Source organism: Pelosinus baikalensis, from assembly GCF_020819555.1.
In the GTDB taxonomy this organism is placed as follows: Bacteria; Bacillota; Negativicutes; order DSM-13327; family DSM-13327; genus Pelosinus; species Pelosinus baikalensis.
Map to the genome: position 1 here is coordinate 57,672 of NZ_JAJHJB010000016.1, position 51,079 is coordinate 108,750.

Consider the following 51,079-nt stretch of genomic DNA (forward strand, 5'->3'; position numbering starts at 1 on the left):
CATGAAGCGGAAAAAAGTGAAATACCGTTGCCGCCTGGTCCTTTCATGTCTTTTTTAACGTCCTTAAATAATGTGCAGAAGGCTTATAAAGATAAGGAGAAGAAGACAATACGAACAGCACTTGTGACAGCACGAAATGCGCCAGCCCACAAAAGAGCAATCAAGACATTGCGGTCATGGGGAATTACAGTGGATGAAGCTTTCTTTTTAGGAGGATTGGATAAAGCAGCCATTTTAGAAAGCTTTAACCCCCATATCTTTTTTGATGATCAACATACTTACTGCATTAATGCTTCAAAAGTAGTACCAACAGGGCATGTACCAAGCGGTGTAACAAACAGTTACTGATTATTAGGAACATAAAAAAAGAAGCCACTCCAAGGAAATACATTGTATAGGGGGACGAAAAATGAGTGACAAATTGTTAATAAGTAATGCCTTTCAGACTTTTTTAACGGAGGCTCCAGAACATCAAAAGGTCTGGATGGAGACGGTGAAAAAGTGGGGTGAGGCAAGTCAGCTAGATAAGAAAACAGAAACTCTTTCCTATCTATCTGTATTAGCAGTATTAAGATTGGAAGGCGGACTGCCTTTTCATGTAAAACAAGCGAAAGCAGTAGGAGCGACCAGAGAAGAAGTCATAAGTGCTATTCTAGTGGGACTGCCAGCAGCAGGAAACGTTGTGATCCAATCCTTACCAATCGCTTTGAGCGCTTATGATAATGAATAAGATAACCATAGGTTAGCTGCATTACCGAACATAGGTGAAAGGGGCTGTCGCATTAGCGATTATAATTATATCGCTAACGACAGCTTTTCCCTTGCAAAAACCAAGCTACTAGCTTGTCTTGGCATTAAGGAACCCCTCCCTGCCCCCTTTAGCAATAGCCGATTTGTGCTGCTAGAACCATTTCGCTAGAAGTAACATCTTTTTCATTGTATTTATCGTCCTTAACGCCTTAACATTAACTTCGACACTGCTGGGCGTTATTTCCCCCTTGACCGAAAAGTTTAGTATATCTTGAGACAAGGATCCTGTCCCTTTCAGGCAGGAGTTTTTTGTTTATACGGTAAATTTTAAAAAAGGAATGTGTTAGGAGGGAAATCTTATTTTATGCATAAGAAATTAGTTTATACTATTATATTAATAATTCTGCTTGTATTGGGAGTTATTAATAGTTTTTGGGAATTTGAATATAATGTTAATTCGCTTGAGTCTTTCGGGAAATCCAATGAGCTTACCAGGGAGGAACGGGAGTGGCTGGATCAACATGGGGATATTATCTATGGAGCTGACAACAATGCGCCGCCATTAAGATATATGGATGAAGAAAGTAAGCAATATCAAGGTATTGTTATAGATTATATCAGAGCTTTATCTATCGAATTGGAAAAAGAAATAAAGGTTAAGCCGTTGGTTTGGAATCAAGCCCTAGATAGTCTGGCAAAAGGGGAAACAGACATTTGTGATATGTATCCTTCCGAAGAAAGGGCAAAGTATTATCTTTTTTCCGAGCCTATATATAATGAAAAATCTATTATTTTGGTTCCTAGGGATAATCAGGAAATTAGTCACTATAATGATTTACGGAATAAGGCGGTCGCGGCTCAGGAAGGAGATTATGTTTGTGAATTTCTAAATTCAAAGGTTGATAGTATTGATTATGTATATGCACCGGATTACTATGGGGCGATTATGCGTTTAAAAGAAGGAAAAGTAAGCGCGGTAGTAGGGGACGAACCGGTAATCAGCTGGCTGATTGATAAATTGAATTTGGAAAATGAATTTAAAATCCTTGAGAATCCCATTTACGAAAAGGAATGTGTTTTAGCAGTTCCCAAATCGGAAAAAATTCTTCTTAATATAATCAATAAAGGGATTTATAATCTGAACCGGAAAAATACGATGGCAAAGATACAGCAAAAATGGTTTGGTATATCGGCACCTTTTATAAAACAAAAGATATTGGAAAAACTAGGTTTAAGTGTTGGAATATTTAGTATTGTAATACTTATGAGCTTTTTCCTGTTCTATACATGGAATTATCAATTAAAAAAAGAAGTACAAAAAAGAACTGAAGAGTTATATATGAGTAGAAATGATTTGGAAACTACTTTCAATGGGTTAATCCATTGGATGATTATCGTGAATAAGGACTACCGCATAGTTGAAGTCAATAAATCTTTTTGTGACATAATGAAACATGACAAAAATGACATAATTAATAAAAAATGCCGGGAATTTCCTGGAAGCTTATGTACTGCTGACTGTGATAGCTGTATAATCAACAGGACGCTGCTTGAAGAGAAAAACTTGCAATATGAGTTTAAATATCGAAATAGAATCTATGAAATGAGTACTTTTCCGCTTAAGGATAATTTAAAAAATACACATAGGATACTTATTATGATTAAAGATATTACAAGTTCCAGGGTCGTTGAACAGCAGCTTTTGCATTCCAATAAAATGGCGGCCATAGGTCAGTTGGCAGCAGGGGTAGCTCACGAGATTAGGAATCCGCTGGGCTTAATACGAAATTATTGCTATCTTCTGAAAAATGATATGAACATAAATCACAATGTATCTAAAGAAGCCGTTAGTGTTATCGAAGCTTCTGTTGAAAAAGCGAGTAATGTCATAGAAAATTTACTTAATTTTTCTAGAATTTCAGGTAATAGCAGAGAAAATATCAACATTAGAGATTGTATTAGTAGTATTATAAAACTGGAACATAAAGTAATGGTCAAAAGAAATATTCAAGAAGAGATTATATGTGACACGGATATCATATGTTATGTAAATCAAGAGTCAATAAAGCATATTTTTATTAATCTGATTGCCAATGCCATTGATGCGATGCCTGATGGCGGAGTACTAACAATTCGCTGTGAGAAAAAACAGGATACGCTGTTTATTTCATGTTCAGATACTGGAATTGGGATTAATGAAAAGGATCTGGATAATATTTTTAACCCCTTTTTTACTACGAAGCGGCTGGGACAAGGGACCGGTTTGGGGTTATATATTGTATATAATGAAGTGCAAAAATTTGTCGGAGATATTAAAGTTTCAAGTAAACTGGGGAAAGGTACTGATTTTTATATTACGCTGCCATTAAAGGGGGAAGATATAACTAATGAAGAGCAATAACAATTTGAAGATACTGGTAGTAGATGATGAAAAAGAATATAGAGAAGTTCTTCAGATGATACTGGAGAGTAAAGGATATATTACAGAGACGGCCTGCAGCGGTAAAGATGCTTTGGAAAAATTAAAACAGAAAAATTTTAATTTGGTATTGTCTGACTTAATTATGCCGGGAATGAGTGGGATCGAACTTTTGGAGCAGATAATAGAAAAGCACCCTGAAACGGAAGTAATTATTGTAACAGGATACGGCACAGTTCAAAATGCAGTAGAAGCGATGAAAAAAGGAGCGTTTACATATTTTATAAAGAGTCACGATCCTGAGGAGCTTCTCATAGAGATAGGTAAAATCAAAAAGCTAGCAGGTTTGGAAAATAATAATGAACTGGTGCGAAGCCAGCAAATAGATCATAACTTCATGCTAAAAACCAAGAATTCGAGATTTAAAAAAGTACTGGATATAGCGGAAAAAGCAGCGCAAAGTAATATAAATATTTTGATATTGGGAGAGTCTGGCGTGGGGAAAGAAGTTTTTGCCCACTATATTCACCATTGCAGTGACCGGAGAGGACGATCTTTTATTGCTATCAACTGTCATGCGTTAGCCAATAATGTACTTGAATCAGAGCTATTTGGCCATGAAAAAGGTGCTTTTACCGGTGCGGTAGAGCAAAGAAAAGGAAGATTTGAAGCAGCACACGGCGGTACACTTTTTTTAGATGAAATAGGGGAAATATCTCTTAGTACGCAGGTCAAGCTGTTAAGGATAATAGAATTAAAAGCAATTGAAAGAATTGGAAGTAATAAATCAATTGATGTGGACTTTAGGCTTATTTGTGCAACAAATAAGAACCTGCACAAGTCGATTCTGGAGGGTGAATTTAGAGAAGACTTGTTTTATCGAATGAGCACCATTACAATAGAAATTCCACCTCTTAGGGATAGAAAAGAGGACCTGACGGATTTAATAGACTTCTTCTTTAAAAGATCAGAAGCTGAACTTAAAAAGAAAGTGAATCAAATAGAAAAGGGAGTCATGAATTTTCTTTTCTATTATGATTATCCGGGAAATATAAGAGAGTTAAAAAATATCATCGAGCGATTAGTGGCTTTATCAAGCAATGGTATCATAAAAGAAGTTGATTTGCCGGAGTATAAAAAGGGCGAACAATGTAACAATGAAATTGTCGAAGTTAAATCTCTCAAAGATGTGAGAAAGGAATTTGAAGCCAAGTATATTGCAGAAGTCCTTGAACTGAGTGATTATAATATGTCGGCAACGGCAAGAAAATTAGATATAACGAGAAGACAGTTGTTCAATAAAATTACAGAATATAATCTAAAATAATAAGATACAGAAAATTGGACCGGGTTGGCATTATATTATAGATATTTTGTCAACCCGGTCCAATTATCCGCAGGCGCTAACAGGAAATAAATTTCCTATTAGCGTGGAAATTTATTTCCCTAAGATATATCTTTTTTAAAATGATATATCTTTTTTTGTCTAAATAGCCGTAAAATTGGCACAAAATGCTTGCGATTTGACTTTGGCATGGAATTTGCTTTTATATATTTTGTATCTATATGAACCTGGAAGGAGATGGAATGAAGATCGTAGCAGGTTTTTGGGATATAAACTAATAAAAGAGAGGATTTGGAATTATGTCGGATAACATTAAATTACCATCATTGGGACAAGCATTTTTCGTATTAGGTGGTTTTCTTGCTTTAGCATTTGCTTGCCAAGCATTCAAGATCGAAATCCATTTGGCATTATTTTCAGGATGGTTTTTAGCTCTGCTTATTGGCAAATTGGTAGGTCATAGTTACAAAAGCATGGAAGAAGCAATTACTGATGGTATTCATAATGGTATGAATGCAGTGATTATTCTTTTAGCAGTCGGTGCTCTTGTCGGAACATGGATTTCGGGTGGTGTTGTTCCCAGCCTGATTTATTACGGATTGAAATTGATTCATCCATCTATCTTCTTATTAGCCACTTTGCTTATTTGCAGTATTACTTCACTTTCAACAGGTACTTCATGGGGCACAGCTGGTACCGCAGGAATTGCTATGATGGGAATTGGCGCGGGGCTTGGCGTACCGGCACCAATAACAGCAGGTGCGGTATTATCCGGTGCATACTTCGGAGACAAGCTCTCGCCTTTATCGGATAGTTGTATAATAACCGCTTCTATGACGGAATTAGATGTAATTGATCACGTTAAAGGTATGTTGCCGGTCTCTCTAATAAGCTATATTATTACAGCTATTGCATTTACAATTACCGGATTTACTGTTGTTGGAAATAACACAGTAGATTTAAGTAAAGTGAATGCGGTTATGGATGCTATTAACAGTATGTATCATGTTAGCCTGCTCAGCTTAATTCCCATGGTGGTGGTCCTTGCGTTGCTGGTAATGAGAATGCCGTCAATTCCCGTGATTACCTTTGGTGCGGTCTTAGGTATTATTTGGGGTATAGTCTTCCAAGGCTTATCGCCGGTTGAAGCAATAACGACCGCTTGGGCCCAAATTCCTAAACATTCTGGTTTGGTATTCATAGATAATATTTTGAGTCGTGGTGGAATGAGTTCTATGTTGTGGTCAGTGGGCATCATTCTTTTTGGTCTGGGTTTTGGCGGCCTCTTGGAAAAAATTGGAATATTAAAAGTTATTGCCCAAAAAGTGGAAAAAGGGATAAAATCAGGCGGTTCATTGTCAGTTATGACAATTATTGTTGCTTTCCTTGGTAATTTATTTGGTAGTGCTATGTATGTTTCATTAATTTTAACACCTAAAATTATGGTGGGAAAATACGATGAATTAGGTTATGACAGAAGGGTTCTTTCCAGAAATTCCGAATTTGGCGGTACTTTGACATCAAGTATGGTGCCATGGAGTGATAATGGTATTTTCATGGCCGGTATTTTAGGTGTGGGAACGCTTCAATATTTGCCATATATGTGGCTCACCTTTGCTTGTATCGCAGTTACTATTTTCTGTGGTTATACTGGCCTGTTCATGTGGAAAAAGAATGAAGAGCAAGTTCTGGCACAAAAGGTATCCTCTTAAGTGTATGCCTGAGTAAGATAAATTCTGGAATGGCTTGAATTCCCTTCGATGTATTGACTTGCTCGCAAGTAGAACACACAAAACTAAAGGGCTTAATGCAGAATTGTTAGTAAAAGGAGTAGTTATGTATGAAAAAAATATTGTTGATTGCGACTGGAGGGACAATTGCCTGTTCGGAAAGCGGCCACGGTTTGTCTCCTTCGTTTGATGCGGAGGGATTATTGGCTTTAGTTCCCGAAATAAAGGATATGTGTGATATCAGTGGCATGCTGATTATGAACATAGATAGTACAAATATGAATCCGCATTTGATGATAAAAATCGCTGAAACAATTTATGCAAATTATCATGATTACGATGGGTTTGTTGTAACTCATGGTACAGATACAATGGGATATACTTCAGCGGCATTGTCATATATGCTGCAAAATATTAAGAAGACCGTTGTTGTAACAGGTTCACAAATTGCAATAGGGGAATTATATACGGATGCAAAGAAGAATATATCGGATGCTATACGATTTGCAATTGAAGGTATACCGGGTATTTTTGTTGCTTTTGACGGAAAAATTATCAATGGAACCAGAGCAAAAAAAATCAGGACTCGTAATATGAATGCCTTTGAAAGTATAAACTGCGCCAACGTTGCCGAAATAAAACTGGGAAAGATTACTTTTAGCAAAGACGTTTGCAATATATTAAAGGTTGATGCAAGCAAGCCATTCAATTTGCAGACTTCCATATGTACGGATGTGATGGTAGTTAAGCTGTTTCCTGGAATAAAACCGGATATTCTTGACTTTTTGAAGGAGCATTATAAAGGGGTAATTATTGAAAGTTTCGGAATCGGTGGAATACCTTGTCAAGAGAATAATGATATTCTTACGAAAGTGAAAGAACTCATTGCTGCCGGAGTAGTGGTCGTCATTACCACTCAATGTCTGGAAGAGGGAATTGATTTAGGCATATACGAGGTAGGACAAGAAATCGCTAAAAATGCGGTTATTTGTGCAGGAGACATGAATATAGAAGCCAGCATAGTTAAATTAATGTGTGCTTTAGGTAAGTTCAAAAATATCGATGATATTAAATACTATTTTGAGACACCAGTGCTTGGCGATATTAGTGTATAAGTCTGTTCCAGTCTTGCATCTTCAGCAAACCAGCGACTCCTGTTTTTTGCACATTCATGATAATTCTAAAATGAGCTTTGTCCCCCGTGCTTCAATTGTACTTTAGCAATAGCCGATTCATAATCTGCATGTAAGAAAAGAATAATGTCCGGATCATAATTGCAAAATTACAAAAAGTATACTTCCTTTAACTCAGAATTTTCTTTACGCAACTTACGCAATTCATCATCAAATAAATTTTACACCTTTTCCCGGACTTTTCGAAGTCCGGGAATTGTTTTTTTACAAAAAGAGGCCTGCCACACCATTTTAGTGCGACAGCCCCTTTAACTATTTACGCATATTAAAATGAAAGAGATTTACAGCCCTCTAGCAGCCAATTCATGCTCTGCACTAACTAGCTTCACACAAAGTGCAACCAATTCCATAGCTTGTTTTAATTCTGACAATGGAGGGAAGGTAGGAGAAAGACGAATATTTTTGTCTTCGGGATCTTTGCCATAAGGGTAGGTAGCACCAGCAGGAGTGAGTAGGACGCCGGCAGCTTCAGCTTTTGCTACTATTTCTTTTGCACATCCTGGGAGAGTGTCGAGACTAATAAAGTAGCCGCCTTGCGGTTTGCTCCATGAAGCAATATTTTCGCCGCCCAGCTCTGATTCTAAGATATCCAGGACTAAATTAAATTTAGGATTAATAATGGCTGCATGTCGCACCATATGTTCCTTTATGCCAGCTTCATTTTTGAAGAAGCGGACATGACGCAGCTGATTTAATTTGTCTGGCCCGATGGTTTGTATATTAAGCTGTTTTTTAAGCCAATTAATGTTGTTAACACTACTGACCAGCATAGCAATTCCAGCGCCAGGGAAACTAACTTTAGATGTTGAGGCAAATTCAAAAACACGGTCAGGATGACCTGCGGTATTGCAGGTTTGCAGAATGTTAAGTAATGTGCCAGGGGTATCTGTGAGATGATGTACTGCATAAGCATTATCCCAAAAAATACGAAAATCAGGTGCTTTTGTAGGCATTGCTGCCAAACGCTTTACAACGATATCAGAATAGATAATACCAGTGGGATTACTATACTTTGGTACACACCAGATGCCTTTAATTGCTGGATCGGAGGCCACTAAGTTTTCAACTTGGTTCATATCCGGCCCATCATCTTGATAGTTAACTCTGATCATTTCAATTCCTAAGTGCTGGCAAATGGCAAAATGCCGATCATAACCAGGACTGGGACAGAGGAATTTTACTTTTGGCAGCTTACTCCAAGGGACATCACTTTCTGGCAAGCCATGCAGCATGGCGCGAGAAATTAAATCATGCATCATGTTTAAGCTGGAATTACCCCCAATGATAATTTCCTCGGGTTTTGCATCTAAAATCCAAGAGAAAAGTTTCTTTGCTTCGGGAATACCGTCGATTCCGCCATAGTTTCGGCAGTCAATTCCATTCGAAGCTTTATAATCGGATTTGGTAAGGCAATCTAAAAGATCAGCAGAAAGATCTAATTGCTCAGTGCAGGGCTTTCCCCGGGACATATCTAATTTAAGGTTTTGAGCCTGAAAATCTTGATAGCTCTTAGATAATTCAGCATAATAGCCTTGTAATGTTGTGTTACTCATGTCTTTCAATTTACTCATTTTTACATCTCTCCTTCACATTCTTTCATTATATTGGAATTAGTAAGCCAAAGGCAATAGGTTTTCACAAAAACGATAGTATGTATTCTGAATACGTTATGAAAGGCAATGATAATTTCTGATACTAAAAGCAAAAAAAAACTTACTAATTTAAGTAAGCAGTCTAACATTCAGATTGATATTTTTCTTTGTATGCCTGTTTATTTTGGGCAATTTCACTTAATAAATCAATGAAGAGATCAATTTCATTGCTATTATTATAGAATCCTAGACTTAGCCGTACTAATCCAGGAAAAGGAACTTCAGGTTGCTGTTGATAATAGGTTAACTTGTTGGGGGTTAGACCTAAAAGCTTTTCAACATAGGGATGAGCACAGAATAGGCCGCTTCTTACAGCGATACCCCCTTCATAGGAGAGCATCTTTGCTAACAATTCATGATGGACACCTGGAAGATCAAAAGAAATGATGCCTAGTCGATCTTCATTCTTTTCAGCACAGCAATATAATCTTAGATCAGGAATGGATGTTAATTTGTGAATGGTATAGTGGATCAGCTCTTGTTCGTATTGATCTATGACATTCATGCCAATCGACATTAAGGTCCTAATTGCCGCTGTTAATGCTACTACACCCATAACATTAGGAGTGCCTGCTTCCTCTTTATGAGGGGAAAGAGACCATTCGATAAATTGATGTGAAACTAATTCTACTGCACCGCCGCCTTTACAAAAAGGCTCTTGTCTTTCGAAGGTTTCCTGTGGACCAATGAGAACTCCAATGCCAAAGGGTGCATACATTTTATGGGCAGAGAATACTAGATAATCGATGTGTTCTGGAGAATCATAGTCTTTCATGTCAATAGGGGCATGAGGTGCCAATTGTGCTCCATCTACAAGAATTTTTGCGCCATGCTGATGAGCTAATCTGGCGATTTTATGAATTGGATTTTTATAGCCAGTTACATTGGAGGCTCCAGCAACGGCGACTGTTTTTACTCTTCCTCTATAATTTTTTAATTTCATTTCTAAATCTTCTAAAGAAAACATGCCGTTTTTATCGATAGTTACATAATCAATAGTAAATTTATCTCTCCACGGTAAATCATTCGCTAAATGCTCCATATCGGAAGCGAGGATGACCTGTTTATCATCCTTTTCTGCTAAAATAAAAGACAGCAAATTAATAGACTCAGTGGTATTTTTTGTATAAATAACAACATCTCTCTGATGATCTGCATTCACGAAGTTTTTGATCACGTCTCTTCCTTCTTCATAGATATCAGATGAAAGCAGGGATTTGTAACCTGTACCGCGGTGAATGGATGAATACCAGGGGGCAAAATTAAATATTTCGTCCATGACTGCATGCAGGGGGGGAGTGGTTGCTGCATTATCAAAATTAATGTAAGTAACGCTGCTGCCGTTGATTAAGGGCACTTTTTCTTCTACTCCGACTACTAAATTTCTAAGATTTGAGTGTAGTATCATATTGTGTCCTCCAATCTTGATATTGGATACTCTTCATAAAGTATTTACACTATATGTTATTCTATGCATAATTCAAGAGATTTTACACAAGAGAGTAGATAAAAAGAAGATAAATTAATCGTGGCTTGATCATTTTTCACATAAAAAAGTATTCCTAGTAGAACTTTGTTCTTCTAGGAATTTTTTTGCGAAAAATCAGAAAGTGTAAGTTATTTTACAATTGTAATTGTACCGGCTTTCCTTGGCGCAGGCTTAGGAGTACTTCTTCCCGGGAAACCTAAGGCAGCAGAGCCATAGATTCTGTGTTCAGGAGGAACTCCTAATTCAGTTAAATGGTCTCTAATTTCGGGTAAATCAGAAATTAGTACTAATAAATGTATCCAGCAAGAACCAATACCCAAAGAGTGGGCTGCTAAAAATATATTTTGCAAAGCTGCTGTACAATCAGATTGAGGGGCGGCAGAAGCAGAGCTTATAGAGTTAGAAGCGATAACAAGGGTAGGAGCATGATAGAAAAAATTAAAGTTCGGTGCCTCAGCTACTTTCTTTAAGAAATCGATATAAGGCATACTGGGATCTTCACCAGGATGCTTTACCAGTACTTTTTGCACAAGGGAATTGAATTGTGCTAATTTTTCTTTACTATGTATTGCAGTAAAATGCCAAGATTGTGCATTCATACCCGTAGGAGCAAAGGTTGCCGCCTCTAAAATTACGTTTAAATCAGATTCGGGGATTTGTTCCTCCTTAAAGACTCTGATGCTTCTTCTGGTCAAGATGTTGTTAATGATCTCATTCATTCAGCATTCCTCCTAAAAATAGAGTAGTAATCTCTCGAAAAAACAAGTATCTCTAGTCGTAAGCAGGCAATAGATGAGCATAACTAACGCTCCGCCGTTTTACTTAACCTACACTTATAGTTATGCTCATCCATTGCCTGTCTAAATGAGACTTTCCGAGAGGCATACACTAGTATGATCGCTTTCAATGAATAGGGTAAGCAATCATATACCATTGATTAACATTATAATAGGGAATGGGTTTTTCGCAAACCCTAAATAATAAGATTGCTGTCAAGACTAAAAAGCAATTTGCAGGATTTTTATCTTTTGATGATAAATACAGGTAATAGGTATCGAATTGTTATCTGTAAATTAGTTCTATAAATGGATTGGGAGGTTTATGAAAATGATAGAAGAACTAGAGTTTGCCCAGGAGCTTATTGACTTTATTTATGAAAGTCCAACGGCTTTTCATGCTGTGGATACAGTAAAAAAGCGCCTGCATCATTGCGGTTTTATAGAAGTTCGGGAAGATGAAACGTGGAATCTTAAAAAAGGTGGTAAATATTTTGTAACCAAGAATGATTCTGCAATAGCTGCTTTTGTTTTAGGAATTGGAAATCTGGAGGAGTCGGGCTTTAAAATTATAGGAGCGCACACCGATTCACCAACTTTTAGAATTAAGCCTGCACCAGAGATGACTAGTGAAGGAAGCTATATCAGACTCAATACGGAATTGTATGGCGGCCCTATACTAAACACCTGGCTGGATCGACCATTAGGGGTAGCAGGAAGAATTACGGTAAGAAGTGAAAATATCTTATATCCAGCAACTAAGCTTGTAAATATAAAAAGACCGATCCTTATTATTCCGAACCTTGCAATACATATGAACAGAGAAATTAATAAAGGTATAGAACTAAATCCCCAAAGAGACACACTGCCACTGTTGGCTCATGTAAATGAAAGGTTAGAAGCGGGAAATTATCTGCTCAATGAGATTGCAAAAGAGTTAAAGGTAGATGTATCAAGTATTATCGACTTTGATTTATACCTTTATGAATACGAAAAGGGCAGTATTATTGGTCTTACTAATGAGTTTATATCTTCAGGAAGATTAGATGATTTAGCGATGGTTCATGCAGGTCTGGAGGCGCTCTTAAGAGCCCCGGCAGCACAAGCAACAAATGTACTGGTCGCCTTTGATAATGAAGAAATCGGCAGTAGAACCAAGCAGGGAGGAGATTCACCATTTCTTTCTACTGTCTTAGAGCGGATTCTTATTTCCCAGGGCAAAGGACGAGAAGAGTTTTTTCGATCACTGGCAAAATCTTTTATGATTTCTGCAGACCTTGCCCATGCTGTACATCCCAATATGGGGGAAAAGCATGATCCTGTAAATAGACCTATTTTAAATAAAGGACCCGTGATTAAAATTAGTGCCAAGCAAAGCTACACTACCGATAGTAATTCTGATGCAGTTTACGAAGAAATATGTAAAAAAGCAGGTGTACCTGTACAAAAATTTGTTAATCGCTCTGACTTAGCAGGCGGCTCTACCATCGGTCCTATTTCATCGACTCATTTAGCTATACGCTCTGTAGATATGGGAACTCCTATACTTGCTATGCATTCTGTCAGGGAATTGGGAGGGGTCTTAGATCATACCTATGTAACAGCATCTTTTGAAGAATTTTATAAGTTGTAAGGAAGCAATAAGAAGGACGCTGATGTGTTCTGATAATCAGAATATCTTGACTTATATTCTTCGTGATCAAATAAGGGACACGGAGCATATAAATAGAAAAGATGCCTATCACTTACTACATGAGAAGGATAGGCATCCTTTGTTATTTTATTTGGGATTAATCGGCAGGGCTGTAAATGGGTAAAAAGAAAACGGGTACGATTGTGTCCGGGAGAATAATAGGCAGCTATGTTTCAAAGCAACTGCATAAGTTGACATAAGAAAAGCCTCCGCAAAACCTGCGAAGGCTTGATTTTCATGGTGACCCCGGAGGGATTCGAACCCCCGACCTATTGATTCGAAGTCAAGTGCTCTATCCAGCTGAGCTACGGAGCCATTTAAGTCACATGATCCATTGTATCGAATGATAGCTGAAATGTCAAATTTTATTAGTAATATTAAATTGAGGATTTTTTTATTGGAACAAAGAAATAATAATTACTGTGCATCTGATTTCTTAAAGATAGACTGATTAAAGTACGGTTTTCCGATGAAATATCAGATGAAATATGAAAGTGAGGCGATATAATGGATGGACGCGGGCCGATGATTATATCTACTGAAAATTTGTGGTTAATCATTATAGCAATCGCAATGGGAACGATAGCAAGGTTGCTTGTACTAAAAGTCGATTATAAACAATATCCTTCCTACCCCAATGGAGTTCTCATTCACGTAGTGCTGGCATTTGTAGCCGCATCCATTGGAGCTGTTGCTATTCCAGCTATCAAGTCAAACAATTACACGGCTGTCACTTTTCTTGCATTGGCTGTTCAAAATTTTCGTGATGTTAGAAAGACGGAAAGAGAGAGCTTAAAAGATTTGGAGGAGACCGAATACACTCCTCGTGGGAATGCGTACATAGATGGAATCGCCAAGACTTTCGAAGCAAGAAATTATTTTGCATTGGTTGTTTCCCTAACCACGGCTGCTTCTATGGAGATCGTTGCTGCATTACACATCGGTATAATGTATCAGGTGGTGGTAGGGATTCTTGTCGGATGTATTGTTTATCAGGTGATTAGTAGATTTTCCAAGGGGAAAAGTGTCGGGGATGTTGCAGCCGTTCGTCTTGCCGAAATAAAAGTAGAAGGCTGCGAAGTTTCTGTAGAAGGTACTTTCGTAACTAATCTTGCAGGAACTCAGAACGCTCAGAAGATGATTGCGAAGGAAGGGGTAGCGGTTATCATTGAACCCAACCAGAAACATTCTGCTATTGCACTTCATAATTTTGGGCAGCGAAAGGCAATTCTTTTTGAAGCGACTCGGACACTTGGGGCTAAGCGATATAACTTCACACGAAAAGACTATGAAACAGGAAAAATTATCATATTATTTGTGCCTATCGTTAGAGATCTTGAGAAACTGATTGACGTTGTTAAGAATACACCTTTATTAGAATCCGTTAAAAAGAGTCATGCCGTATTACGATCAAAAGCGGTGGAGGAGTAAACATGGGGAATGAAAGTACACAAAGGCAGACAGCAACAATCATTGCTGCAGTTACTCTCTCAAATCATAAAATACTAAGTGCAGGTGAAGCATTCGTCCTTGAAGCTAAGGATGAAGAAGAGCAGCAAAAGCTAACACTTGAGATAGCAAAGACGGTTAAAGGGGATGTAACACAATTGAGTAATGGGATCTATTTGATTCTTAAAAGTTAAAAAATAGTACAGCATAAAATAGACTTATGCTGCACTATTTTTTAACTTCGCAGACTAGCTTTTTAAAAACATCTTCTTCCGAGTGGGAATCTTTTATTTCATTTCCAATAGGTGCTGGAGGAGGGGCATCGAGAGCTCCATTGGAATGATTTGTTATAGATCTTTCGATGTTTGCCAACCGATCCAGCAAGCGTTCAAATTCCCAGCGGTCAACAGGTTGTAATTCATCCTTGAGTATAAATCCAAATCGTCCATTGGGTTCAATGGTTCCCCATTTTACATCAGATACTTTAGAAATACTTGCTTGACGAAGTTCCATTTCTAGTTGTTGAATTGTCATTCGAACTTGTTTGAGCCTTTCTCGTTTCATCTCTCCATTTTCAATGAGCACTACAGGATGTCCAGTAAAAATTTTCTTTAAGAATGGAAATCTGATTTCAGAGTACTCAATTGCGATCAGAGTAAACACGGCAACTGCAACTAGCACAAAGGTATCGATTAGTTCAGCTCCTACAAGGGGTTCAATTAGAACGGTACCCACTGCTAACATGACTACCGTTTGGGCTACGGTCATTTGGGCTAGGGATTTGCGTCCTGCAATGCGTAAAATAAGTGTGCCGTAAAGTATTGTGAGCAAGGTTTTCCAAACAAGGGAGAAATCAAGAGTACCCAATTTACATCACCTAAACTAAATTTGCAGCTCTGCAAAATAGAAAGGCTAAGCAGGCACCAAGCATGGGTCCAACGATAGGAATCCAAGCATATCCCCAGTTTGAGCTGCCTTTACCAGCGATAGGCAAGATCGCATGAGCAATACGAGGACCTAAATCACGGGCAGGATTGATCGCATAACCCGTGGTTCCGCCCATACTCAGACCGATTCCCCATATTACCATCGCAATGATATAGATATTAAGACCAGTACCGAAGCCTGGATTGCCTTGGACGGCTTTACTAGCAATGGTAAAAAATGCGATTAATAAGAAAGCAGTTGCTAATAGTTCACAAAGCAGGTTTGCCATAGGGCTATTGATTGCAGGGCCCGTGGAGAATACGCTTAGCTTACCTTCTTTGCTATCCGTGACTCCCCAGTGAGGAAGATACATTAACCAAGTGATAGTGCCACCTGCAATGCCGCCAAGTATTTGAACAAACATGGTAGGAATAGCCTGTGCAAAGGTGTATGTACCTGCAAAGGTTTTGAAAAGAGTAACAGCGGGATTCAAATCAGCCTGAGGGGCACCCAGGGAAATAGCAGCAAAAGCACCAATCATAACGCCGAAAGCCCACCCTGCAGTAGTACAAATCCAGCCAGCTCCTTTGGCGTAAGACTTCTCTAAGGTAAGATTTGCATTCACGCCACAACCAAAAGAAATTAGCACTAAAGTACCAAAAAACTCGCCAAATAAATTTGTCATATTTCCTCCTTGAGATGATATGATAGTTTTTTTAGTAATCTGCAGATACAGTATTAATATACGCATTACTTTATTTGCTATACAGAGTAAGTATTTATCTTTGGCAGAAAGATCATACTTATTGTTGGAGCGCTGGTAGACAAGTAGTTTAAAGTGTAGGATAATAAAATTCTAAAACAATGTTGGCGGAGGTGTTTTTGTGCGACAAAAATTAAACTTAATTACCTTAGGTGTGAGGGATTTAGCTGTATCTCTTCAGTTTTATCGAGATGGCTTAGGCTGGAAACCTTCCAATGCGAGTCAGAATAATATTGTTTTCTTTGATTTAGGTGGTGTGGGCTTAGCCTTGTATCCTCGGAATTTACTTGCAGAAGATGTAACGGTAAGTGCAGAAGGTACAGGATTTTCAGGGATTACGTTAGCACACAATGCTAAGAGTGTGGAAGAGGTTGATTGGGTTTTATCTAAAGCTGAAAAAGCAGGTGCAAAGATCATAAAAAAAGCCCAGAATGTTTTCTGGGGTGGCTATAGCGGTTACTTCTCCGATCCTGATGGTCATTTATGGGAAGTAGCTTGGAATCCCATGATCGGCTTTGATGAAAAAGATGCTTTACTCTTGTAGTAACTGTTCTGCTCGTTATAAAACTGTACTAATACAGTTTACCTTATTGCAATTGAGGATTGTGATACATTAGGATATAATGATGCAAAGAGTCTATTATTATGAAGCGCACATGCGCTTCTAACTCATTTCTAGTGTAGGTGATAAATTATGAAACTAATCGTATCTGATTTAGATGGCACTTTTCTGGATTCGAATCATGAGGTCATTGAGGAAAATGTTGCGGCGCTTAAGGCGGCTCAAAGCAAAGGAATGGAAATTGCGATTGCAACAGGTAGAAATTATGGAAATGTCTTGGCGCTATGCCAACGGGCGGGCCTTAAACCTCACGTAATATCAAATAATGGTGCATTTGTGTATAATAAAAATGGAAATCAGATAAAAGCGATTGGTTTGGATAAAGATCACGTAAGAGAAGCTCTTGATTGGCTTAGCTATCGTAAGTATTTCTATACATTATGTACGGATCATTTCGTATACATGCCAGCTAATGCGCATACTATCTTAACCCGTGATTATGAAAATGCAATTAACCATGTCAGGAAGATGACACCTGAGAAGCTTAGGGAAGGAATCGATGTTTTTCTAACCTTAGATAGTGCAGTGTTTGTCAATAATTTTAATGAAGTACTAGAGCAAGATTTTGTTTTTGGTAATATTTCAGCGATCACTTTAGATGATGACAAGTTGCGTCATGGGAGGGAGTATTTTAGTAATTACACAGGTATGTCAATGACCATAGCGGGCAAGGATATTTTTGAAATGATTCATCCCTCTGCATCTAAAGGTAATGCATTAGAGACTTTGATAGCACATTTAGATATTTCGTTAGATCATGTAATGGCATTTGGTGATAACTATAATGACATTTCTATGCTGCAAAGAGTTGGTTTTAGTGTAGCAGTTGAAAATGCGGAAGACGACGTCAAAAAAATCTGTAAGTATGTATCTCTTTCAAATGACAATAAGGGTGTAGCCTATATGATACACAAGCTCCTGGGCTAAGGATTATCTTATAACCACAAAGACGCAAAAATAAAGTCCTTTGTGTCCTTTGCGTCTTTGTGGTTCCTTTTTAAGTTTTATTTTATAATTTATCAGCAATAGATCGTATATTGCTCTAATCATAAAATAAAAGCCTTGCAAAAATTCTAATAAAGAATTAGCGAGGCTTTATAAGATAAACAACCATACTACAGCACCCATTTAATGATGACGATTCTTTAAGAACAGATTATGAGCAGCTTCGATTACTGCACAAAGTAAGAAAAATATACAGACAATAGTACCTGAAAATTTAAGGACATCCACTGCGATGGAACAAAACATATGCCATGATCCAACAATTGGTGCAATAAGATAAATTCCTAAGAAGATTGTTGAGGATAATAGTAATAAATAAGCTGATGGATAGTTATCAAACATATTATCATCTCCTTGGTTTTATTATATCACTCTGAATAAGCGTAGTCTAGCATTAAGCTGAATATTTTGAAAATTATAACAAGAAAATGTTAAAGCTTTAGTTACAGTATAGTATGATATAAGATATAAAAAAGGTAGAGAAAGAAGAAAATATACATAAAAAGCACAGAGCACACTAAAGGGAGTTGATAACCCTTAGTGTGCTCTGTGCTTTCATGTATCGAACTAAAATCCTATGATTTCTATGATGCTTTTTTACTTCAAGCGAAAGGATACTGGCAATGATGTATAACATGCTACTGTTTTGCCGCTATCCCGATCCTTGGCCGGTACGAATCTCCATTTTGCTACTGCAGCTACGGCTGCATCATCCAAGGATGAATGACCAGTAGAGCGGCTTACAGAAATTTCACCGGGACGACCATTTGCTAAAATCTGTACTCGTAGCACCGCAGTACCTTCCAAACCAGCCTGTCTGGCATCTGATGGGTAGGAGGGATCTACTTTTGATAAGATACCTGGTGCGGCAATACCGCTGCGTGAACTACCGCCGCTTACCGCAGCAGACGCTGTAGAGCTACTAGAACTGCTAGCTTCACTAGATGATGATGCGGAGGAGGAACTTGGTGCTTCAGCCTCTGTCATGGTTAAATTGCTGGCTGTAACAACAGGCTCCGCCTTGACAACTGGAGTACTTGTTTGGATTTGTTCTATTTGCGTTGTTTCCGTTGGAATTTGTTTTGGTATATCCTGGGAATGATGTGACTCCGGTAGAGATGGGCTATTTCCAGCTCGATCTGCCGGGTCACTTATTAAATCCATTTCCAGAATGACCTCTTCTTGTATTGGCAAGGCAGCTGTAAATCCAGAAGCGATATAGCCTGCCGTCACTAAGAGGAGAATATGAAGAAAAAAAGATACAGCCATGGCTTTACGCCAATGAAATGCATAGGACATAGCTGATTTACCTCACTTTCTCTGCCGCTACCGATACTCGGTGAGCTCCGGCTAACTTTAGTTCATCCAGAACAGCGATTACTTGACCGTATGGTACTTGTTTATCGCCTCTTAAGACAAAAACATTATCCGGCTGTTTTCCAAGTTCTAGACTGACTCGTTTAGCCAGCAAGTTTAGCGGTATTTCTTCCTGATTAAACATTACACTGCCATTATCCAGGACTGTAATGTTTATACTGCTGGGTTTATCCTGCTGAACAGAAGCTGCCTGGGGCAGATTCACTGGAATGGTGTGCTGCTCTACCATATAAAGAGTGCTCATCATAAAAAACACTAATAAAAAGAAGATAATATCAATCATAGGGATAATCATCAATTGTGGTTGATTATCTACTCGTAAACTACGCAATCTCATGTGTTTCTCTCCGTGCTGCTTTTTTTAATGGCATATAGCTGATGACTAATGCGGCTGTTTGCTCAATATCACTGATCATACGGTTGACTCTTCGAGAAAAGTAGCTGTGGGAAACAAGAGCCAAAGTAGCAACACTAAGACCTGTTGCAGTGGCAACAAGTGCCTCCCCGACACCGCCTGTAATGGCCATGGGCTGTCCAGATTGTACGTTGAACACGCTAAAGGAATTGATCATGCCGATAACAGTTCCTAATAGTCCAAGCAGTGGGGCTAGAGTAACTATCGTGCTCAGATCATCTAGGCGTTCTCGCAGACGATCAGCTGCCAACGTGGCACTACTTTCCAAAGCATTTTCTATTTGACCATTTCGTTGAGAAGCCAAAAGCCCGGCTAGGGTTACTTTTGAGAGTGTATGTGGCTTTTGCTCACATAATTGAATGGCATCATTCAAACGCTGCTTTTCCAATAAAGGTTGTAGTGCCTGATGAAAGGTCTGTGGATTAGCAAATGTATTTTTGTAGTACAAAACGCGCTCGACGGCAATTGCCACCACGAATAGCGAGCAGATCGCTAAAAGATACATGACAGGACCGCCCTTGTGAAACAATTCTATTGAATGATTTAAAAATTCCATAATTATATTAGCTCCTTATAAATAATTTTTGTGAGTATTTTCTTAGCAGTAAAAAATGTAGTGCAAAAGCAAAGTAGCAGCGTCAGACTGCTTACCATGAAATAGGTAGCATACCAGTAGCTCGCAGTAGATCTACCCGGCATTTGTGGTAATCATAAAGGGCATTCACATTATTGGCTTTAGCTTCGGCCAGTGTACTATAGGAATTTAGAAGATCCTCATTGTTGGTTTTACCGGATTGGAACTCCGCAATAGCGGTTTCATAATCCTCTGTGGCTTTACCAAGGAATTGAGCAGTTTCCTTCATTACAGTGTCAGCTTGTTGAAAGTAATAGAAGGCTTCTCTGGTTTCTTGAGTGATTTTCTCAATTTTCTGTTCCAGATATTCTTGTGATTTAGCTTCTTCTAAACTAGCCTGGCGAACTTGTATATTAGCTCGACCAGCATCAAACAAATTAGTGGATACACTAACAGTGGTGTACCAATACTGCTCTGGCAGCCACAGGTCACTGGCGACAAAGAGTAAGTAAACATTAGGACGCTTGTTGCTGGCAGCGACTTTTATACCCCATTGGGCTACGGTCTGCTCTTTGCGGGCTTGCTTTAAATCATTGCGCTGATGTAGTGCAGTCTGGATGGCAAGATCCAATGTTTCAGGGGCAGACTGTCCCGGTATTTCCGACAAAGTCAATTCCTGATCTGGCTGAAGCTGCAGAAGGCTTGTTAGCTGGCTAGTGACCAACTGGCGCTCATTATGTATACGAATGTAATTTTGCCGGGCTTGCGCCAGTTTAGCTTCAGTTCGCTGTACATTCCTTTTAAAGTCGTTTTTTGTCGCATCCTGAAGTTTGACTTGTGCCAAATGCTGGGTCAGGTTTTCTACAGCCAAGCTCGCAAGATCTTCACGGCTCTTAGCTTGCAATGCATTATAATAAGCCAGCATCGTATTGGCAGTTACCTGTTGCTTGGTATGTTCCAGATTATCAGTAACTCCTTCATAAAACTCTTGTGACTGCATCACCAAGCTTTTGGTTCTGCCTCCATCAGACAAAGGAAGTTTGGCTGTCAAGTAGTTGCCGTATTCTGGTTTAGGTGATTTTTCAATTTGAGTCTGCTCATGAGTCATACTGACGGTAGGCCAATAAGTAGACTTATTTTTCTTAATTTCCAAGGAGGCTTTGGCCGCATCTAGCTCCGCTATTTTTACTGCATGACTGCGGGTTAGCGCCAAGTGTATGCTCTCAGGAAGGGTGAGGGCAAGAGGGGCGGTATAGCCCCAGTTTGGTGCGCTCCAGCAAAGAAGAGTGATGCCGGCACATAAAAAAGTCCGACGAAAGTTCATACATTGCTGTCTCCTTACATTTTAGTATGCCAAGTACTTGAGGTATGGCATAGCTAGCAGGGGATCAAACATGCCAAATAGTGAGTGAATTTAAAAGGCTATTCCACATCGGACGAAATGACTGGTGTTCTTTTCAAAGTACAATCATAGTGGAGCGTATCTGCACTTATCAGCGGTGTATCCGCCGACACAATCTTCTAATTCAACTCCTTTTCGTTTTTTAAAAAATTGTTAGATGTAACAGGAATGATATTTGATATAAATAATCATTCTCGATACATCTAGATGGCAAATCGTAAGCACGAGTTAAGGACACATTTCCTATAGTGATATTTAACTTGTGTTGAGAACCATTATAGCAAGAAGTTTTAATATATGTCAATCACTATAGTGCCTAATTATAAGAGGTCAAAAAAATAGTTGCAATTGCCATAACATGAGAAACAATCTCATATTTAAAGATGTTTAAGTAGTAATTATTTTGTTAAAAAGGAGCATTTTAAAATCAATTTGGGTTAGTATACAACTTGAAATAGTATCCATATGCTAGTGAACTTTAGTATGCCGATTTGTTTTTCACTCCGTGATCCAAAAGGTATAACCGATTGCTGCTCTTTTATATAGAAGCATTTTGCAAATTTAAGTTTCTAATACTAGTTTCGAGGTTTGTTTATCAGGCTAGGTTGCAGTTGGTTCATTTAATGAAGCCTTGCCTGTTATTTTAGTGATAAAATAAATTGGACAAATAGTCAATGGCTTCATCTACCCGGCTGCCGGGATTAACAGCAAACAGGCAATATGGCAGCTGGTAGACCCGATTTTCCTGTACGGCTTTTAACTTTCTCCAGCTAGGGTGAAGTGCCAATTCATTGCGAATTTGGTCACTGACCTTAGTGTCGTAGCTATGGGTAATTAGCAAGATCAGGTCTGGATTGGTCTGGATCGCAATATCGAGACTGAGGGGAGCATATCCCATGGCATTGCCATCGCCTACGCTTTGGACAACATTTATTGCATTGAGGCGGCAGAGAAGATCGCCGATAAAACTGTTTGGCAGTGCCATATGAAAACTTTCGGCAGACCCCCAGACAACGAGGACTTTTGGTGAGGGTTTATTTTTGCTTTTCGCTTGGACCTGCTGCAATTTGCTGTCCAAACGATGAATCACCTGATAAGCTTGCCGCGAATGATCTGTCAATTCACCATAAAAGCGCAGGGTTTGGCTAATCTGCTGGTAATTATTCAATCTTTGAAGGTATACTAAAATACCCGCTTTTTCTAATGAGGCAAGGATTGGCTGACGCAAATGAATATCAGTAGTCAAAACTAAGTCGGGTTTTAAAGCGATAATCTGATCAATGTTGGGAGTTGGTGTCTCCCCTACAGATGGCACATCTTTAATTTTTTCCATCAGATCCGATGACAAAGCCATAGTACTGGGGCGACCGACTAATTCTCCGCCAACAGCATAATATAAATCAACATTAGAAGCGTTAAGAGCAATAAGCCGCAACGATCTGCCCTTTTTAATGGTTTGTATTAAACTGCATTTCGGACACTGGATTTCGATATACTTTACCTGACCTTTGAATAATAGTCTATTGCATTTTGAACAACGGCATTCATTTGAATCAGTGTTATTTATCATGTTATGACGTATATTCATGATATTCCTCCATTAACAGCAAATTAATATATAAATAAAAAACTCCGTGCGAAATACAATTTCATCACGGAGCTCTAGGCTCTCTTTGCTTATATTTTCTATAATGATTATTATTATCATTATAGAAAAGGGATATAATTTTGTCAAGAATAACTCGTGCAGGAGTGAAGGACCAGGGTGGCTGTCTAACTATATATTTTTTATAAAATAAGAGCCTCTTACGCTGGCTGATGCTTTGAGCTGGCCAAGCCATTACTACAATACCCCTGAATTGGTTATGCTGTTTGAACAGCTTAAATATGGTATCAGAAATACTGACAAGCCCCGGATGTATTTTGAAGTTAAGATTATGGAGATTCTGTCCACTATCTTGAGTAGTGTCCAGCTTGAAGGGTATTCGGAAAAGTTCTTTCAAGCAGAACGTTCTAAGTATGTGACCTATCAAAACAAAAAATTTCTCTGGCAGGTCAAGACTGAAATTGATAAGGATATTCTGATGTCGCCATCAGTTAAGCAATTGGCTGCTATTGCCGAAATGGGGACAACCAAACTGCGTCAGTTGTTTAAGTCTTATTATGGCGTGACCATCGACGGCTATGTACGGCAAGAGAAAATGAACTATGCATTGCGGCTGTTATCCCATGACGACATGAGCGTACAAAATATCAGCACTTTTCTAGGGTATGGATGCCCTAGTCGGTTTACAGCAGCATTTAAAAAAATCCACGGTTTCACGCCGCAGCAGTTTCGTAAGTCACTCTCTTTGTAATGCGACCTTGATTTTAGCAGGTTGGACGGAGAGCGAATTCAGTGAAAGCAAAAAAGGCATCATGGCTGCCAGAGCAACTGTGATGTCTTTCTCAGTTAGGATGTACTTGTCGTAATAGTTACCAACGGCGAGTAGCGGTCAGCCGGAAGGTGCGGCGTGGACAATTGGTGGGGAGTGCCAAAATAGGCTGGCGCTGATCAGAGTATAGAGCAGCTTTTTTTGGTGAGAGGATCTTCTTTTGTTCATGCTTCTTGACTCCCTTTATGATAGGGTAGATAATTAAATTGTAAAAACACATTGATAATAATTGTTAATTATGGCGATGAATTTTTTAATAGTTAAGTTAGTTTGCTAAGCCGGCTTTGACTAACTTGTGGCTAATTATAGCAAGGAGATTTAAGGGCAGTCAATGGCTGTACAGAAAGACCAGAAGCAGGTATATAGGAAGATAAAAGAAATGTTCTATTGATACTCATATGATGGCATGCAAAACAAAAGGTCACTGCGTTTTTGAGGGGTAGTTCTGTGAAAATTTTAGGGTTAATATTTTGGTTGGCGTTGTTGGTGATGGTGTGCCAACATGATATGATAAACGATGTAAAGTGAAGTACCGTTTTAAGGCTGATGCTGTACTTGGGATAAACAGATAGCAAGGAGGGGAGAATATGGCTACAAATGAATACTTTGACGGTAATGCCGAACTGGCTGCACAGTTAAGATGTACTAAAGATAGCGGGGAACTTAGCAGATGTCCGAAAGGTATTACCTATGTATTTCCTCCTGAAAATGGTGATAGGTGGTTTATCGATATTCATCCTAAAACTGGTCTTTTTGTTAGCGATGCCTATTTTACACTGCATCAACCAGTTACCAAGACTTATGAAATTGAGCAGCCAGGATTGTTCTTGTGCTCCTTTGAGAGCGGTGATGTTACCATTTTCGAAAGGGGCAAGAAAGCAAGGCGAATGAGGCAAGGCATTCATCTGCTGGCTAACCAGGGCAAGCCATTTAAAGTAGTCTTTGGCAATGAAAAGCACATCCGATATACTGGTGTTTGGGTGTTTGCCGATTTTATCAGTAAATACTTGCAGGATAGAGAGTGGAAGGAAACATTGACCATAAACGATGCTTTAACCTGGCCAAGTCACTACTATAATACCCCAGAGTTGCTGGCTGCACTTTCAACAGCTTCGATTTGCAATCAGAGGCGGTGTGACGCCGCTAATGTATTTTGAAAGCAAGATAATTGCAATTTTGTCTTTAATTTTATGTGCTGTGCAAACTCCGAAACATGCGGAATGGTTTCAAAAAAAGGAACGCCCCAAGCATGTAACGTATCAAAATCAACAATTTATTTGGAAAGTTAAGGCGGAGTTAGACAAGGAAATACTAAACCCGCCGTCAGTTAAGCAGCTAGCAGCTATTGCTGGAATGGGAACCACCAAGCTGCGCATATTGTTTAAATCGTGCTATGGGATGAGTATAGCTGACTATGTACGGCAGGAAAAGATGAACCATGCACTGCGTTTGTTATGGCATGATGAGATGAGTATCCAAAATATCAGTTCACTTCTGGGGTATGCGAGGCCTAGCAAGTTTACGGAGGCATTTAAAAAAATTCATGGCTTGACGCCCAGGCAGGTGAGGCAGTCGTTTAATTTATAGCAATGGTTCATGGCCAAAAGAAAAAGACGCAAAGGCTTTTTTGAGCTTCCTTTGCGTCGTGAAAATCAATTCCGTATTAAGTAGTCGAATGCGCCTAGTGCCGCATTCGCACCGGACCCCATAGCAATTATAATCTGCTTATAAGGAGTATTTGTGCAGTCTCCCGCGGCAAACACTCCCGGCACATTGGTTGCACCGCGGCTGTCTACAATGATCTCACCAAAGCGGTTGCGTTCTACCGTGCCATCCAGCCAATCGGTATTCGGAATAAGACCGATTAGGATAAATACCCCCTGAAGTTTCAGATGATGTACGTCTCCTGTGCTGCGATCAATATAAGAAAGGCCATTGACCTTATCCGTACCGGTGATTTCTTTCGTTTGAACATTTTTCAAAACCGTCACATTCGGCAAACTGTAAAGACGTTGCTGCAACACAACATCAGCTTTCAGTTCCGGCAAAAATTCCAGCACAGTCACATGCTCCACAATACCGGCCAGATCAATTGCCGCCTCAATACCAGAGTTGCCTCCGCCAATAACGGCCACAGGTTTTCCTTTAAATACAGGACCATCGCAATGGGGGCAGTAAGCCACACCTTTATTTTTAAACTCGGCTTCTCCCGGTACGCCAATATTGCGCCAGCGGGCTCCTGTAGAAAGAATAACTGCTTTGCTCTTTAAGACAGCACCATTTTCCAACTCAATTTCGATCAGCTCTTTTTTCTCCAAGCGTCTGCCGCGCTGCAGCTTCATCACATCAATCGGGTATTCTTTCACGTGCTCCTCAAGATTTGCCGCCAGTTTAGGACCTTCGGTATATCTTACAGTGATGAAGTTTTCAATTCCAAGGGTGTCCTTAACCTGACCGCCAAACCGTTCGGCAGCAATCCCGGTACGAAGTCCTTTTCTTGCCGCATAAATAGCCGCGCTGGCTCCAGCCGGACCGCCTCCCACAACAAGAATATCGAAGGGCTCTTTTTCTTCTACTTCGGAGACATCAGAGCCATCACTGAGCTTGGCAAGTATTTCCTCTACTTCCATACGACCGCTGCTAAAAAATTCACCATTCAGATAAACCGAAGGCACCGCCATAATTTCTTTGCTCTGCACTTCTTCTTGAAAAGCAGCACCATCGACCATGGTATGGGTAATATTCGGATGAAGGATACTCATAAGATTTAGAGCTTGAACAACCTCGGGGCAATTATGGCAGCTCAAGTTGATATAGGTTTCAAAATGATACGTACCCTTAATTGCTTTAATCTGATCGATTATTTTTTGCTCAACCTTTGGTGCTCTGCCGCTAACCTGCAGCAAAGCCAGCACCAAAGAGTTAAATTCATGTCCCAAAGGAATACCGGCAAAGGTGATTCCACTATCTTCTCCTGCACGATGGAGACTAAAACTTGGTGTTCTTGGCAGCTTTGTTTTCTCGCTTGTGATCATAGGAGACATAGAGGCGATTTCATCTACCAGAGCAATCATGTCACTAGATATAGTATCGCTGCCTGAACTGACTTTAATCAGCACATTGCCTTCCAACAACTGAAGATATTGAGATAATTGCTCTTTAATATCCTGATCTAGTAACATTGAACCCACCTCTTAAATCTTTCCGACAAGATCCAGACTTGGTTTCAGTGTAGCAGAACCTTCCTGCCATTTAGCCGGGCAAACCTCGTTTGGATTTTTCCGAATATATTGTGCTGCTTTAATTTTATTAACCAGTGTGCTTGCATCACGACCGATGCCGCCGGCATTGATTTCAACCGCCTGCACGATGCCATCAGGGTCGATGATGAATGTCCCGCGATCAGCAAGACCGTTCTCTTCAATCAGCACTTCGAAGTTTCTTGACAACGTATGGGAGGGATCACCAATCATTATGTAGGTGATTTTTTTAATGGTTTCCGAACTGTCATGCCAGGCTTTATGGGTAAAATGAGTGTCCGTGGAAACAGAATATACTTCCACACCCAGTTCTTTTAGAGTAGCGTATTGATTTTGCAAATCCTCAAGTTCTGTCGGGCACACAAACGTAAAATCTGCCGGATAGAATAAGACTACGCTCCATTTGCCTTTGAAAGCCTCTTCTGTAACTTCAACAAACTTTCCATTGTGATAAGCCTGCGCTTTAAACGGTTTTACCTCTGTTCCAATTAGTGACATAATAAATTACCTCCAAATATAAATTTTAACTAATAATTAATGCTTGGTTGATAAATTCAACTAAACGATAATTATTATCTCTTGATTCATATTATCTTATTTAATTCATTAAATGTCAATAGTCAAAATGAAAAAAATTATAAATTAAAATTACGAAAGCAAAAACACTCGATCTTGACCAATGAAGCGTTTTGGGCGGGTGATAAAAAGTTAGAGCAGGTGAAGCAGATGAATGAAAAGAAGTGGACGATTGGTGAAATGGCCAAACTGTTTGACCTATCAACTGATACTCTGCGTTATTATGAAAAAGCAGGGCTGCTGTCTTCCAATAAAAAGGCAGAGAATGGCTACCGATATTATTCGTATGATGATTTGGTCATTCTTATAGATATTCTGTTTTTTCGCAACATGGATTTGGCAGTTAAGGATATTCGCCAGATTGTGACGAAGATGGATCTTCACGAGATCAAGGATGTCCTTAAACATAATCAACAAGTCGTAGAGGACAAAATACAAGGGCTAATCAGACAGCGCAAAATGCTTACTCAGGTTGTAGAACACTATGAATTATGTGAGCAAATGCTGGGGCAATTTTCAATTGTTCAGGCTCCCGATTTTCGTTATAAATTTGTCGGTGCACAAGCTGATGATTTGTTTGATATTGTTCGCAGCTACAAGAAACCGGATCGCTGTTGGCTGAATCAGATCAGGTATACTTTGTTTATCCCACAGGCAGAGCTGCTGCAAAATCAGAGATTTTGTCAGTCGCAGTTAGGTATTAGCTTCGATGAAGAAAATTTACAACTGTTGGCCCATGCCGAACAGCAAGGGTTCTCAGCCATGAGAGAAGGCGATTATTTATATACCGTCACAGGCACAGATTACTCTGAACAGACCAACCATATGCTCGCGGAAGCTATGCAGTGGCTGCAAGACCAGGGGAATCAGGTTGCAGGTCCTCTGATTGGGCGATATTTGACAAGTGTTCACAAAGATGGACTTGATTACTATGAGATTTGGGTTTCTATTAAGAAGGATCGTTTAAGGACATCGTTTACTGGTCACAAAGAATAGTAGTTGCAGAAGGGCATCTAGGTATAAATAAAACCTGCTGATATTTTCAGCAGGTAGAATTGGATTTATTAGCTAATTATTTACGATTTTCAATAGTGCGATATCTGTTCAGTTTGAAAAAGTTTATTGTTTATCAAATCAATTTTAGTGTCAAGTCTATTTATCGAATTCTTTGTTGCTGTTCTTGCGACATCTTGAGATAGGGCAGAGATAAAGCTTGTGTTTTTCGCGAGTTTACTATCAATGTTATTTAAACGATCATTGTTGATCAGTACCGCCTGTTCGATCAGATCAAGCTTCTTACTTTTCTTATCTTGATTCTCAAATAGTTTATTTTGGCCTTCTAGTAACTGCTGTAAGATCTTTTCCATGGCTGTACCTCCCGTTCATATCGTTAATTTATTGTATCATAGGCAATTATGCTTGTACAATGAGGATATTTTATCATACAAATTGCTGGAAAGCCGGAGAAACGAAATGAATACCGTATGAAGCCTTTGAATTTCTAGTGCCAATCAGTATAAAATAATGAGCGGAGTCAATCACAAGACTACGATACTTTTTTGCTTGCAATCCCAACAAAAAGTACTATAATTAGTAATAGGTGGAAATTAAAAAGTCGCCGTGTCCTAAGAGTGTGTCACCACTCTCAGGCACGAGCAGGTGTGTTGGCACCTACACGTAACAGCTAAACTGTCCACGACGACAGATTTATTATACCGTGAACGTTTCTTGATTACAAGCAAAGGTATGTTCGGGGTATCATAGAGAATGTAGTTTTGGCAGAGGCTAGCGGCTGCATTGAGTAATCGATTTGTCCTATCCAGTAACAGGCTGTAATTTAGGCAGGAACCTTTATTCATAAAGGGGGATTTTCTGCGATATCTTTGTGGTACCCCAATCAGCCGGGTTATCGGATATAGATACAAACGACGCAACAATAGCGCATGTGTAGGTTAATAAACCTGGCATGCGCTTTTTAATTTCCCCATTAAAAAAGGCTGTTTGCTGGATGTTCCTAGAAGGATGGGCTTAATCCTCACACAGCCAAAAATGGGGGAATATAGAGTGATATTCAATCATTGCAAGTTGTACCTTACTGCAAAGGAGTTGCTGCGATGAGGATTTTTGAAACGGCTGCACGAGAGTTAAGACATATGCATGATGCAGAGGAGCTAAGGTGCTTAGAGAAAGTTTCAGAAGGGTATTATCAGGCAGAGCAATCAAATAATCAGTTGAAAAAAAGGTTATTGGAGATCTTATCGAAAGAAGGCATTGATATTGTAGACAAAATGCAGGAGAACTTTACGGAGAAAGAAATCCTTGCAGGAGAAATCTATTACAATCAAGGATTTTGTGATGCCATAAAGCTTATGATGCAGTCGTTAGCATGGGAGTCAGTTCGAAGGTAGAAAGCAAAAGAAGCAAGGGATGATTCCTTTGCTTCTTTCTGCTTTTCAACAGCTCTATTGCCACATCAATGCTTATTCATTAAGCATTGCTTCCAGTTGTGTTCTGTTCACAATGGTAATCGTTCGCTTATTTAATGTAATAATATCGGTTTTACATAGATTTCCCAATTCCCGGCACAGTGAGACTTATTTGACTATTGCCGGACGAAGCTGTCCGATTCATGATTGTAAAATATCACAGCCACCTCTGACAAAGAGGTGGCTGTGATATTTTCTGGTGAATCGCTAATTTACATAGAAATAAAGCCAGAGCGTAATTGACAGTGATTATCGTTATCGCATATAATTATGTTCATAATTGGCAGTATCAAAAAGGATACGTTTGAAGGGTGAGCAAAGGTGGAGCATTTTAGCCTATTACAAGGGATCTGGAAGGTTGGTAACCATTATTGGCGATCGAAAGCAAAAAACTATGCGATATTGCTATTGCTGGTTATTATTGGGCTGAATATTACCAGTGTTTATATCCAGGTGTGGTTGAATCAATGGCGCAATGTGTTTTTCAATACATTACAGGACAGGGATATGGCGGCATTTCTGGATTCCTTATATCTTTGGGGTGGGTTGATCCTGGCGGCTTGGGCGGTAAGTGTCTACCAAAACTATCTGCGTCAGCTGTTGGCGGTGAGTTGGCGCAGCTGGCTGACCGATCGGCTATTGGGGGAATATTTGCAGTCAAAAAAATATTATTGTCTGCAACTTCAGGATAACGGTATTGATAATCCGGATCAGATGATTTGTGAAGATGTAAAATTATTTATTGATTCCCTCTTGACGATTTTTTTGTGGTTCTTGTACAATCTTGGAATCCTATGCAGTTTTACATTGATTCTGTGGGAGTTGTCAGGTAGTTTTTCTTTGTCCTGGAGGGAGTCGAGTATCACAATTCCCGGTGATATGGTTTGGATTGCCTTGGGATATGCTTTGATGGTGGATTGTGTTATGGGGAAAATGGGTCATCCCCTGGTACAGCTCAATTTTTTACAGCAACGTTATGAAGCAGATTTTCGTTTTGCCTTAGTGCGCCTGCGGGAATATGCAGAGGAGATTGCTTTGTATTCAGGAGAGAAGCGGGAACGTCATTTGCTCAGGAATTATTTTAAAAAAGTGTATGATAATCTTCATAAATCCATGTGCAGGGGTACGGAGCCTCTTCCCTACATTGTTGCGGTTCCGCGCTTTTTTAGCGGAGAGCTTCAACTGGGAGGACTGATGCAGATCACGGGAGCTTTTGAAAAGGTACAACGGTCGCTCCTGTTTTTTTCTAGTTGGTATAAAGAGATTACGGAGCTAAAAGCCATTGTAAAACGATTGGTTATTTTGATGGATACCATGGAAGAGTTTAAGCGATTAGACCAGAAACAGTCGATTCGGATTATTAACGCTCCTGACTCGGCTTTTTCGGTAGAGAATTTGAACCTCAAGCTGCCAAATGGGGAGCTATTGCTGGACAACTTTGCCATGAGGCTGCAGCCTGGTGAATCTTTGCTGATTACCGGATCATCTGGTTGTGGCAAAAGTACATTGATCAAGGCAATTGCCGGAATTTGGCCTTTTGGCGAGGGGCATATTCACATTCCCCAGAATCAGCAGTGTTTGTTTTTACCCCAGTCGCCCTATTTACCTGTCGGGACCTTACGGGAAGCGCTGCTTTATCCACGCTCCAGTCAGGAATATTCAGAGGAAGCGATTCAGGGGATTTTGAAGAAATGTTGTTTGGAGCATTTACTGGAACGCTTGGATGACCAGGAGAACTGGTCCCATGTTCTTTCTCTGGGCGAGCAGCAGCGCATTGCCTTTGCCCGGGCCATTTTACAGCGGCCGCAGTGGCTGTTTCTGGATGAGGCTACTTCTGGATTGGATGAAGCTACGGAGAAAAAGCTATATAGTCTGATTCGCAGTGAGTTAAAGGGCACGGGAGTAATGAGCGTTGGTCATCGTAAGGACTTAATTGTCTATCATCAGAAAATCTTGACCATTAAAGGAAAAGGATGCTGGGATTTAGTGGCCTAATAGAGATGAGTAAAGGCTGCCACACTATTTTTAGTGCGATAGCCCCTCTTCATATTAAAGGAGGACACTCTGACGTAAAATTAGTGTTAAAATGAGGACCACCCATTAGACAGGTGGTCCTCATTTTATGTAGTTATATTTTCAGACTACCAGTGGTGGGTTGCAGTCAGCAATACTGTCCGTTCTTCACCTGCGTATCCATAGGATGCCTCGTACTTCCTGTCAAATAAGTTTCGGACGTTGAGGGCGTAATGCCAATCAGCCAAGTCATAGCGGATTAAGGCATCGGCTACCACCACGTCGCTGAGTTTAACCGTGTTCGCAGCATTGTACCGGGAACCAATATATCGCACTCCTGCGCCGTAGCTCAGACCTTTAGAAATCGTGTTTGGTGTGGCAGTATCTAGCCACAGGGCAGCATTATGCCGTGAAACACTCTGGGTTCGAAGACCGATTTCTGTAGGATCGCTGCTTTTAGTCTTTTTTGAATCCAGCAATGTATAGGAAGCTGTAAGATTCAAGCCTTTAAAGACAGGCATGTTGGCTTCCAATTCCAGGCCTTTGGAGGTGATTTCGCCTACTTGTACGTTAAACCACTCACTGGGAGTGTTCAGTGGGTCAGAGGTCAACACATTTTGTTTGCGTAGGTCGAAAATGGAGGCTGTAAAACGTGCATTCATGCTCTCAGGCTCATATTGAATGCCTAGCTCATATTGTTTGCCCGTTGTTGGGTCGAAAATTTTACCATGGCGATCTTGACCTTCCACTGGCTCAAATGATTCAGAGTAGCTGATGTACGGTGACAGCCCACGCCCAGCATGATATACCATTCCCACGCGCCCCGTAAAAGCATCAGCTGTTTGACGTGTCCTTACTCCAGTCTGAGGGTTAACGGCGTCACGATCATAATGATCGTGACGACCGCCGAGCAGCGCTGTCCATTTATCGCCAAATTTAATCTGGTCCTGGGCATAAAGGCCGGTTTGTTTAACGGTAGCCTTATAGATCAACGAAGTTTCTGGCTTAGTCAAAGATTGATCATACTTCAAATTGTCAAGGTCGATATCCGCGGTACTGCCACCTTCGCCGTAACGTCTTTCTAAATCACCCTTCCGATAGTCAATTCCCACAATAGATTGATGGTTTAAAACGCCACTCTTCCATTTAGCCTCTCCATAGGTATCGAAGGTATAGGAATCTGCGGTTTCATCGTAAATATACAATGGACTCAGTGCCATGGTGTGCCCATCGGGCTGTAGAGTTGCTGAGTTCATATTATAGACTGTACCCACATGACCATAGCGAAAATTTTGATGAAGAGACCAGACATCATTCACCTTGTGATCTAGGAGATAGCCGTAATAATACTGCTCCCGGTCATAACCAGTCCAGCCTGGTATGCCTAAAAAATATTTTTTAGAAACTCCATAAAGATTATCACCAGGATGATAAATACTATTTCCAGTATTTCCGGGTAAGCAAACGGCCAACAGCCGAACCATTACGGGAAATACAACTACAAGGCGGCAGCGACCACTTTCGCAGTGCCGCTCTTGATCTTGGAGGGCAGGTAGATGGACAGGAAAACCTAACCTTCCGTTTGACTGCGCTGGCTCGTGACCAGGATTTATCAGATAACTATAGTAGTACCAAACGTACCTTCATCGCCCCCTCTCTTGCCTGGAAAATCAGCAAGAACACTAACGTGACCTTCCAGTCTCAGTACATAAAAGATCGTCACTATAGTTAAACATACCACCGGGCGAACCGCCGCCGTAGAGGGTAGAAGCAGGGCCACGCAGAATCTCTAGGCGATCCATGCCGTAGGGTTCAAAATCCCATATTGCGAAATTGTTGCCAAACAAACTCAAGCCGTCCACACGAGTACCCTCATAACCGACACTAAATCCTCGCACAAGGCTCCAGTTCCAGCGTGGATCGTTACCATATGGTTGGGCAGTGATACCAGCGCTATATTCCAAGGCCTTTGCCAAGTTAGTTACACCACGGGCGTTAAGCTGGTCCCGTGTTACTACACTGATGGACTGCGGTATATCGCGGAGCGCTGCATCGGTCTTGGTACCGATTGTGCTGCGTTTGGCTAAGTTATCTTTGTCTGCCGTTACTTCAACGCCTTCCAACGTGAATTCAGATTGGGGCGAAGCGATATCGGCTACAGCACTTTGGGGTTCAATTGCCTCTTCAGCGGAGGCAGCATTAGGCCACTGCCAGAGCAGGCTGCTGCCTAGCAAGGCATACAGAAGTTTTTTTCTGGCATGAGATGTTGTTTTTTCCATAGTATCGACTCCTTGGTTCATCAGGGTGATTTTCGTTGCTGGCCTAACAGCAAAAATCATATGATAAAAATAATCAATATCAATAAAATTGCTTAGCTTATTACATTCACTAGTGACAATTAGCCCTACTAGGATTAGTAAATAGTGGACTAACCTGGATCTATTATAGCAAGGCTTTTTTTATAGAGTCAATTGAAGGAGAAGGTGATTTTTGGGGGTGTAAAGAATCAATCAGTAGCCTATGATGTGAGAATAATTATCATACTATAGGCTGCTGTTTGAGATGATTTTGCGATTTAAAACCGTATCCTAGTGGTATTTGGCAGTATGAAATTACGATACAGGTTATTTTTTTATACTGATTCCATGTTATGATAAAGAAACAGATTACGTGAATTAAACTCTAACGTCTCGCCAATTGTTGGAAAGGAAGATCGCCGTGGGAACGAATGAATACTTGACAGGCAGTGCGGAGTTGGCCGCCCAGTTAGGCTGTACAAAAATTAATCAGAATAATGTTGTTGAATATTGCTTACCGCCAGAACATGGTGACAGCTGGCTGATGGAAGCACATCCTTCTGCTGGATTATTTGTTACTAACGCCTACGTTACTTTGCTGAAGCCCGTAGTCAGGGAATATGACATCAGGCAGAATGGGCGGTGGCTATGCTCGGTGACTAATGGTGTGATTACGATTCTAGAGCCTGGAAAGAAAGCACGGCGGCTACAGCCCGGTATTCATTTAGTGCAGACAGGAAGGCAGCCATTTAAAATTGTATTCGACGCTGATGCACCAATTTGGTTTACCAGTATTTGGCTGTTTGATGAATGGATTCATGTACATTTGCGAGATAAATCAGTAGAGCCGTCTTACAATTTCGCTGATTATGATGGGTGGCAGTTTGCCCAGTATAATACTCCGGACATCCTGTTGTTATTTGAGCAACTAAAATATGCCCTAAGAATTGCCAGTGTACCGTTAATGTATTATGAGAATAAGATCGGCGAATTGCTGGCATTGATTATACGCAATGTTCGTTATGAATGGTTTTGGAAAAGGCAGCTGCAAGAAGAGCGGCGCCGTTATGTTACGTATCAAAACAAGAAATATATGTTTTTGGTCAAGGAGGAACTTGATAAAAACATTTTAAATCCGCCCTCAATTAAACAGCTTACGACCATTGCCGGAATGGGTGCAACCAAACTGCGCCAATGCTTTAAGGGAACCTTCGGAATTACCATGGATGAATATGTGCGCCAGGAGAAGATGAAAGAAGCCATGCGGCTGTTGTCAAATGATGACCTGAACATTAAAAATATTGCGGCGGCAGTTGGCTATAAGAACAGCAGTCAATTGATCGCCAACTTCAAAAAAGTACATGGTTTTACGCCTAATGAGTTTAGGAAGTTGTTCGGTTTGTAGCTGAAAGTGGCTCATGAAAAAATAGGTCTTCATAAGCAATATATAGGGCTGAAAGATATATTTATGGTATTGATTATTAGACAGTTTATATTATAAAATAATAATTAAATATGAGAATGATAACCAGTAATTGGAAAAATTTTAGCAATCATTCTAGATGCACATAGGGGTTGTTAGCATAGCTTCAGTCGAAAGGGAGGATGCAGATGAGAAAAATAATATCCATTTTGATGCTTTTATCCATAATGCTGCAGCCCATTGGCTCTGCGGAGGAGGTTAGCGTAGAAGATGGATTAACCAGGGTGGGAAATTCGTATATTGTCCAGGGGATTCAAGACTTTAAACGAAATGAATTTCCTATCTGGCTGCAGCGTACGGATATTGGGTTCCGTTTTCAAACGGACGGTACGCCAATCTATTCAATCGAAACCATCCAGCCAATTGGAGTTCCTTCCGATCAGATTACCAATTTCACACAGTTCAGATTGGGCAATGATTTAAGTGCAGGTACAGTGGCTAATCTTATCCTTGGGCGGCGTATCTTTTCGGCTGATAAGACGTCAATGTATACTGTGAATACTTTTTATGATCATGGATTCAAATATGGACATGGCCGGGTTGGAGGAGGTCTTGAATATGCTAACGGACGTAACAAATACCAGGCCAATATGTATTATAATATTTCCGGTGAAAAAATGGTTGATCCTTCCAATGCAATTTACGAACGTGCTTTGAGTGGGTATGATTATTCCGTTGGAACTACGTTTGCATATGCACCATGGGCACAAGTATACATAAAGGGGTACTCGTGGGATTATAATAATTCCATTGATGACGTTGATTTTAAGATCTATACACAATTGCAAGTCACTCCAAGGTTGAATATTGAATTCGGCTATTTGGATGATAACGGCGGGGAGCATTATGGAAAAATATTTTATTCACTTGGACACAAAGGGCCGGCAATGATAGAAAAAGGCAAAAGGATCTTTAGAAGTGAGGATGAAAAGACTGTTCTTGCAACAAAATCTCTGGAGAAGGTCCAACGTAAAAACGATATTTATGTAGAATGATTCATAAACTGCATCCCTAAATTCTTTGGCGGCCGGAGGGTAGTTCATGGCATCCACATAAAAGTCTACGATTTCCTTAATATTTGCTACGGCATTAGGAGTTATATTAACCTGATACTTGCTGTCCTGACTGTTCATGTATACGCTCCTTTAGGTACTGGTCAATGTCAGTCATTACTGCATCCAATGGCAGGGATTTGCCTTGTCGGATTTCGGCTTCGGAGCCTGTGCTTTTTGGGCGGCGGCTATAACCTGTTCTTCCGTCGCATTTTTTAAGCTATAGGTAATATTTTCAAACACCGTGCCAGTAAATAAGTATACATCCTGCAGTACCATACTCACATTATCCCGCAGGCTTTTTAGGGATACATCTTTAAGGTCGCAGTTATCAATTAAGATGCTGCCCTGCACTGGGTCATGGTAGGCGCCGTAATGGCCTGAATATCCCCGGGTAAAGGAGCATAATGCCTGTAGGGCATAGGCGGCCAGCAGGGTTAGTCCCATTTCCAGGGCCTTGGTTGCAATTTCTGGATCGCTCTTTGTCGCAAGGGCCGTCAGTTCCTTTATCACCCATGGTGCGTATAATTGTGTAAGAGTCAATAATATGATGGAGATCATCGACAAAATAAGGTAGCCCCAGTATTTTTTGGCACCAAGGATAACCCGGATACATACTTTCATGGTAACGATAAACCTGCCTCTCAATTTTAAAAATCATCAGTGATACCGTGCAGTTGTCACTCCGGTGACTCCTTGGTCATTATAGCAAGTTGATTTTATATGCGTCAACTGCTGAGGAAGATGATTGCAGCAGGTTGAAGAACAAGTTGAGGGACCCATCAAGTGAGTGTTTTTCATATTTCTTCAACCATATGTTAAGTTTTTATCATGTTAAATTAGAGTATAATTAAATTATTTCGGGATCAATAGTTAAGATGCTGATGATAAGAAACGTGAATGAAAAGGGCAGCACCTTCCCGAGGGAATGGTACTGCCTTTTGAAGTGGGGTACTAGTAAGAGCATAATGCCGCGTAAAGATATCAAAATCCCGTTATTTAGACAGTTAATCCTTGTTACGATTTACTATAAATCCACTGTCGCTGACAATAATAAGGTACGTGGTGCACCAATGGCTAAGGCTCCTCCTGTAGTTCCTGTCCAATGACGACCAATTTTGTATTTGTTATCAGATGTAATGCATGTTATCCTGAAAGCAGCAAATGAAAAAGATCAATTCACTTTCCCCTAAAGAAAGGATGATAGTATGAATACACAGAACGATAACTTGCTGGGAAGCGAGGGACTGGCAGCACAATTAGGCGGTAAAAAGAGTAATTATAGAAATGGAATTCAATATAAATTAGAGCCAGAAGCTGACAATAGCTGGCTCGTTGATATTCACCCTGCGCCAGGGCTGACTCTAACCAGAGCTTATTTTAAACCAATAGAGACAATCACTAGAATCTACACCTTTCCAGACAACTGCCTGTGGCTATGCTCTTTCGATTCTGGCAATCTAATTATTACTGAGAAAGGCAAAAAAGGCCCGGCGGCTACAGCCAGGCATGCATCTTATTGTTCATCAGGGCCGGCCTGTCAAGGTAACCTTTACTGCTCCTGACCGACAGGTTTACACCAGCATTACGATATGTGATCACTTTATTGCCGAGTACTTCAAAAATCGGCCTCAGGAACAGCTCTTTACCGCGAAAGATGCTTTGACCTGGAGCCTACTCCAGTATGATACTCCGGAGATTATGCTGATTTTTGATCAATTGAAATGTGCCGTTATAAATGCCCAAATCTCTTTGGTTTATTATGAGGGTAAAGCAATTGAACTTCTCTCCATCCTTCAGCGTAATCAGGAGTATGAGATAGGTTGGAAGAAATATCTGAAGGGCGAGCGTAAGAATCACCTGAGTTATCAAAATCGGAAGTACATTTGGTTGGTTAAAGCGGAACTGGATCGGAATATCCTTGCGCCACCTAAACTTGATAAACTGGCGATCCTGGCAGAAATGAGCGTGCCTAAACTTTATCGTTGTTTTAAACGCTGGTATGGAATGACGATCGCTGACTATGTACGGGGAGAAAAAATGAAATATGCCATGCGCCTGTTGTGGAGTGATGAGCTTAGCATAAAAAACATCGCCGAAACGGTGGGTTATGAAAGCCATGGTAAGTTTACCGCCGCCTTTAAAAAAGTCCATGGTTTCACTCCCAGCCAATTTAGGAAATCCTTTAATTTGTAGCGATAGCAAGATATATCAACGCGAAAATCAGTACCTTTTCCGGGAGAATGGTGCTGAAAATGTGATTATAAATACTCCGAAATGATATATTTATGCTCTTTTATATCACGACATTATTTGTGTTATCGTAGTAATAATGCTGGTTATCTTTCCTTTGTAAGGGGAAGGCAGGTTTGGGTGGAGCCGTTTATACCGAGCTAGAATACTTGACGAATGAAAGAACGGGTTGTTATACTAATAAAGGTCATCAACTTTCAGTTGATTTAGCGTGCTGCATAATTGAAAAAGGCTATGGAGGGTTCGGAGCGATGTGCGGATTAAGCGTTGTGGCTTTGCTCTCGGGTATCTGGCTGTATGCACCTTTTATGAAAAACATCTCCTTTGGGACGATCCGTTCTTCTCATCGGCGTATTTATTGGATGGACTGGCATAAATTACTGGGGATTGCCACACTTTCCTGGGCAGTATTATTAAGTTTAAGCGGCTTTATTTTTATATTTGCTGGTCCGGTTCATAATGCTTGGAACGAAAGCATACGCAAGGAATTCTTGATCGATTATCAAGACAAGCCTTTTCCTGTCCATCGTATTTCTATTGATGAGGCAATGGAAGTGACCCAAGCCGCTTTACCTGATCGCAGAATAACGGGAATCGAAGTGCCCCAGGAAGACGGGAAAATGCGCTGGCATTATACGGTTCGCACACAGGGGGAAGGTTGGGGCGCTCACTTGAATAAGCCTGTCTGGGTTGATGCGTCTACGGGAAAGGTTACTGCCGTCATTCAACAGCCTTGGTATATCCAGACGATTTCTATGGCTAATCCAGTTCACTTTAGCAATCATGACACCTTGCCGTTGAAAATCTTATGGTTTATTACGGATGCCTTGACCTGCATTATGATCATCACCGGCATTTATGCCTGGTTTGTCAAATTCAGGCCGAACAAAGGCAATGCGGCGAATAAGCTACAGGCTAAATCTGTCCCTCCGGTACGGCAGTCGTCCAGGCAAATCTGGCTGCTGCCTGTGGTTATTATATTGATTACGTTATTTGGAATTATCGCGCCTCTGGCTGGCAAGGAATTCAATACCATATCGGCTGTTGCTCTTGCAATACCCCTTGTGCTCACCGGATATTACTGGCTGCGCAGTTAATTACGGTACGAAAAGAAAAAGAACCATTGCCGCACCTTAAGATAAAAGGATGCGGTAATGGTTCTTTCCAAATTTATAGAAAGCATAAGTTTTATAGGTGGAAAAAGAGATATTATGAACCACAAAGGGCACAAGAAAATAGAAATAGCCCCTTTGTGTCCTTTGCGTCTTTGCGGTTCGATTCGTTATAACTGTTTAAAAGACGTATAGATTTTCTTATAGGTGAAATATCTACCAGCGGAGGGTGGCTGTGAGTTGGATGGTGCGGCCTTTGTCGACTGTATAGTAGTAGTCGGAAGAGGCGAAGTCACCAATGGTATAATGCTTGTCAAAGACGTTATGGATATTAAGAGCGTAACGCCAATTGCCAGTATCATAGCGGACAAGGGCATCGGTCAGCCATACTCCACCCACTTTATGGAGGTTATCATAATCATAGCGGGAGCCGATATAGCGCAGTCCAGCGCCAAAGCTCCAGCCTTGCTTTTTCTCTTCAGTCGGGGAGGTGGTATCCAGCCAAATAGAGGCACTGTGGCGGGGGACACCTTCAGTGCGCAGACCGATTCGATTTGGATCAGTGTCTTTGGTTACTTTGTTATTGAGTAAGGTATAAGAGGCGGTTAGATTCGTGCCTTTTAAAGCGGCGATATTAGCTTCCAGTTCCAGCCCTTTGGAAGCCACCTCGCCGGTTTGAATGCTAAAATTATCGTCTACGGGATCGGTAACCAGCACATTTTGTTTGCGCAAATCAAAAATGGCGGCAGTAAAACGGGCGTTGCTATTGGCTGGCTGGTATTGAATGCCTAGCTCATATTGACGACCGGTGGTAGGATCGAAGGAGTTACCGATCCGATCGGTACCCGATTGGGCTTGGAAGGATTCGTTATAGCTGATGTAAGGCATCACACCGCCGCCAGCATCGTAGACTAAGCCCAGGCGGCCAGTAAAGGCATCCTGATCAAATCGTGTATGGAGGCCGTTTTTGAGATTGAGTGAATCGCTTTTATATTGATCAAAGCGTCCGCCAGCCAGGGCTGTCCAGCGGTCACCGAATTTCATCTGGTCCTGTACATACCAGCCGGTCTGTCTGGTAGTGGCATTTGTCATTTGTGAAAATGATGGCAGAGTAATAGCTTGCCCATAGTTAGGACTGAGCAGATCGAGGGAAGGCAGAGAGCCCCTTCCCCAGCGGTATTTATAATCACTATGCCTGAAATCAAGACCCAGCAGCGTAACATGGGCAACTGCTCCTGCAGACCAATTCGCCTGAAAGTGAGTATCAATGGCATCTGCGGCAAAGTCGCCGGTGCCATAGCGGCCTGATCGGGTAAGGGTGCGGCCGTCTGCTGCCAGCTGAACGGCATCCGTTGTTTAAAGCGATAGGATAGGTCTAGATGACGGGCGGTTTGGGTCATGGACCAGGTATCATTGAAGCGGTGTTCGAGAAGATAGCCGATCTGGGACGCGTCACGGGTATAATGGTCATAATTGGAATCACCGATAAACAATTTGCCAGAAAAGCCGTATAAGGGATGTCCTGGAAGATAAATCTTGCGGGTATACTCATAATTCCCTTTGACATCATCTTTCTGGAAATGAGTCAGCAAGGTAAGGCTGGTGTTCTCATTGGGACGCCAGGTTAGTGCCGGTGCGATGAAATACTGCTTACTGTTGCTGCTGTCAACATACAAATCTTCTCCGGTGGTGCGGCCTGTCAGCCTGAACAGTAATTTGCCATCTTTCCGTGCTGGTCCGCCAATATCCACAGCCGCGCTAAGCTGATTGCTATTGCCGGCCTGCAGCTGGATTTCCCGCAGTTCAGTGCTGGTTGGTCGTTTGGAGACCTCACTTCGTGAGATGGGCCGGATTGAGAAAACAATTTTTATACTGGATTATATTTCAAGCGAATCAATGAGGAGACGAATACAAAAAGGACTAAATAAGGGCGAAGCAATGAACGCCCTGGCTAGGGCAATTTTCTTTGGAAAGCACGGAGAGCTGCGTGAAAGAGCCTTGCAGGATCAACTACAAAGAGCCAGTGCACTAAATATCATCATCAACGCTATTAGCGTTTGGAATACTGTTTACTTGTCTGAAGCTACTAAAGTTTTAAAAAATAGCGGTGAATTAAAAGAAAATCTACTAAATAACATTTCTCCGTTAGGATGGGAACACGTAAACTTCCTGGGCGAATATCGCTTCGATACTAAGAAAATTGCCAGTTTGAATTCGTTAAGACTACTTAATGAAATTAGTAAGACTTAAATGTTTTTATTTCGGAAGATTATCTTTATATTTTCCGAAATGCAGGGTATAATAAAGATAAATCAGTAAAGAAGGTGAAACCATGATTAAAACGATTATCCGTCCCATTAGTGAGTTGTCGAAAAGAATGGCAGATGTAGAAGCCTTTGCGATTGACCAAGATACGCCTGTCCATCTTACTAAAAATGGATCAAATCACATGGTTATTATGAGCAGCAGCCATTACGAAAAAATATCAGCAAAAATCAGCATGTATGAAAATCTACTACGCTCCGAAGCCGAAATCCGGCAGGGCAAATCCTTGCCATTGGATGCAGCTATGACCGACATTGACCAGTACCTAAAGGAGCGTATGCATGAGCAGTCAGGACAGCAAATATCAGGTTAATATAACTCCTAATGCCGTAGCGAATATTAAGGAAGTCGTGGACTTTTATGTGGATGCCATGAACTACCCTCCGGCAGCCAAAGAATTTCGGGATGCAGTTTATGAAAAGCTACAGATTATCGGTCAAAATCCATATATGTACGGTGTCCCGGACAATTTACCTAATTTCGCAGAAATAGGATATCATAAAGCTCTGGTATATAAGCATCATGCGATTTTGTACTTGGTTGAACGGGAAAATATTCATATTGTATATGTCGTAGATACTCGACAGAATCTATGGTTGAATACACCAATAAAAATTATTAAAGTAAGATAAATCAGAAGAAAGCCATTTCTCTTAGCGTACAGAGAAATGGCTTTCTTCCTGTAAAAAATCCCTTAGCGTACGAAATTCCGACTTATCTTAACTTCGACGTGAGAACTATTGGGATATCAACAGTTCTCACATCGTTTACATGTATTCAGTGTAAGTATTGGTTTAAAAAAAGTTTAATGATTTTATCTAGAAAGTGTTCAATTAACGCTACCCATTAATGAAAAGTTAGGAAGATTTCCCTTTTATTCTTCGGTATTTTCATCTTGTCGTTTTTTTCGTAGATTATAGATATAGACTGTTGGAATAAGACCGCAAATTAATAGTATTCCGCCCATAATTACCCCGTTGATTATAGTAAAGCCATCAGTGAGTGATACAAAAAATCCAACAACAGTTGAAATTAAAATAAGTACAACCAGTGAAATACTTAGACTCTTTTGCGGGTTAGTTTTATTACTTTCATGGTCTGCACTAATACTCATTGATAAATATGCGGAAATAACTGTGGTTATCATAAAAACAAGCCATAGGGGATTTTCTCTCATACCGTCTAACCCTTTTGTAACAAAGTCATATCCTAAAATTCCTAGAATACCAATAGTTTGAATGATATATGCAATGCGGATGTTTTTTAAATTCTGTAATACTAAACGTTCATCTGTAATTTTTTTCATTTGTAATCATTCTCCTTTATCTACCCAAAATACTTCATCTAATGTTTTATTAACCGCATAACAAATATCCAGACACAACTTGAGGGTTGGATTATATTTTCCCTTCTCAATCAAACTAATAGTTTGGCGAGTGACACCTATCTTTTCTGCCAGTTGTTGTTGTGTCAAACTTACTTGAGTACGAGCAATCTTAACTTTATTCTCCAAATGTTGTATCACCCCTTAGATAGATTATAACATATATATTACATAATTCAATATATATGTTACATTTAAATTTAAGCTATTGTTCAACTAAACTGCTCAAATTTGATCGTAGATCATACCACGTAATTTCAACAATTCATCCTTTAGACATTTATTTTCTTCTTCAAGTTTTTTAATTCGGTTATTTTTGGCTGCGATAAGCGCATCTTTACTGGCATCTGTCATATTATGTTTTATAGTTTGCGGTGTATTAAGACCTTCTTGCTGCTTTCGTAATCCTTCTATTCGGTTCCGTATTTCTTGATTGTTATAAAGAAAAGCCTTAGATACACCTGACTCCATCGCAACCTGATTAAAATTAATTTTAGCCTTCGTTTTGATAAGGCGTTGTATAGCTTGATCAACCTTTTGAGCAGTCTCTTGGCTTTTCATTTGGGCATGTTTTTTAACGCCTTCGGTATTTCTAATATGCTTACTTTTCATGAGTGTGTTCCTCTCCAATATATTCGCGGCCTTTTTTCCCAGCTAAATGATGAGTTGTACCAGTCTTCAATATTTCTAGAATAGGCTCTAGACGATCTAGAGTGGTTTGATTCTTATCTATCCAAACTTGACGACCTAAAACCTTGCCACGCTCAATTACATTTCTAACTTCTTTAATTTCCGTTTCAAATTTAGGTATGAATTCTGGTGTTGTACAGAAATTTCGACAAGACAGACAAGGGTTCGCTTGAGTGGGGCATGGCTGCTTAATTGGTTTCATACAATAGCCAAGCTCCATCTTAACAGCGTCTAAATTATGGCGTATATATTCCCATTCAATGATATCTTCATTCTCAATATCCGTTAGTTCAACTTTAACTGGACGTTTATTTTCAATGTCAATCCGAAAAATACCTTGTTTTGTAGCTTCTTCCCAAGATTTACGCATGGTAGTATCGAGAATTTTTGCATAATGTAAGGTCATTTCAGGGGAAGCGTGGGCCATCCATTTTTGAACATGAAGTATGTTCATTCCGTTATTAAGAAGCTCTACACCTTTGGTATGCCGGAAGGCATGATTTTTAATAAAAAAGGGATTTCCAGAGTCGTCAACTATGTTTTGTTCTTCAGTAAAGCGCCTCAAACTTCTGTGAATGTCATAATAATTATAGGGTCGGCCTCTCCGGACACCTTCTAGTTGTACGAATAAATAGTTTTTAGGATTATTAATCGTATTGCTTTGATCTTTAGTCACTTTTATTACAGCTTCTACTATCCCTGCTACTTCTTTTGTAATCGGTGCACGATGATTCATTACTTGTGTTTTTTTAATATCACCGCATAAGTACCATCCTTGCGATGTTTGTTCTAAACAATTATCGTAACGTAGATTAAGAATATCTGATATTCTCCAACCAGTAGCTCGAAGTAATACAATGATTGGTATGTACTTTGATGGTTTTAAGAACTCTAGTTTTTCCTCAATTTGTTGAAGAACCCCTTCAGGAATGTATTTGATATCATTTTCAGATTTTTTAATCGGTCTAGGGAAATCTTCTCTAAACAACAATAGATTCACAGGCAAAGCAGGCGCCTCATCAAATTGCAGTTTTTCAATCGTTTCCAAAAACACATTTAGGACAATTAAATAACTTCTCTTTGACGGTATTTTGTCATGAAACTTCTTGTTATGAAATATAAGATAATCTTCGATATCTTTTCGTGTTAAGTCATTTAAATCTTTCCAAGAAGGATTTTTATCATGTATAAATGTCAAAAATAACTTTAAAATTCTTACGTCGAGAGTACATTGGCCAAGAGATAAATGACTGATTCTAAATTTTAAATATCTTTTTGCTAAAGGGCGAAAGGGTATAGGGACATCCTCGAAATTCAGGATATGTCTTGAATCATGATCAGGAAATTTTGCACCAGGAATATTTCTTACATCCCAGATATCTTTTTCAAATTCATCTCTTGTATCATAGAAGTCTTTATAAAACAAAAATAAACGATTCAGTAGATTTTCGTAATTCGAAAGTTTTCTTCTCCCATAAATTCGTATGCTCAAACCTAATTCACTTAGATGTGACCTTAATTGCATCAATGCTTTATTTATGTCTAAATCTGCAAAACTATTAATATGGGGATAAAATTTCTTGAGAAATTTAGAAAGCTGTTTAAAAGACCTGGCATAATTATGTACTGCTGAATACAATTGCAGATCATCTTTTTGAATACGAGTAAGAATAAAAAACTTAACCTCATTTTTAAGCTTAGATGGAAATACTGAAAAATCCATTTTACGATGGGTTTTTCCCCATTCTGATTTTCTAAAATCCTTAAAAGCCGTATCATCGGCATCCCAAATGTCATTTTTAAAGTACCCAGAGATTTTTTTGGTTATTTCACTGACTTTATTTTCTGGGAGTAGGTATCCAACGGATAAATTCATTCGTTATTCTCCTTATTTTCTTTGTTGATTTTCATTCTCTCTTGAGCGTTTTCCCAATCTTTTCGAATGTCTTCATCCGAAGGATGGATATACATCTGCATTGTTGTTTGAATATGAGCGTGGCCAGCCCGATTCATTAAATGTTCATCTCTCCAACCAGCCTTTCTTAGTTCTGTTAATGATGTGTGGCGCAACATATGCGGAGTGAAATAAATGCCTGTTCTATCACGCAGACGCTGAACCAGTGCTACTACATCGGTGTATTCTAACGGTTGTCCTTTGTTTTCCCCTGACAACTTAATAAAAACGTGATTTGTATCAACTTCATCGGTATGAAATTGAGCAATATAATCAAAGTACATATTAATTAGATCCTCAGATACATCGATACTTCGTGGACTACATACCGTTTTAATTTCAGCTAGATTAAACAACTCACCCCGATCACGTATATGAATTTTTCTCGCATCAACCTCGAAATCCTCAAGCCATAAGGTGAGTGCTTCACCAATACGCATAGAGCTTTCCCAAAGTAGCTGTATTAAAAATTGATCCCGTATATTTACACAAGCATTCATAATTAATGCGATTTGATCTTTCGAGAGTGTTTTCGGCTGCTGTTTCGGCACTTTTAACTTCAGAATATGAGAGGTGAAGGATTTATTTTTGTTTATATGGTGCAGAAAACTTTTAAACCCCTTGTAGGATCCAGATACTTGTTTCTTTAAACGTTCTGTTAGCTGAATACTATAGTCCTCATGTCTCATTAGGTAGTCATAAAATCCAAGAACAGTATTGATGATGATATTTACCGTCTTTGCTTTTCTAATTGGCTGTTTAGGGAAGATAGGAGTTACCTTTACATCCTGGTGTGGGTTTTGTAACCATCGCATAAAATCCGCCATTTCATCTATTCCAATATCACGATAATCCTTATTTATTTGTTCTAAGAATTCAAAGAAAAGCTTTAAATGATATGAGAATGACCGTAAGGTATTACGTGAGGCTCCACTGTTGTCCTTAAACTTTAAATAATGTAAAACTGGTTGGACCGGTTCATTGTTATGATCTAGTAACATGTACCGAGTCTTTCCTTCTTTTGTTAGAAGGGTAATTACTCTCATATAATCCTCCTGTTGCTGGAATAACCTAAATTCCCTTTATTTGCTAAAGTGACCCACCGAACATCTCCCATTGGGTTCGGTAATTGGGACATAGTTAAATTAAAATGGTATGATTTCCAATTGATCTTCTAATTTAGCTTTTTCCTCTTGTAGTTTTATAATTTGCTCCTTAAGATGTGCGTTTTCTTCTAGTAATCTCTCAATCTTGGTTTGATCATCAATGCCCTCCTCAAAAGCCGTACCTTCCCATCTATACGCCTCTATAAATCTATAAACTTCTTCCTCTAAAACTTCGAATGCTCCACTGTTTTCAATGCTTTTAATATTCCCCTCACTTATCCAATGGCTTACCATTTCTGTGTCACATTTGAAACCATACGAGTGTAACAGGGCTGTTGTTTCTTTTAGGTTGAACGTATTCATAATTGTTGAATCCTCCTGATTTAATGATGTTTTTTCAAGTCTTTGCTGCTTATTAAGGGGACCATTAAATCCATCAAGTCAGCCCCTTAAACATAAGCCTTCTTAATTTACTATAAATACTATAAAACTGAATACAGTTATCTAGGATTTAAAGAAACAAAAAAACGGATAACTTTACATTGAATACTGTAAAGTCATCCGTTTTGACTAGTTAAGATAACCGCGTTTTGCTGGTGAGACCCCTAAAAGTATTTCACAATACATTTGGTTTGAAGGACAAAGTGTAAGATATACCTTTACGACCCGATAGAGAACAAAGAGAAGCAGAAATATATAAAGTAATCAACTAAAAAAGTGGGAGGTTTATACTATGAATAGACGTGTAGTTATTACAGGTATGGGAGCAGTATCTTCATTGGGAATTGGAGTAGATAAATTTTGGGAGTCAATAAAAGAGGGGAAATCTGGAATTAGTAGAATTGAAAGAATTGATGTATCAGATTTACCGACGCAAGTTGGCGCTGAAATAAAGGATTTTGATCCAAATCAATTTATCGAAAAAAAAGAAATTAAAAGAATGGATAAGTTTGCGCAATATGCTATGGCAGCAGCGCAAATGGCAATCGAGATAGCACAACTAAATATTGAGACAATGAATAAAGAGCGAATTGGGGTAATGATTGGATCTGGTGTAGGCGGTATTGAAACAATTGAGAATCAACACAAAACACTTTTAGAAAAGGGAGCTGGCAGGGTCAGTCCGTTCTTTGTTCCCATGATGTTAGCAAATATGGCTTCAGGACTGATCGCTATAAAGTATGGGGTTAAAGGATTTACGGAATGCGTTGTTTCAGCCTGTGCTTCTTCCACCAATTCAATTGGTGATGCTTTTAAAGTAATTCAAAGAAATGGTGCTGACCTTATGATAGCAGGTGGAGCAGAAGCACCAATTACAAGATTGGCACTAGCAGGCTTTTGTGCAAATAAAACAATGACAACAAATCTAGACCCAGCGTCTGCTTGTAGACCTTTTGATTTAGAAAGAGACGGGTTTATATTGGGTGAAGGTGCTGGTGTCCTTATACTTGAAGAACTCAACCATGCTTTACACAGAGGAGCAAATATTATTGCAGAAGTTGTAGGTTACGGTTGTACAAATGATGCATACCATATCACAGCATTGGCTGAAGATGGGGATGGTGCAAAAAAGTGTATGAAGTTGGCTATGGAAGATGCTGGTGTGAAATCCTCCGATATTGGATATATTAATGCCCACGGAACTTCGACCAAATTAAACGATAAAGTTGAGACAATTGCTATCAAAGCTGTTTTTGGTGACTATGCGTATAAACTCCCCGTTAGCTCAACGAAATCAATGACAGGTCATTTATTAGGAGCAGCAGGAGCCATTGAAGCGATTATAACGGCGCTTGCCCTTAAGGAAGGGTTTTTACCACCAACAATTAATTATAAAACTCCAGATCTTGAATGTGACCTGAATTATGTCCCTAACGAAGGCAAAAGAACGGATATTTCTTATGCATTGACCAATTCCTTTGGTTTTGGAGGACAAAATGCATCGTTGATGTTGAAAGGCTTCTTAAAGTAAATTTTGGCACTATAGGTAAAGGTAGTGTTGATTCATTGCTGGGTTTATAGCAAATTGGTATGATGTTTGGGGGCGGGGCAAAAGATATGATAGATATGAAAGAGGCTGTCATAAAATGTATTACTTATATTGAAAATAATATTTATAATAAGATTACTTTGGATGATATAGCCATGCATTCTAAAATGTCAAAATATCATTTGCATAGAATGTTCAAATCTTTAACTGGTGAATCCCTAATGAATATGTCCAGTCACGAAAACTTTCATCAAGTATTAATGAACTGGTCAATACAAACATGAGAATCATTGATATTGCTCTAGATTATGGTTTTGATTATGAACAGTCATATATAAGGGCTTTTCGTAAGAAATTTGGGTATACGCCTCTAAAAGCAAGGTCAGAGCAGATGTCGTTAATTATTAAGGAAAAGCTTAATGTAAATGACATTCTGTCTGTTGATAATTCAATCATATATAAACCTTTTTTTATTTTTAAACAGAAGTTTAATTTAATTGGCAAGAAGCATTTAATAGTAAGTAAATCAGGAGATAAAGTTGCTAATGCTTATGGCAAGGATTTTTTTTATAATGATAAGCATAAAATTACTAATGCAATAAATCCACAGGTGTATTTTGGCTATACAGATTGGAGTGGTAACGACGAGGGATATATTTATTATATTCCTTCTGTCCAAGTGGATGCGTTAGTTGATATACCTGAAGGAATGACAAAAATTTCTATACCTGCATATAAGTATGTAGTGTTTCGTTTTGTTGGTTTTTTTCGTCCAGATGATATTAATGGACGGCATATAGGACGTTTGTTGGTTCACATGTATTCCAAATGGATTCTTAAGTCCGGTTTTAAATTTGCAGATACTTTTAGATTTGAGTATATAGATACTTCCTTATCAAAAGATAATTATTGTGAATTAGATATTTATCAGCCAATTACAGAAATCCATTAATTGTAGGTTTTTTTTAAAAGTCATTATATGGTAAAAAGTAAAGGGAGAGAATTTCATTAAGAAATTTTCCCCCTTTTTTTAGGTGCGCCCAGCATGGGCGCTTACTAGTCGGTGAAAGTCCGATACGGGG

General features: G+C 39.6%; 51 protein-coding genes, 1 tRNA gene and 1 pseudogene (1 of these 53 running past the window's edge). 28 read left to right on the forward strand and 25 right to left on the reverse strand.

What is annotated here, in order from left to right:
- The 6 genes from LMF89_RS12690 to LMF89_RS12715 form a co-directional block, all read left to right on the forward strand.
- Window positions 1-348: the final stretch of a 5'-nucleotidase gene (locus tag LMF89_RS12690; protein ID WP_229535404.1), read on the forward strand. It extends 564 nt beyond the left edge of the window; only the last 348 of its 912 coding nucleotides appear in the window; its start codon lies beyond the left edge, outside the window; it ends in the stop codon at window positions 346-348.
- Between the two features lie 61 nt (window positions 349-409).
- Window positions 410-730, forward strand: coding sequence for a carboxymuconolactone decarboxylase family protein (locus LMF89_RS12695; protein WP_007957128.1), 321 nt, complete (start codon window positions 410-412; stop codon window positions 728-730).
- 384 nt (window positions 731-1,114) lie between these two features.
- Entirely contained in the window at window positions 1,115-3,151 is a 2,037-nt protein-coding gene (locus tag LMF89_RS12700) for a transporter substrate-binding domain-containing protein (protein WP_229535405.1), read from the forward strand.
- Window positions 3,138-4,496 carry a sigma-54-dependent transcriptional regulator gene (locus LMF89_RS12705; protein WP_229535406.1) on the forward strand — a complete coding sequence of 453 codons (1,359 nt, stop codon included), beginning with the start codon at window positions 3,138-3,140 and terminating at the stop codon, window positions 4,494-4,496. Before LMF89_RS12700 ends, LMF89_RS12705 begins: the two co-directional genes overlap by 14 nt.
- Window positions 4,497-4,813: 317 nt before the next feature.
- A complete protein-coding gene (gene nhaC / locus LMF89_RS12710) occupies window positions 4,814-6,226 on the forward strand; it encodes a Na+/H+ antiporter NhaC (RefSeq protein WP_229535407.1) in 1,413 nt (470 codons plus the stop codon).
- A gap of 128 nt (window positions 6,227-6,354) precedes the next feature.
- The gene (locus LMF89_RS12715; protein ID WP_229535408.1) at window positions 6,355-7,359 is read left to right on the forward strand and encodes an asparaginase; all 1,005 of its coding nucleotides are present in this window, start codon (window positions 6,355-6,357) and stop codon (window positions 7,357-7,359) included.
- A gap of 359 nt (window positions 7,360-7,718) precedes the next feature.
- Here the strand turns inward: LMF89_RS12715 and LMF89_RS12720 are convergent, their stop codons facing one another.
- The 3 genes from LMF89_RS12720 to LMF89_RS12730 form a co-directional block, all read right to left on the reverse strand.
- Window positions 7,719-9,008 (reverse strand): aspartate aminotransferase type Ic, encoded by a 1,290-nt coding sequence (locus LMF89_RS12720; RefSeq protein ID WP_229535409.1) that lies wholly within the window; start codon window positions 9,006-9,008, stop codon window positions 7,719-7,721.
- A 163-nt stretch (window positions 9,009-9,171) separates the two neighbouring features.
- Window positions 9,172-10,497, reverse strand: coding sequence for an aminotransferase class V-fold PLP-dependent enzyme (locus LMF89_RS12725; protein ID WP_229535410.1), 1,326 nt, complete (start codon window positions 10,495-10,497; stop codon window positions 9,172-9,174).
- Window positions 10,498-10,706: 209 nt separating this feature from the next.
- Entirely contained in the window at window positions 10,707-11,297 is a 591-nt protein-coding gene (locus LMF89_RS12730) for a nitroreductase family protein (protein WP_229535411.1), read from the reverse strand.
- Window positions 11,298-11,685: 388 nt separating this feature from the next.
- On the opposite strand from LMF89_RS12730, the gene LMF89_RS12735 reads away from it, so the two are divergent.
- Entirely contained in the window at window positions 11,686-12,987 is a 1,302-nt protein-coding gene (locus LMF89_RS12735) for a M18 family aminopeptidase (protein ID WP_229535412.1), read from the forward strand.
- Window positions 12,988-13,285: 298 nt separating this feature from the next.
- Here LMF89_RS12735 and LMF89_RS12740 read toward each other — a convergent pair.
- A tRNA-Arg gene (locus LMF89_RS12740) sits at window positions 13,286-13,362 on the reverse strand.
- Window positions 13,363-13,554: 192 nt separating this feature from the next.
- On the opposite strand from LMF89_RS12740, the gene LMF89_RS12745 reads away from it, so the two are divergent.
- A complete protein-coding gene (locus tag LMF89_RS12745; RefSeq protein WP_229535413.1) occupies window positions 13,555-14,478 on the forward strand; it encodes a YIEGIA domain-containing protein in 924 nt (307 codons plus the stop codon).
- A gap of 2 nt (window positions 14,479-14,480) precedes the next feature.
- A complete protein-coding gene (locus tag LMF89_RS12750) occupies window positions 14,481-14,690 on the forward strand; it encodes a capping complex subunit for YIEGIA (protein ID WP_229535414.1) in 210 nt (69 codons plus the stop codon).
- A gap of 34 nt (window positions 14,691-14,724) precedes the next feature.
- On the opposite strand, the gene LMF89_RS12755 is transcribed toward LMF89_RS12750, so the two are convergent.
- Complete coding sequence (locus tag LMF89_RS12755) at window positions 14,725-15,363, reverse strand: DUF421 domain-containing protein (protein WP_229535415.1); 639 nt, start codon at window positions 15,361-15,363, stop codon at window positions 14,725-14,727.
- Window positions 15,364-15,373: 10 nt separating this feature from the next.
- Window positions 15,374-16,108 (reverse strand): MIP/aquaporin family protein, encoded by a 735-nt coding sequence (locus LMF89_RS12760; RefSeq protein ID WP_229535416.1) that lies wholly within the window; start codon window positions 16,106-16,108, stop codon window positions 15,374-15,376.
- Between the two features lie 199 nt (window positions 16,109-16,307).
- On the opposite strand from LMF89_RS12760, the gene LMF89_RS12765 reads away from it, so the two are divergent.
- Both LMF89_RS12765 and LMF89_RS12770 read left to right on the forward strand, forming a co-directional pair.
- A complete protein-coding gene (locus tag LMF89_RS12765) occupies window positions 16,308-16,730 on the forward strand; it encodes a VOC family protein (RefSeq protein WP_229535417.1) in 423 nt (140 codons plus the stop codon).
- A gap of 150 nt (window positions 16,731-16,880) precedes the next feature.
- On the forward strand, window positions 16,881-17,735 hold the full coding sequence (locus LMF89_RS12770; RefSeq protein WP_229535418.1) for a Cof-type HAD-IIB family hydrolase: 855 nt from the start codon (window positions 16,881-16,883) through the stop codon (window positions 17,733-17,735).
- Window positions 17,736-17,936: 201 nt separating this feature from the next.
- Here the strand turns inward: LMF89_RS12770 and LMF89_RS12775 are convergent, their stop codons facing one another.
- From LMF89_RS12775 to LMF89_RS12800, 6 genes are all read right to left on the reverse strand, one after another.
- Window positions 17,937-18,155, reverse strand: a complete 219-nt coding sequence (locus LMF89_RS12775; RefSeq protein ID WP_229535419.1) for a hypothetical protein — start codon at window positions 18,153-18,155, stop codon at window positions 17,937-17,939.
- 255 nt (window positions 18,156-18,410) lie between these two features.
- A complete protein-coding gene (locus tag LMF89_RS12780; protein ID WP_229535420.1) occupies window positions 18,411-19,112 on the reverse strand; it encodes an energy transducer TonB in 702 nt (233 codons plus the stop codon).
- A gap of 7 nt (window positions 19,113-19,119) precedes the next feature.
- A complete protein-coding gene (locus LMF89_RS12785; RefSeq protein WP_229535421.1) occupies window positions 19,120-19,527 on the reverse strand; it encodes an ExbD/TolR family protein in 408 nt (135 codons plus the stop codon).
- The gene (locus LMF89_RS12790; protein WP_369412595.1) at window positions 19,514-20,161 is read right to left on the reverse strand and encodes a MotA/TolQ/ExbB proton channel family protein; all 648 of its coding nucleotides are present in this window, start codon (window positions 20,159-20,161) and stop codon (window positions 19,514-19,516) included. The genes LMF89_RS12785 and LMF89_RS12790 overlap by 14 nt, the downstream gene beginning before the upstream one ends.
- A 91-nt stretch (window positions 20,162-20,252) precedes the next feature.
- On the reverse strand, window positions 20,253-21,503 hold the full coding sequence (locus tag LMF89_RS12795) for a TolC family protein (protein ID WP_229535423.1): 1,251 nt from the start codon (window positions 21,501-21,503) through the stop codon (window positions 20,253-20,255).
- A 721-nt stretch (window positions 21,504-22,224) separates the two neighbouring features.
- Window positions 22,225-23,169, reverse strand: a complete 945-nt coding sequence (locus LMF89_RS12800) for a helical backbone metal receptor (protein WP_229535424.1) — start codon at window positions 23,167-23,169, stop codon at window positions 22,225-22,227.
- A 235-nt stretch (window positions 23,170-23,404) separates the two neighbouring features.
- Here LMF89_RS12800 and LMF89_RS12805 point away from each other — a divergent pair, with 235 nt between their 5' ends.
- The 3 genes from LMF89_RS12805 to LMF89_RS12815 all read left to right on the forward strand — a co-directional run bounded on the left by LMF89_RS12805 (window position 23,405) and on the right by LMF89_RS12815 (window position 25,603).
- Entirely contained in the window at window positions 23,405-23,938 is a 534-nt protein-coding gene (locus LMF89_RS12805; protein ID WP_229535425.1) for a helix-turn-helix transcriptional regulator, read from the forward strand.
- 665 nt (window positions 23,939-24,603) lie between these two features.
- Entirely contained in the window at window positions 24,604-25,173 is a 570-nt protein-coding gene (locus LMF89_RS12810) for a hypothetical protein (RefSeq protein WP_229535426.1), read from the forward strand.
- Window positions 25,163-25,603, forward strand: coding sequence for a helix-turn-helix domain-containing protein (locus LMF89_RS12815; protein ID WP_229535427.1), 441 nt, complete (start codon window positions 25,163-25,165; stop codon window positions 25,601-25,603). The genes LMF89_RS12810 and LMF89_RS12815 overlap by 11 nt, the downstream gene beginning before the upstream one ends.
- Before the next feature lie 65 nt (window positions 25,604-25,668).
- Here LMF89_RS12815 and ahpF read toward each other — a convergent pair whose 3' ends face one another.
- Together ahpF and ahpC are read right to left on the reverse strand one after the other, a co-directional pair.
- Window positions 25,669-27,198 (reverse strand): alkyl hydroperoxide reductase subunit F, encoded by a 1,530-nt coding sequence (ahpF, locus tag LMF89_RS12820; protein ID WP_229535428.1) that lies wholly within the window; start codon window positions 27,196-27,198, stop codon window positions 25,669-25,671.
- Between the two features lie 12 nt (window positions 27,199-27,210).
- Window positions 27,211-27,774 carry an alkyl hydroperoxide reductase subunit C gene (gene ahpC / locus LMF89_RS12825; protein ID WP_229535429.1) on the reverse strand — a complete coding sequence of 188 codons (564 nt, stop codon included), beginning with the start codon at window positions 27,772-27,774 and terminating at the stop codon, window positions 27,211-27,213.
- A gap of 228 nt (window positions 27,775-28,002) precedes the next feature.
- On the opposite strand from ahpC, the gene LMF89_RS12830 reads away from it, so the two are divergent.
- The gene (locus tag LMF89_RS12830) at window positions 28,003-28,848 is read left to right on the forward strand and encodes a MerR family transcriptional regulator (RefSeq protein WP_229535430.1); all 846 of its coding nucleotides are present in this window, start codon (window positions 28,003-28,005) and stop codon (window positions 28,846-28,848) included.
- Between the two features lie 89 nt (window positions 28,849-28,937).
- Here the strand turns inward: LMF89_RS12830 and LMF89_RS12835 are convergent, their stop codons facing one another.
- Window positions 28,938-29,219: a hypothetical protein gene (locus tag LMF89_RS12835; RefSeq protein WP_229535431.1), complete on the reverse strand. Its 282-nt coding sequence runs from the start codon at window positions 29,217-29,219 to the stop codon at window positions 28,938-28,940.
- Between the two features lie 747 nt (window positions 29,220-29,966).
- Here LMF89_RS12835 and LMF89_RS12840 point away from each other — a divergent pair.
- Window positions 29,967-30,260 (forward strand): hypothetical protein, encoded by a 294-nt coding sequence (locus LMF89_RS12840; protein WP_229535432.1) that lies wholly within the window; start codon window positions 29,967-29,969, stop codon window positions 30,258-30,260.
- A gap of 399 nt (window positions 30,261-30,659) precedes the next feature.
- The gene (locus LMF89_RS12845; RefSeq protein WP_229535433.1) at window positions 30,660-32,333 is read left to right on the forward strand and encodes an ABC transporter ATP-binding protein/permease; all 1,674 of its coding nucleotides are present in this window, start codon (window positions 30,660-30,662) and stop codon (window positions 32,331-32,333) included.
- A 146-nt stretch (window positions 32,334-32,479) separates the two neighbouring features.
- Here the strand turns inward: LMF89_RS12845 and LMF89_RS12850 are convergent, their stop codons facing one another.
- Together LMF89_RS12850 and LMF89_RS12855 are read right to left on the reverse strand one after the other, a co-directional pair.
- Window positions 32,480-33,835, reverse strand: coding sequence for a TonB-dependent siderophore receptor (locus LMF89_RS12850; RefSeq protein ID WP_229535434.1), 1,356 nt, complete (start codon window positions 33,833-33,835; stop codon window positions 32,480-32,482).
- Window positions 33,836-34,033: 198 nt separating this feature from the next.
- Entirely contained in the window at window positions 34,034-34,630 is a 597-nt protein-coding gene (locus tag LMF89_RS12855; protein ID WP_229535435.1) for a TonB-dependent receptor plug domain-containing protein, read from the reverse strand.
- 439 nt (window positions 34,631-35,069) lie between these two features.
- Here LMF89_RS12855 and LMF89_RS12860 point away from each other — a divergent pair, with 439 nt between their 5' ends.
- Both LMF89_RS12860 and LMF89_RS12865 read left to right on the forward strand, forming a co-directional pair.
- Window positions 35,070-36,053, forward strand: a complete 984-nt coding sequence (locus tag LMF89_RS12860; protein ID WP_229535436.1) for a helix-turn-helix domain-containing protein — start codon at window positions 35,070-35,072, stop codon at window positions 36,051-36,053.
- Window positions 36,054-36,259: 206 nt separating this feature from the next.
- Window positions 36,260-37,126: an inverse autotransporter beta domain-containing protein gene (locus LMF89_RS12865; protein WP_229535437.1), complete on the forward strand. Its 867-nt coding sequence runs from the start codon at window positions 36,260-36,262 to the stop codon at window positions 37,124-37,126.
- A gap of 174 nt (window positions 37,127-37,300) precedes the next feature.
- Here LMF89_RS12865 and LMF89_RS12870 read toward each other — a convergent pair whose 3' ends face one another.
- Window positions 37,301-37,807: a 6TM ABC transporter family protein gene (locus LMF89_RS12870; protein WP_229535438.1), complete on the reverse strand. Its 507-nt coding sequence runs from the start codon at window positions 37,805-37,807 to the stop codon at window positions 37,301-37,303.
- Between the two features lie 584 nt (window positions 37,808-38,391).
- On the opposite strand from LMF89_RS12870, the gene LMF89_RS12875 reads away from it, so the two are divergent.
- From LMF89_RS12875 to LMF89_RS12885, 3 genes are all read left to right on the forward strand, one after another.
- Window positions 38,392-38,748, forward strand: coding sequence for a hypothetical protein (locus LMF89_RS12875; RefSeq protein ID WP_229535439.1), 357 nt, complete (start codon window positions 38,392-38,394; stop codon window positions 38,746-38,748).
- Complete coding sequence (locus LMF89_RS12880; protein WP_229535440.1) at window positions 38,693-39,379, forward strand: helix-turn-helix domain-containing protein; 687 nt, start codon at window positions 38,693-38,695, stop codon at window positions 39,377-39,379. The genes LMF89_RS12875 and LMF89_RS12880 overlap by 56 nt, the downstream gene beginning before the upstream one ends.
- Before the next feature lie 173 nt (window positions 39,380-39,552).
- Entirely contained in the window at window positions 39,553-40,533 is a 981-nt protein-coding gene (locus LMF89_RS12885) for a PepSY-associated TM helix domain-containing protein (RefSeq protein ID WP_229535441.1), read from the forward strand.
- A gap of 231 nt (window positions 40,534-40,764) precedes the next feature.
- Here LMF89_RS12885 and LMF89_RS12890 read toward each other — a convergent pair whose 3' ends face one another.
- Entirely contained in the window at window positions 40,765-41,886 is a 1,122-nt protein-coding gene (locus LMF89_RS12890) for a TonB-dependent siderophore receptor (protein WP_255711308.1), read from the reverse strand.
- A gap of 483 nt (window positions 41,887-42,369) precedes the next feature.
- Between LMF89_RS12890 and LMF89_RS12895 the strand changes: the two are divergent.
- The 3 genes and pseudogenes from LMF89_RS12895 to LMF89_RS12905 all read left to right on the forward strand — a co-directional run.
- Window positions 42,370-42,798: pseudogene (locus LMF89_RS12895) on the forward strand (Tn3 family transposase); the annotation flags it as partial.
- A gap of 82 nt (window positions 42,799-42,880) precedes the next feature.
- Window positions 42,881-43,186 (forward strand): type II toxin-antitoxin system Phd/YefM family antitoxin, encoded by a 306-nt coding sequence (locus LMF89_RS12900; protein WP_229535443.1) that lies wholly within the window; start codon window positions 42,881-42,883, stop codon window positions 43,184-43,186.
- Window positions 43,155-43,505, forward strand: coding sequence for a type II toxin-antitoxin system RelE/ParE family toxin (locus LMF89_RS12905; RefSeq protein WP_229535444.1), 351 nt, complete (start codon window positions 43,155-43,157; stop codon window positions 43,503-43,505). Before LMF89_RS12900 ends, LMF89_RS12905 begins: the two co-directional genes overlap by 32 nt.
- A 242-nt stretch (window positions 43,506-43,747) precedes the next feature.
- Here the strand turns inward: LMF89_RS12905 and LMF89_RS12910 are convergent, their stop codons facing one another.
- From LMF89_RS12910 to LMF89_RS12935, 6 genes are all read right to left on the reverse strand, one after another.
- A complete protein-coding gene (locus LMF89_RS12910) occupies window positions 43,748-44,179 on the reverse strand; it encodes a hypothetical protein (protein WP_229535445.1) in 432 nt (143 codons plus the stop codon).
- Between the two features lie 6 nt (window positions 44,180-44,185).
- Entirely contained in the window at window positions 44,186-44,386 is a 201-nt protein-coding gene (locus LMF89_RS12915) for a helix-turn-helix transcriptional regulator (protein ID WP_223068290.1), read from the reverse strand.
- Between the two features lie 96 nt (window positions 44,387-44,482).
- A complete protein-coding gene (locus LMF89_RS12920) occupies window positions 44,483-44,869 on the reverse strand; it encodes a DUF6262 family protein (RefSeq protein ID WP_229535446.1) in 387 nt (128 codons plus the stop codon).
- Complete coding sequence (locus LMF89_RS12925) at window positions 44,859-46,823, reverse strand: site-specific integrase (RefSeq protein ID WP_229535447.1); 1,965 nt, start codon at window positions 46,821-46,823, stop codon at window positions 44,859-44,861. The genes LMF89_RS12920 and LMF89_RS12925 overlap by 11 nt, the downstream gene beginning before the upstream one ends.
- Window positions 46,820-47,947, reverse strand: a complete 1,128-nt coding sequence (locus LMF89_RS12930) for a tyrosine-type recombinase/integrase (protein ID WP_229535448.1) — start codon at window positions 47,945-47,947, stop codon at window positions 46,820-46,822. Before LMF89_RS12930 ends, LMF89_RS12925 begins: the two co-directional genes overlap by 4 nt.
- Window positions 47,948-48,046: 99 nt before the next feature.
- Entirely contained in the window at window positions 48,047-48,370 is a 324-nt protein-coding gene (locus LMF89_RS12935) for a hypothetical protein (protein WP_229535449.1), read from the reverse strand.
- Window positions 48,371-48,740: 370 nt separating this feature from the next.
- Between LMF89_RS12935 and fabF the strand changes: the two genes are divergently transcribed.
- From fabF to LMF89_RS12950, 3 genes are all read left to right on the forward strand, one after another.
- Window positions 48,741-49,979: a beta-ketoacyl-ACP synthase II gene (fabF, locus tag LMF89_RS12940; protein ID WP_229535450.1), complete on the forward strand. Its 1,239-nt coding sequence runs from the start codon at window positions 48,741-48,743 to the stop codon at window positions 49,977-49,979.
- 173 nt (window positions 49,980-50,152) lie between these two features.
- A complete protein-coding gene (locus LMF89_RS12945; RefSeq protein WP_229535453.1) occupies window positions 50,153-50,281 on the forward strand; it encodes a hypothetical protein in 129 nt (42 codons plus the stop codon).
- Window positions 50,263-50,949 carry an effector binding domain-containing protein gene (locus tag LMF89_RS12950; protein ID WP_229535454.1) on the forward strand — a complete coding sequence of 229 codons (687 nt, stop codon included), beginning with the start codon at window positions 50,263-50,265 and terminating at the stop codon, window positions 50,947-50,949. The genes LMF89_RS12945 and LMF89_RS12950 overlap by 19 nt, the downstream gene beginning before the upstream one ends.
- Window positions 50,950-51,079: the final 130 nt, after the last annotated feature.

What these genes read in the sequence shown, in the direction of transcription:
- LMF89_RS12795 (WP_229535423.1), bottom strand. Translation starts at nt 21,503, where the DNA reads ATGAACTTTCGTCGGACTTTTTTATGTGCCGGCATCACTCTTCTTTGC.
- LMF89_RS12900 (WP_229535443.1), top strand. Translation starts at nt 42,881, where the DNA reads ATGATTAAAACGATTATCCGTCCCATTAGTGAGTTGTCGAAAAGAATG.
- LMF89_RS12810 (WP_229535426.1), top strand. Translation starts at nt 24,604, where the DNA reads ATGGCTACAAATGAATACTTTGACGGTAATGCCGAACTGGCTGCACAG.
- LMF89_RS12830 (WP_229535430.1), top strand. Translation starts at nt 28,003, where the DNA reads ATGAATGAAAAGAAGTGGACGATTGGTGAAATGGCCAAACTGTTTGAC.
- LMF89_RS12790 (WP_369412595.1), bottom strand. Translation starts at nt 20,161, where the DNA reads ATGGAATTTTTAAATCATTCAATAGAATTGTTTCACAAGGGCGGTCCT.
- LMF89_RS12875 (WP_229535439.1), top strand. Translation starts at nt 38,392, where the DNA reads ATGAATACACAGAACGATAACTTGCTGGGAAGCGAGGGACTGGCAGCA.
- LMF89_RS12730 (WP_229535411.1), bottom strand. Translation starts at nt 11,297, where the DNA reads ATGAATGAGATCATTAACAACATCTTGACCAGAAGAAGCATCAGAGTC.
- LMF89_RS12770 (WP_229535418.1), top strand. Translation starts at nt 16,881, where the DNA reads ATGAAACTAATCGTATCTGATTTAGATGGCACTTTTCTGGATTCGAAT.
- LMF89_RS12935 (WP_229535449.1), bottom strand. Translation starts at nt 48,370, where the DNA reads ATGAATACGTTCAACCTAAAAGAAACAACAGCCCTGTTACACTCGTAT.
- LMF89_RS12760 (WP_229535416.1), bottom strand. Translation starts at nt 16,108, where the DNA reads ATGACAAATTTATTTGGCGAGTTTTTTGGTACTTTAGTGCTAATTTCT.
- LMF89_RS12705 (WP_229535406.1), top strand. Translation starts at nt 3,138, where the DNA reads ATGAAGAGCAATAACAATTTGAAGATACTGGTAGTAGATGATGAAAAA.
- LMF89_RS12840 (WP_229535432.1), top strand. Translation starts at nt 29,967, where the DNA reads ATGAGGATTTTTGAAACGGCTGCACGAGAGTTAAGACATATGCATGAT.
- LMF89_RS12775 (WP_229535419.1), bottom strand. Translation starts at nt 18,155, where the DNA reads ATGTTTGATAACTATCCATCAGCTTATTTATTACTATTATCCTCAACA.
- LMF89_RS12780 (WP_229535420.1), bottom strand. Translation starts at nt 19,112, where the DNA reads ATGTCCTATGCATTTCATTGGCGTAAAGCCATGGCTGTATCTTTTTTT.
- nhaC (WP_229535407.1), top strand. Translation starts at nt 4,814, where the DNA reads ATGTCGGATAACATTAAATTACCATCATTGGGACAAGCATTTTTCGTA.
- LMF89_RS12910 (WP_229535445.1), bottom strand. Translation starts at nt 44,179, where the DNA reads ATGAAAAAAATTACAGATGAACGTTTAGTATTACAGAATTTAAAAAAC.
- ahpF (WP_229535428.1), bottom strand. Translation starts at nt 27,198, where the DNA reads ATGTTACTAGATCAGGATATTAAAGAGCAATTATCTCAATATCTTCAG.
- LMF89_RS12835 (WP_229535431.1), bottom strand. Translation starts at nt 29,219, where the DNA reads ATGGAAAAGATCTTACAGCAGTTACTAGAAGGCCAAAATAAACTATTT.
- LMF89_RS12905 (WP_229535444.1), top strand. Translation starts at nt 43,155, where the DNA reads ATGAGCAGTCAGGACAGCAAATATCAGGTTAATATAACTCCTAATGCC.
- LMF89_RS12850 (WP_229535434.1), bottom strand. Translation starts at nt 33,835, where the DNA reads ATGGTTCGGCTGTTGGCCGTTTGCTTACCCGGAAATACTGGAAATAGT.
- LMF89_RS12930 (WP_229535448.1), bottom strand. Translation starts at nt 47,947, where the DNA reads ATGAGAGTAATTACCCTTCTAACAAAAGAAGGAAAGACTCGGTACATG.
- LMF89_RS12870 (WP_229535438.1), bottom strand. Translation starts at nt 37,807, where the DNA reads ATGAAAGTATGTATCCGGGTTATCCTTGGTGCCAAAAAATACTGGGGC.
- LMF89_RS12800 (WP_229535424.1), bottom strand. Translation starts at nt 23,169, where the DNA reads ATGAATATACGTCATAACATGATAAATAACACTGATTCAAATGAATGC.
- LMF89_RS12750 (WP_229535414.1), top strand. Translation starts at nt 14,481, where the DNA reads ATGGGGAATGAAAGTACACAAAGGCAGACAGCAACAATCATTGCTGCA.
- LMF89_RS12865 (WP_229535437.1), top strand. Translation starts at nt 36,260, where the DNA reads ATGAGAAAAATAATATCCATTTTGATGCTTTTATCCATAATGCTGCAG.
- LMF89_RS12720 (WP_229535409.1), bottom strand. Translation starts at nt 9,008, where the DNA reads ATGAGTAAATTGAAAGACATGAGTAACACAACATTACAAGGCTATTAT.
- LMF89_RS12815 (WP_229535427.1), top strand. Translation starts at nt 25,163, where the DNA reads ATGTATTTTGAAAGCAAGATAATTGCAATTTTGTCTTTAATTTTATGT.
- LMF89_RS12855 (WP_229535435.1), bottom strand. Translation starts at nt 34,630, where the DNA reads ATGGAAAAAACAACATCTCATGCCAGAAAAAAACTTCTGTATGCCTTG.
- LMF89_RS12735 (WP_229535412.1), top strand. Translation starts at nt 11,686, where the DNA reads ATGATAGAAGAACTAGAGTTTGCCCAGGAGCTTATTGACTTTATTTAT.
- LMF89_RS12880 (WP_229535440.1), top strand. Translation starts at nt 38,693, where the DNA reads ATGCATCTTATTGTTCATCAGGGCCGGCCTGTCAAGGTAACCTTTACT.
- ahpC (WP_229535429.1), bottom strand. Translation starts at nt 27,774, where the DNA reads ATGTCACTAATTGGAACAGAGGTAAAACCGTTTAAAGCGCAGGCTTAT.
- LMF89_RS12695 (WP_007957128.1), top strand. Translation starts at nt 410, where the DNA reads ATGAGTGACAAATTGTTAATAAGTAATGCCTTTCAGACTTTTTTAACG.
- fabF (WP_229535450.1), top strand. Translation starts at nt 48,741, where the DNA reads ATGAATAGACGTGTAGTTATTACAGGTATGGGAGCAGTATCTTCATTG.
- LMF89_RS12700 (WP_229535405.1), top strand. Translation starts at nt 1,115, where the DNA reads ATGCATAAGAAATTAGTTTATACTATTATATTAATAATTCTGCTTGTA.
- LMF89_RS12920 (WP_229535446.1), bottom strand. Translation starts at nt 44,869, where the DNA reads ATGAAAAGTAAGCATATTAGAAATACCGAAGGCGTTAAAAAACATGCC.
- LMF89_RS12725 (WP_229535410.1), bottom strand. Translation starts at nt 10,497, where the DNA reads ATGATACTACACTCAAATCTTAGAAATTTAGTAGTCGGAGTAGAAGAA.
- LMF89_RS12925 (WP_229535447.1), bottom strand. Translation starts at nt 46,823, where the DNA reads ATGAATTTATCCGTTGGATACCTACTCCCAGAAAATAAAGTCAGTGAA.
- LMF89_RS12715 (WP_229535408.1), top strand. Translation starts at nt 6,355, where the DNA reads ATGAAAAAAATATTGTTGATTGCGACTGGAGGGACAATTGCCTGTTCG.
- LMF89_RS12745 (WP_229535413.1), top strand. Translation starts at nt 13,555, where the DNA reads ATGGATGGACGCGGGCCGATGATTATATCTACTGAAAATTTGTGGTTA.
- LMF89_RS12945 (WP_229535453.1), top strand. Translation starts at nt 50,153, where the DNA reads ATGCATTCTAAAATGTCAAAATATCATTTGCATAGAATGTTCAAATCT.
- LMF89_RS12785 (WP_229535421.1), bottom strand. Translation starts at nt 19,527, where the DNA reads ATGAGATTGCGTAGTTTACGAGTAGATAATCAACCACAATTGATGATT.